This is a genomic window from Alphaproteobacteria bacterium HT1-32 (assembly GCA_009649675.1).
Taxonomy (GTDB): domain Bacteria; phylum Pseudomonadota; class Alphaproteobacteria; order Rhodospirillales; family HT1-32; genus HT1-32.
In genome coordinates, this window is sequence record WJPL01000004.1 from 1 (window position 1) to 57,671 (window position 57,671).

General features: G+C 52.3%; 45 protein-coding genes, 1 tRNA gene, 1 rRNA gene and 1 pseudogene (1 of these 48 running past the window's edge). 17 read left to right on the forward strand and 31 right to left on the reverse strand.

Annotated elements, in window-relative coordinates:
• The first annotated feature begins 39 nt into the window (after window positions 1-39).
• A 5S ribosomal RNA gene (rrf, locus tag GH722_19285) occupies window positions 40-154 on the forward strand.
• A gap of 116 nt (window positions 155-270) precedes the next feature.
• Window positions 271-347 (forward strand) — tRNA-Met (locus GH722_19290).
• Between the two features lie 169 nt (window positions 348-516).
• Here the strand turns inward: GH722_19290 and GH722_19295 are convergent.
• The 7 genes from GH722_19295 to GH722_19325 form a co-directional block, all read right to left on the reverse strand.
• Window positions 517-1,137, reverse strand: coding sequence for a redoxin domain-containing protein (locus GH722_19295; GenBank protein MRG73909.1), 621 nt, complete (start codon window positions 1,135-1,137; stop codon window positions 517-519).
• Window positions 1,138-1,184: 47 nt separating this feature from the next.
• A complete protein-coding gene (locus tag GH722_19300; protein ID MRG73910.1) occupies window positions 1,185-1,664 on the reverse strand; it encodes a copper chaperone PCu(A)C in 480 nt (159 codons plus the stop codon).
• 81 nt (window positions 1,665-1,745) lie between these two features.
• A complete protein-coding gene (locus GH722_19305) occupies window positions 1,746-2,168 on the reverse strand; it encodes a hypothetical protein (protein MRG73911.1) in 423 nt (140 codons plus the stop codon).
• 64 nt (window positions 2,169-2,232) lie between these two features.
• Window positions 2,233-2,877 (reverse strand): thioredoxin domain-containing protein, encoded by a 645-nt coding sequence (locus tag GH722_19310; protein ID MRG73912.1) that lies wholly within the window; start codon window positions 2,875-2,877, stop codon window positions 2,233-2,235.
• Window positions 2,864-3,292, reverse strand: a complete 429-nt coding sequence (locus GH722_19315) for a disulfide bond formation protein B (GenBank protein MRG73913.1) — start codon at window positions 3,290-3,292, stop codon at window positions 2,864-2,866. Before GH722_19315 ends, GH722_19310 begins: the two co-directional genes overlap by 14 nt.
• A gap of 13 nt (window positions 3,293-3,305) precedes the next feature.
• Window positions 3,306-3,794 carry a signal peptidase II gene (lspA, locus tag GH722_19320; protein MRG73914.1) on the reverse strand — a complete coding sequence of 163 codons (489 nt, stop codon included), beginning with the start codon at window positions 3,792-3,794 and terminating at the stop codon, window positions 3,306-3,308.
• Between the two features lie 118 nt (window positions 3,795-3,912).
• Window positions 3,913-4,551, reverse strand: a complete 639-nt coding sequence (locus GH722_19325) for a cation transporter (GenBank protein ID MRG73915.1) — start codon at window positions 4,549-4,551, stop codon at window positions 3,913-3,915.
• Window positions 4,552-4,647: 96 nt separating this feature from the next.
• On the opposite strand from GH722_19325, the gene GH722_19330 reads away from it, so the two are divergent.
• Window positions 4,648-5,079, forward strand: coding sequence for a MerR family DNA-binding protein (locus GH722_19330; protein MRG73916.1), 432 nt, complete (start codon window positions 4,648-4,650; stop codon window positions 5,077-5,079).
• A gap of 62 nt (window positions 5,080-5,141) precedes the next feature.
• Here GH722_19330 and GH722_19335 read toward each other — a convergent pair whose 3' ends face one another.
• The 14 genes from GH722_19335 to GH722_19400 all read right to left on the reverse strand — a co-directional run bounded on the left by GH722_19335 (window position 5,142) and on the right by GH722_19400 (window position 19,870).
• Entirely contained in the window at window positions 5,142-5,630 is a 489-nt protein-coding gene (locus GH722_19335; GenBank protein MRG73917.1) for a hypothetical protein, read from the reverse strand.
• Window positions 5,631-5,704: 74 nt separating this feature from the next.
• The gene (locus tag GH722_19340; protein ID MRG73918.1) at window positions 5,705-7,333 is read right to left on the reverse strand and encodes an AAA family ATPase; all 1,629 of its coding nucleotides are present in this window, start codon (window positions 7,331-7,333) and stop codon (window positions 5,705-5,707) included.
• Entirely contained in the window at window positions 7,225-7,527 is a 303-nt protein-coding gene (locus GH722_19345; protein ID MRG73919.1) for a hypothetical protein, read from the reverse strand. The genes GH722_19340 and GH722_19345 overlap by 109 nt, the downstream gene beginning before the upstream one ends.
• The gene (locus tag GH722_19350; GenBank protein MRG73920.1) at window positions 7,524-7,715 is read right to left on the reverse strand and encodes a helix-turn-helix domain-containing protein; all 192 of its coding nucleotides are present in this window, start codon (window positions 7,713-7,715) and stop codon (window positions 7,524-7,526) included. Before GH722_19350 ends, GH722_19345 begins: the two co-directional genes overlap by 4 nt.
• A gap of 157 nt (window positions 7,716-7,872) precedes the next feature.
• Entirely contained in the window at window positions 7,873-8,715 is an 843-nt protein-coding gene (locus GH722_19355) for a hypothetical protein (protein MRG73921.1), read from the reverse strand.
• Complete coding sequence (locus GH722_19360; GenBank protein MRG73922.1) at window positions 8,708-10,030, reverse strand: tyrosine-type recombinase/integrase; 1,323 nt, start codon at window positions 10,028-10,030, stop codon at window positions 8,708-8,710. Before GH722_19360 ends, GH722_19355 begins: the two co-directional genes overlap by 8 nt.
• 334 nt (window positions 10,031-10,364) lie before the next feature.
• Window positions 10,365-13,646, reverse strand: a complete 3,282-nt coding sequence (locus GH722_19365; GenBank protein ID MRG73923.1) for a DEAD/DEAH box helicase — start codon at window positions 13,644-13,646, stop codon at window positions 10,365-10,367.
• Window positions 13,646-14,473 (reverse strand): hypothetical protein, encoded by an 828-nt coding sequence (locus tag GH722_19370; GenBank protein ID MRG73924.1) that lies wholly within the window; start codon window positions 14,471-14,473, stop codon window positions 13,646-13,648. Before GH722_19370 ends, GH722_19365 begins: the two co-directional genes overlap by 1 nt.
• A 329-nt stretch (window positions 14,474-14,802) precedes the next feature.
• A complete protein-coding gene (locus GH722_19375) occupies window positions 14,803-15,948 on the reverse strand; it encodes a hypothetical protein (GenBank protein MRG73925.1) in 1,146 nt (381 codons plus the stop codon).
• 551 nt (window positions 15,949-16,499) lie between these two features.
• Entirely contained in the window at window positions 16,500-16,712 is a 213-nt protein-coding gene (locus GH722_19380; GenBank protein MRG73926.1) for a helix-turn-helix domain-containing protein, read from the reverse strand.
• A gap of 201 nt (window positions 16,713-16,913) precedes the next feature.
• A complete protein-coding gene (locus tag GH722_19385; GenBank protein ID MRG73927.1) occupies window positions 16,914-17,327 on the reverse strand; it encodes a hypothetical protein in 414 nt (137 codons plus the stop codon).
• Window positions 17,324-17,707 carry a hypothetical protein gene (locus GH722_19390; protein ID MRG73928.1) on the reverse strand — a complete coding sequence of 128 codons (384 nt, stop codon included), beginning with the start codon at window positions 17,705-17,707 and terminating at the stop codon, window positions 17,324-17,326. Before GH722_19390 ends, GH722_19385 begins: the two co-directional genes overlap by 4 nt.
• On the reverse strand, window positions 17,704-18,672 hold the full coding sequence (locus GH722_19395) for a DUF4357 domain-containing protein (protein ID MRG73929.1): 969 nt from the start codon (window positions 18,670-18,672) through the stop codon (window positions 17,704-17,706). Before GH722_19395 ends, GH722_19390 begins: the two co-directional genes overlap by 4 nt.
• 43 nt (window positions 18,673-18,715) lie before the next feature.
• Window positions 18,716-19,870, reverse strand: coding sequence for a tyrosine-type recombinase/integrase (locus GH722_19400; GenBank protein MRG73930.1), 1,155 nt, complete (start codon window positions 19,868-19,870; stop codon window positions 18,716-18,718).
• Between the two features lie 446 nt (window positions 19,871-20,316).
• Here GH722_19400 and GH722_19405 point away from each other — a divergent pair.
• The 3 genes and pseudogenes from GH722_19405 to GH722_19415 all read left to right on the forward strand — a co-directional run bounded on the left by GH722_19405 (window position 20,317) and on the right by GH722_19415 (window position 29,683).
• Window positions 20,317-21,079: pseudogene (locus GH722_19405) on the forward strand (IS5 family transposase).
• A 223-nt stretch (window positions 21,080-21,302) separates the two neighbouring features.
• A complete protein-coding gene (locus tag GH722_19410) occupies window positions 21,303-27,269 on the forward strand; it encodes a DUF3320 domain-containing protein (protein ID MRG73931.1) in 5,967 nt (1,988 codons plus the stop codon).
• Between the two features lie 377 nt (window positions 27,270-27,646).
• Window positions 27,647-29,683 carry a hypothetical protein gene (locus GH722_19415; protein MRG73932.1) on the forward strand — a complete coding sequence of 679 codons (2,037 nt, stop codon included), beginning with the start codon at window positions 27,647-27,649 and terminating at the stop codon, window positions 29,681-29,683.
• 25 nt (window positions 29,684-29,708) lie between these two features.
• Here the strand turns inward: GH722_19415 and GH722_19420 are convergent, their stop codons facing one another.
• From GH722_19420 to GH722_19455, 8 genes are all read right to left on the reverse strand, one after another.
• The gene (locus GH722_19420) at window positions 29,709-30,533 is read right to left on the reverse strand and encodes a phytanoyl-CoA dioxygenase family protein (GenBank protein ID MRG73933.1); all 825 of its coding nucleotides are present in this window, start codon (window positions 30,531-30,533) and stop codon (window positions 29,709-29,711) included.
• Window positions 30,530-31,270: a methyltransferase domain-containing protein gene (locus tag GH722_19425; GenBank protein ID MRG73934.1), complete on the reverse strand. Its 741-nt coding sequence runs from the start codon at window positions 31,268-31,270 to the stop codon at window positions 30,530-30,532. The genes GH722_19420 and GH722_19425 overlap by 4 nt, the downstream gene beginning before the upstream one ends.
• Entirely contained in the window at window positions 31,267-35,448 is a 4,182-nt protein-coding gene (locus tag GH722_19430; protein MRG73935.1) for an ATP-binding cassette domain-containing protein, read from the reverse strand. The genes GH722_19425 and GH722_19430 overlap by 4 nt, the downstream gene beginning before the upstream one ends.
• Window positions 35,423-36,298 (reverse strand): hypothetical protein, encoded by an 876-nt coding sequence (locus GH722_19435; GenBank protein ID MRG73936.1) that lies wholly within the window; start codon window positions 36,296-36,298, stop codon window positions 35,423-35,425. The genes GH722_19430 and GH722_19435 overlap by 26 nt, the downstream gene beginning before the upstream one ends.
• Complete coding sequence (locus GH722_19440; GenBank protein MRG73937.1) at window positions 36,295-36,990, reverse strand: methyltransferase domain-containing protein; 696 nt, start codon at window positions 36,988-36,990, stop codon at window positions 36,295-36,297. The genes GH722_19435 and GH722_19440 overlap by 4 nt, the downstream gene beginning before the upstream one ends.
• A gap of 12 nt (window positions 36,991-37,002) precedes the next feature.
• Complete coding sequence (locus tag GH722_19445) at window positions 37,003-37,497, reverse strand: hypothetical protein (protein ID MRG73938.1); 495 nt, start codon at window positions 37,495-37,497, stop codon at window positions 37,003-37,005.
• Window positions 37,498-38,674: 1,177 nt separating this feature from the next.
• Window positions 38,675-41,221, reverse strand: coding sequence for a hypothetical protein (locus GH722_19450; GenBank protein MRG73939.1), 2,547 nt, complete (start codon window positions 41,219-41,221; stop codon window positions 38,675-38,677).
• A gap of 7 nt (window positions 41,222-41,228) precedes the next feature.
• Window positions 41,229-41,813 carry an ATP-binding cassette domain-containing protein gene (locus tag GH722_19455; GenBank protein ID MRG73940.1) on the reverse strand — a complete coding sequence of 195 codons (585 nt, stop codon included), beginning with the start codon at window positions 41,811-41,813 and terminating at the stop codon, window positions 41,229-41,231.
• A gap of 715 nt (window positions 41,814-42,528) precedes the next feature.
• On the opposite strand from GH722_19455, the gene GH722_19460 reads away from it, so the two are divergent.
• Genes GH722_19460 through GH722_19490 form a run of 7 tightly spaced genes read left to right on the forward strand, consistent with a single transcriptional unit; the run spans window position 42,529 to window position 51,187 of the window.
• Complete coding sequence (locus tag GH722_19460) at window positions 42,529-44,712, forward strand: 4Fe-4S binding protein (protein ID MRG73941.1); 2,184 nt, start codon at window positions 42,529-42,531, stop codon at window positions 44,710-44,712.
• Between the two features lie 36 nt (window positions 44,713-44,748).
• A complete protein-coding gene (gene nosZ / locus GH722_19465; GenBank protein MRG73942.1) occupies window positions 44,749-46,668 on the forward strand; it encodes a TAT-dependent nitrous-oxide reductase in 1,920 nt (639 codons plus the stop codon).
• A gap of 11 nt (window positions 46,669-46,679) precedes the next feature.
• Complete coding sequence (gene nosD, locus GH722_19470) at window positions 46,680-47,948, forward strand: nitrous oxide reductase family maturation protein NosD (GenBank protein MRG73943.1); 1,269 nt, start codon at window positions 46,680-46,682, stop codon at window positions 47,946-47,948.
• Window positions 47,945-48,856 carry an ATP-binding cassette domain-containing protein gene (locus GH722_19475; protein ID MRG73944.1) on the forward strand — a complete coding sequence of 304 codons (912 nt, stop codon included), beginning with the start codon at window positions 47,945-47,947 and terminating at the stop codon, window positions 48,854-48,856. Before nosD ends, GH722_19475 begins: the two co-directional genes overlap by 4 nt.
• Complete coding sequence (locus GH722_19480) at window positions 48,853-49,683, forward strand: ABC transporter permease subunit (protein ID MRG73945.1); 831 nt, start codon at window positions 48,853-48,855, stop codon at window positions 49,681-49,683. The genes GH722_19475 and GH722_19480 overlap by 4 nt, the downstream gene beginning before the upstream one ends.
• 11 nt (window positions 49,684-49,694) lie before the next feature.
• Window positions 49,695-50,231: a copper resistance protein CopZ gene (locus tag GH722_19485; GenBank protein MRG73946.1), complete on the forward strand. Its 537-nt coding sequence runs from the start codon at window positions 49,695-49,697 to the stop codon at window positions 50,229-50,231.
• The gene (locus GH722_19490; protein ID MRG73947.1) at window positions 50,228-51,187 is read left to right on the forward strand and encodes an FAD:protein FMN transferase; all 960 of its coding nucleotides are present in this window, start codon (window positions 50,228-50,230) and stop codon (window positions 51,185-51,187) included. Before GH722_19485 ends, GH722_19490 begins: the two co-directional genes overlap by 4 nt.
• A 64-nt stretch (window positions 51,188-51,251) precedes the next feature.
• Here the strand turns inward: GH722_19490 and GH722_19495 are convergent, their stop codons facing one another.
• Window positions 51,252-51,641 (reverse strand): c-type cytochrome, encoded by a 390-nt coding sequence (locus GH722_19495; protein MRG73948.1) that lies wholly within the window; start codon window positions 51,639-51,641, stop codon window positions 51,252-51,254.
• A gap of 354 nt (window positions 51,642-51,995) precedes the next feature.
• On the opposite strand from GH722_19495, the gene GH722_19500 reads away from it, so the two are divergent.
• Both GH722_19500 and GH722_19505 read left to right on the forward strand, forming a co-directional pair.
• The gene (locus tag GH722_19500; GenBank protein MRG73949.1) at window positions 51,996-52,274 is read left to right on the forward strand and encodes a hypothetical protein; all 279 of its coding nucleotides are present in this window, start codon (window positions 51,996-51,998) and stop codon (window positions 52,272-52,274) included.
• A 436-nt stretch (window positions 52,275-52,710) separates the two neighbouring features.
• Complete coding sequence (locus GH722_19505; GenBank protein ID MRG73950.1) at window positions 52,711-52,998, forward strand: hypothetical protein; 288 nt, start codon at window positions 52,711-52,713, stop codon at window positions 52,996-52,998.
• Window positions 52,999-53,071: 73 nt separating this feature from the next.
• Here the strand turns inward: GH722_19505 and GH722_19510 are convergent, their stop codons facing one another.
• Window positions 53,072-54,121 carry a helix-turn-helix domain-containing protein gene (locus GH722_19510; protein MRG73951.1) on the reverse strand — a complete coding sequence of 350 codons (1,050 nt, stop codon included), beginning with the start codon at window positions 54,119-54,121 and terminating at the stop codon, window positions 53,072-53,074.
• 416 nt (window positions 54,122-54,537) lie between these two features.
• Between GH722_19510 and GH722_19515 the strand changes: the two genes are divergently transcribed.
• Complete coding sequence (locus tag GH722_19515; GenBank protein ID MRG73952.1) at window positions 54,538-55,833, forward strand: NHLP bacteriocin system secretion protein; 1,296 nt, start codon at window positions 54,538-54,540, stop codon at window positions 55,831-55,833.
• 3 nt (window positions 55,834-55,836) lie between these two features.
• Window positions 55,837-57,671, forward strand: partial view of an NHLP family bacteriocin export ABC transporter peptidase/permease/ATPase subunit gene (locus GH722_19520; protein MRG73953.1) — the 5' portion only. It continues 361 nt past the right edge of the window; 1,835 of the gene's 2,196 nt are visible here — the first part of the coding sequence; the start codon lies at window positions 55,837-55,839; the stop codon falls past the right edge of the window.

Here is a 57,671-nt window from a genome sequence, read left to right on the forward strand (position 1 = left end):
TGAAAATCACCTCAATACATAGACTTCCGGCATCGATGGCCTGGTGGCTATGGCGAGGGGCCTGCACCCGATCCCATCCCGAACTCGGAAGTGAAAACCCTCAGCGCCAATGGTACTGCATCTCAAGGTGTGGGAGAGTAGGTCGCCGCCAGGCCTTCCATGTCGGAAGCCTATGCAAAGAGAGATAAGGGATACAAATCCCGTCACCACAACACTTGTCCAGGATACCTCTCTTTCCCCTATACATCACAGAGGTATCCACCCACCCAACGCGGGGTGGAGCAGCCCGGTAGCTCGTCAGGCTCATAACCTGAAGGTCGTAGGTTCAAATCCTACCCCCGCAACCAACTAATCACGCCGCTACCTCAACAGGTTAGCGGCTTTTTTGCGCCCGGAGTTCGGAAGCAGAATACGGGTGGGGCTACCTTGGGGCTACCTAATTGAGGGGTGTTAAACAAAAAGGTCTGATAAACGCGTTGGAATAATATTTATCAAAACAATATATCGTCTGGGATGCTATAATGTTTGTCGTATCTTCGGGATGGCATTTTCCCTCGGTTCATGGAAATCGATAATGCTGACGAAGCGGCCTTCCGCATCGTATACAAACACTCCGGCTGTGTGATCCATCATATAGGTTTGACCAGACACTATTTTCTCGTATTTAACCTTAAAGCCAGCGGATGCATGGGCGATATCTTGGGACGAGCCGGTATAGCCGATGATGGCCGGATGGAAATTTTTGACGTATGCCGCCATGGCTTGGGGGGTATCTCTCTCGGGATCAACTGTGATGAATGCAACATTGATCCTCTTGGTGTCTTGGCCAAGCGCGTTAAGCCAGCCTGTAATATCAGCCAAGGTTGTCGGACAAATATCAGGGCAAAACGTAAAACCGAAAAACACAAGCATTGGCTTACCGATCCAGTCCGTCGGTTGAACTTGGTTGCCTTTGTGATTGGTTAATGTGAAATCCATTTGACCGATTGGAAGGGGCAGATTGCTCTCACGGGTTTTCCTTTCAGGGGTACCAGGGCCGTCAACCTGCCACCAACCTAACAGAAGAACCGCAGCAACTGCCGCCAATAAGCCACATCCGATGAGAAGCAGTTTTCCCGTTGATATACCCTGCACCATATCGTTTTAGCCTTTGTCGCGTGTAGGGCGTCTGCACCACATTCCAGTTAATTGGTTGGTCCGGATGCACCAACACCCAAAACTGGTAACTGTACATCGACCGTCCCAATCTCTTTGAAGATAAGAGTCATGTTGAATTTGTCCCCTTTTATGAGCGGTTGTTTCAGCTTCATCATCATTATGTGAAGCCCACCCGGCATCAGTACGACCTCGCTCCCTGCCGGGATCACTAGGTCACCTGCAGGCCCCATGCGTGCTGTTCCGTCTGACATCGTGCTTTCGTGGATTTCTGCCATCTCCGAAACAGGTGTGCTTACCTTGATCAGGATCACTGGTTCGTCACCTGCATTGCGGATAGACAGGTAAGCTGCCGCCGGGCGAGACATTCCAATTGATGCGCGAGCCCATGGAGCCTCTATGAGTATGCCACCTTTGCGGACATTGTCTGCCCGAGCTTGTGCGGTCATCATCACGATGAGCAACAGGCAAAATGCGCCCACAATAGATGTGTTTTTTAACACGCTCATATCCTTGTCTTTAAGTCTTCATCGATCATTTTGCGTAGCATGGCAAATTGATAGGTGCGTACAAATTTACCATCGGGGATATCAAATAGGCGGCAGAAGCCTGCCCCATCGTATAGGCGTCAGGTACTGTGTCTTGAGGAATCTTCTCAAAGAAAGCCTTGAACGATGATGGTGCTCCGCGATCTGCATATTACTTCCCATCAACCTGACAATAGATGGATGCATTGCAGAAACGTATTTATCGACATCTGCAACTCTATCTGGTTCCGGATCAAAGGTAATGAACAGGAGGGTCACTTTGGATGCGTCCGCGCCAAGGCCATCCATTACATTACCAAATCTGGCCAGTGTTGCTGGACAGTTATCGGGGCAATGTCTGAGTCCAAAAAAATCTAGAGGCCAATCGCCTCGGTGTGTTTTTTCACTGACTGTCTCACCTTCATGGTTGGTGAGCGAAAATTCGGGCTGAATAGTCGGCCCGGTTGTCGATTTTGTCTGGGTCAATTATGGCCGCCGAATACTACGACTGCGATCAGAACAGTACCCCATAGAATGTAGCGAACACGTCTCATAAAGCCTCAACTTCGGATCTAACGAGTTCGCGCAACTGGTTTTCACCGAACGACAGCAATGGCTTTCCATTAACAAAGAATGTTGGCGTACCTTTCACTCCGAATGATTTGATATCTGCTGCGTCTTGATTCAGCACGCCAACGATGTACGGCCTGCGACTTTCACGCTGAGCACGCGTTATGTCGAGTCCGGTACCATTGAGCAAATTCCATACACTTTCTGGTGTTCGCCCGTGTGGGGCCCAGCTTGATTGAGTTTCAAGCAATCGCTCCAGCACAGGCTCAAGCTTGCCTTGAAGACGTGCGGCCTCAAGAAGGCGAATTGCTTGCTCAGACGGTGGATGGAATGCTGCATATCTCAGTACCACGCGCACTTCCTCAGGATATGTCGCCATTATGTCTTTGACGACCGGATGGAAGGCGCGACACGATTCGCATGCTGGGTCAAAAAATTCAACAATAGTGACCGGAGCATCTTTAGGACCAAATATAGGCGAATGATGACGAACTAAGTCGGCAGCATTTGCAACTGGTGCCACCTTTGCCGTTTCCTCGACTGCGGGTTGATAGAGGTACACGCCGATACCAAAAATGCCGACCGCTACAACCCCAACTAGCGCTATAAACCTACGACGACTCATTTTCATGTCCTGTTGGTATAAAAAACAATAAGAGTGAGATCAAACCGAATGCCGCTAACGAGAGATATGGCAGCGGTAAATATCCGAAAAGAACCTGACCTTCTCCAGAACAGGAGGGACCATTCTGGGTGCAAGGTTGTATTGCCTCTGAGATAAACCCGGCAAAAAGCAGGCTATGCCATAGGGCCATTGAGCCTCCCCCAATGGCTAATGGTAATGCATAGCGGCGCACGTTAAGGTCCGATAAGTAACACGCAACACCGAGAATAATGGCTAGAGGAAACATTGCGATTCTCTGGTACCAGCATAGAACGCAAGGGGTACGTCCCATGATCTCACCGACAAATAGCACCCCCAGAGTGGACACCAGCGCAATCAACCATGCCCCGATTAGTGCTCTATCTGCGAAGATCATGGTTTTGGTGTTTTCAGGGTTCATTTTTTGTTTCGTCCCTTTCGGCCTCATTCGCCCCGGGTGTAATAAGTGATAAAATTATTAGAGATGCAGCCCCGACAAAAATGAATACATCGGCAAAATTAAAAGCAGGCCAATGCCACCCCATTGCATGGAAGTCCAGGAAATCGGTGACCGCGCCTTGCCTAATTCGATCAATGATATTCCCGATTGCACCGCCCGCGATTAGCGCAAGCGCCAATGCTTCCAGCGAGCGGTCCACGCGCAACGCCCAAACGGTGAGAACGACCGCAATGGCAATGGTTATCGCAATCAACGGCCATTGCTGATTGCTGAACACGTCACCAAAAATACCAAAACTGACACCCGTATTGAAACCCAGGCGAAGATTGAAGAACGGCGTCATTTCGAGCTTATACGGTGGTGTCGATAAAAAAGTGAGCGCTGCAAACTTCGTCGCCTGATCTAGGATTATCGCGCCCAATAGCACACTCGCCACGATAAGAAGCCATTTTGATCCAGCACAACGTAGGGAAAAAAGTTGAGCGATTCTCCCGCTCCTATGTTCAAGGGTGTATTTTGAAGCGCATCACAAACGAACTATGCTGACACTAAAAACACTATTCCGCAGCGACGGAATGCGCGTCTGCATGGCGACGTTCATCCATTGCTTGTTTGATAATCTGCAATGATGACCACAGGAACAGGCCAGCCATCAGTGCAGCGACGATCAGGTCGGGCCAAGCAGTTCCCGTCAGGTAAACCCCCATTGCCGCCAAAATCACTGCAACATTGCCGATGGCGTCGTTGCGGCTACAAAGCCAAACCGATCTGACGTTCGCGTCACCGTCTTTGAAACGCATCAGTACCCAGACGCTTACCAGATTTGCCGCGAGCGCCAATAGACCAATGCCACCCATGATCTCGGCCGATGGCACACCCAAGACCAAGACCTGATAGGCTGTGGAGCCAAAGACCCAAACCCCCATAGCTGCGAGGCTCAACCCTTTGACTAGAGCTGCTGTTGCGCGGACCTTGAGTGACATGCCGATGACGTAAAGGCTGATCGCATAGGTGATGGTATCTCCCAGAAAATCCAACGCATCAGCCTGAAGCGCCTTGGAACCGGCAAATGCACCCGCGGCCATTTCGACAAAGAACATTGCACCATTAATCGCAATCACTGCCCAAAGGGCGCGTTTGAATCCGTTTGAAACACCATCAAACTTGGCATCATTTCCGCAACAGCTTCCAGTCATAACGCATCCTTTCACTCGCCGTTTCATCTCGAATATGCTAAATGTAATGTCTACAGTAACTATAGGTTCAAGAGGTAATTTCCTTTGACCCGCGATTTGACGATTGGCCGCGTCGCCGAGGCTGCTGGTTGCAAAGTGCAGACTGTTCGATATTACGAACAGATTGGCCTTATTCCGGTCCCTCCCCGCTCAAGTGGAAACCAGCGAGTTTACGATGAGTCGGCTATCCATCGTTTGACGTTCATCCGCCATGCCCGTGAACTTGGGTTCCCGCTGAAGGCAATCCGCGATCTGATCAGCCTCTCGGATGACCCCAGTCATCCGTGCGCTGCGGCCGATGCTATTGCCAAGGCGCAACTCAACGAAGTCGATCATCGTATCCAGCGTTTGCGTGCGCTCCGTCATGAACTGGAACGCATGATCGAACAATGTAGGGGCGGACAGATCGCCGATTGCCGTGTTTTGGAAGTGCTGAGCGATCACAGTCTTTGCGAGACCGACGATCACGCGACACCGAAGAACTCATAGCGATGGCTGGACTTGGTCAGAACTAAATTCAACCGCATCAATGAATTTGTTTCCAGTCAGGGTCACTCTAGTACTGCATCTCGATTAAGTTTAGCCTTTCTTCTTGCTGCGCCGCTCAGTTTCCCAAGTTCCGACATCGCCTTGCGGATCATTTCTTTTTTATCGGTTTCCCCATCGTTGGCAGGTGCGTTAAAGCTCAATATTGTCTCATCGCCATCTGAGGTCGTCATGTCGTCAATTGCTGCATTTCCTGGAACGTTTGTTTGGTCGCGTTCTAAACGAGTCTTTTCGGCATTCGAAGCGGTTTCTTCCGGGCTTTGAAGCCGTTCAACGGTTCGCTGAACCGTTGAACGGCTGATGTTGGACGGCTCATTGAATGGCTTGGACCGGTTCTTTTGCGGGGAGGAGCCGTTCTTTGTATCATCTTCATCATTGAGCAGGGTTGATATCGCCCAAACGGCACCGCCGATGCCAATTGCTGTTAAAACAACAGGATTAAAAGCAAGCGGTAGCAAGCCACCAAGAACCGTCTTTGCAGTGTTCGCATTCATAATCGTAGTCCTTTCCATAAAGCGTTCCACCGTTCCGCCCCTTAGGGCGGGGAACGGCGGAACGCTGATTGTGTTTAGACCGAGGCTTGTGCTGCGGCCTTCTTCTTCCAGCGGTGAACGGTCGATTTCGAGACACCGAGTTCGTCCCCGACATCTCCCATTGAAAAACCATCACCGAGTAGTTCCATTGCACGCTTGAAGGCCATGTCTCCGGCCTCCCACGTCCATTCAAGACCGTCCTCTGTCTTTTTGAGGGTAGCCTCTATGTCATGGGCTTCCGCTGCTCCCATATGGCGGGCCTTCGTGTAGCGGATCATGATCCGGGTATCGTCGGTGCCCTGGATAAAGTCGTCTGGCCGCTTGAGCTGGATAACGATATCCATCACGTCTTCTTTCTTGTGACTGCCCCGCTGCTTCCCTTCCTTGTTGGCGTGATGGATGAAGACCACGGCAACGCCACGCTTACGGAGTTGCACCGCCCATTCCTGAACAGGTGACCAGCTATCGCCTTCGTTCTCATTGCCTGTACGAACAAAGGTCGAGATGTTGTCGATGAAAACGACCTTGGGATTTGTTTCCCTGACCATTTCATCGATTGCCAGACGTCCCTCCGGAAGACCGACATCCGGGTTGCTATTCGTAAGGTCCTGGCAGTCAGGCGTATAGATCGAGATCTCTTCCTTGGTCGGTATCCCTTTCGTAAGTAGGTTTAACCGTTCCTGCATAGCTGTGCCCTGCATCTCTCCGTCCAGGTAAAGGACGGGAACCGGCTTTGCCGCTTCGTAACTCAGGAACCGCTCACCGTTCGCTAATGCGACTGCGCAAGACAGACAGAAGAAGGTTTTCCCGATACCCCGGTCAGCAAAGACCATATTGATTGAACCCTCTGTCAGCCAAGGGGAGAGGAGGGTCTCCCGCCTGGGCAACTCCATACGGCTAAAGTCGTTTACGCTTATCAGCTTGTGGTGGTGCTTCGTAACGAGGAACTGCCAGGCGGCAGGGACTGGTTCTGCCTGATCCCTTACGTAACGAACGAACCGTTCACGAACGGTTGCCTGAGCAGGGTGTTGCGTAAGGCTATTCAAACCGTTCCAACCGTTGAGTTCCGGCTGATCGGCCAGGAAGTCGCAGGCGTCCGCTCTCTCATGGAAGGGAAAGCGAACAACCTTCACCTCAGGCGTTTGCTTGAACCGTTTGATATGCTGGTAAACTCGTTCCGCGTATTTTTCCCCCGGCTCATCCTTGTCAGGAAGAATGTATATACATTCTGCGTCTAGCAGGATCGACCAGTCCGCCTTGTCGGCCTGACCACTCCCGCCAAGACTGGTCACGGCTTGCAGGCCGAGCCCGTGCAGAGCGAAGGCGCATTTTTCCCCTTCCACGATGTAGAGCGGTTCGGAACCGCTCGTAACGGTTTCCAAACCGTATATACGATGTTCTTTCGGCAAGTCTGTAGGGATGCCGGATTGACCGGACGGTTCAAAGAACGGTACGATCTGCTTGCGGGTTTTTGAGCTGCTAGGTTCACACTCGTCTTCAAGACGGACAACGTGTCCTACCACGTGTCCGTCTTTTGTTTTGTACTCCCATTTCATTACCTCACGCATTTTGTCATCCTCCGAAGATCGAAGAAGGCATCCGAAAAACTCAGGCTGTGCCGTTGCATGTGGAAGTCGATGATATCGCCTCCCTTCGTGCCGCATGAGAAACAGCGGTAAGCACCTGTCGTCCGGTTTATGACGAGAGAGCCGGGGCGCTTGTCGTTATGGAACGGGCAGAGCCCGTTCCACTGGTGCCAGCCTTTGCCTGTTGCCTTGCCAAATGAACCGTTGAGCCGTTCGGCGTAGTACCGTTCAGGAGAGAGGTTTCTTTTTAGGATGTTGGCGATGCTGCTCATACCTGTACCTCCCCTTGCAGGCGTGAGGTAATGAATGCCTGCACATCCTCTTCGCGGTAGCGGACAAGACGTCCGGATTTCACATAGGGGAGGTTGTAGCGCTTGGTCGCACGCCAGACAGCGAGGGTGCCGACAGATACACCGAGTATCCTCGACACGTCATCCTTGGTAAGTAATCGGGTCGTCATCATAAAGTTTCCTCAGTCCAGTTAAGTGCCAGAGCGAATTGCTCGTTGGCCTGAGGTAACTTTGATTATTTAGTCGGAACGTGTGAGTGGAATTAAGTTAATTCAGCATGGAAAAAAGTAAGTTCCACTGTGGAAGAAACTAACCTCCACAGTAAGTTTAAAGTTCAGGTTTTGAGAAATAGCTGACAGCATGCAGATACAATGTGAGCTTACGCCGCTGGTCCCAGAATTGTTCTGTTGTGTGACGTGGGTGCTTATAGAAGTAGTCAAGTGGGTTGCTGTAATCAGCTTTAACCCAGTCGATTACACAGCCAAAAAGCTCGGGGTAGGATTTGTCATTGGCTGCTATCAGATCATGGTGGGTTTTCATGAGATCGATAATCTCTTGAAACAAACTTTTGAACGCTGTTACCGCCTTCTCAAATGCTTTTTCTTCGCTTTTCAAGTTTGAGATGTCGAACTGAAGGAAAAAGCTGATGTTGGTAGCGTTGTCTAATATTGTCAGGTCTCGTTCTGTAGGTCTTCCAAGTTTTCGGAAGTCTCTGTAAGTGTTCCGCAGTTCGCGGAGGTGACCTTCTGTGACTACTGCATCCCCCCGTAAACGGATTAGCAGTTTCATTGCTTGAGTCTCTGATGAGCCCCTTGCGACCATCAGAGCTATGAAGATGCAGTTTACCTCCCTCGTGTCGTAGTCATATCTCGATGGTCGGCCTTTCCCATGAGAGCAATGTTTGACATATCTCTCTTGAACCCACCTGAAATCGTAACCTGTCAGGCGGCGCATGCAGCTAATCACTCTGTCCATGGCCATTTCTGCATGAGTCGCATACGAATCGAATACATTGTCAGGCTGTTCGAATCTGGCTTCATGCGCTTCGAAGCCTTCGAGAAGCGACTTAAACAGGAATTCTTTTTCAGCATGTGACGCGGTCTCTATGACATGCCATGCATGCTCGATTTCTCTTTTTCTCACTGGATCAGTCGTTTCTATGTCACTCATGCTCTTTGATTCCCGTAAGGCTTAACATTGCAGCAGTAGCAGCATCGATGGATGCGCGTATCGGGTCATTATGCAGTCGGGCATAGACCTGTGTCGATTGTTGGGACTTGTGGCCGAGAGAGCGGCCAATGATTTGCAGACTTGCACCAGAGATTGCCTGATAGCTTCCGAAGGTGCGGCGGATATCGTGCAGCCGAATATCCATAAGGCTTTTGGGTAGTTCTGTATTCTGCTTTTGCGCTTCCATTTCTACGGCGTTGTAGAGACTTCCAATCTCATGGCCTTCGGGAAGTGTTATCTTCTTCTCTTCGATCAAAGCGGCGATCTTCTGGTCCTGAGACCAGGCTGAGAGCGTTGCCCGCTGCTTGATCCGTATCCATGCTTTCTTCGGGTCGATCAGGTGCCCGCCCTTGCTGGTCTCGCTGGGGAATACCCAGGGGCTTCCCGCTCCGGCCTTGAGGCGACGCTCCAACACCTCTTCAGCCTTCAGGGATAAAGGCACTTCTACCGGCTCGCCGTTCTTGCTGTCTGGAATACGCCAGGTCTTGTTGTGCCAGTCCACTTGCTCCCACCGCATTTCCAGAACGTTCGTTTTGCGGGCTCCGGTAAAGAGGGAGATATATATATAGTCCCGCGCTACCTCATTATGCTCTGCCTCAAGGGCTTGAAGGAGGAGGGGCATCTCATCGGGCAGAATGTAGCGGTCTCGTGATTTCTCCCGGAACTTCTTGATACCTTGCGTCGGATTAGCCCCATCCCATCCCCACTCAATCGCCTTGTTGTACATGGAGCGGATACGCTCAAGCATCCTGTTGGCCTGATAGAGCCCGTTGTTCTCTCGCATATGGAGATGAAGGGTCTTGATCTCGTATTTGCTGATATCGGAGATTTTCCGATTGAACCAATGGGAGAGGAACTTGTTGATCTCCCTTTCATCATATTCCCACGACTTCTTCTCAACCTTGCTGTAGCGCTCCATGTAGAGGTCAAAGAGCAGCTTGAGCGTGATTTCCTTTCGCAGACGGTTCTTCTCGACGTTAGGGTTCTCTCCGCTAGCTAAAGCTCCTTTGGCTTTTGTGGCCTCCTTGCGGGCATTCTCTATCGTCATATCGGGAAAGGTTCCCAGGGTGACACGGACAGGCCGTCCCTGGTGCTTCTGGTAGAGCTGGAAGGTCTTTTGCCCGTTCGCTGTAACGCGAATGATAAGCCCGGTTACGCGGGTATCTTTGAACGAGAAACGTTTTCCCTGTGGCGGCAGGGGTAGGGCACTTAAAACAGCCTTGGTGAAGTTGAAACTTTCATTTGGGGCTACCATGGGGCTACCTATTTGCGCTAAACTCAGGAATATACGAACATCCTGATTAAACGACGATGCGCATAATAGATAGCAAAAAGAACAGGTTATTAAATGTCATGCACCTACGTTAAACATAGGTCAGTTTGGCTCATAACCTGAAGGTCGCAGGTTCAAATCCTGCCCCCGCAACCAAACATTACAAGGCCTTAGCGATAATCTCGCTAAGGCCTTTTTCACGTCTGGAAGCAAGATGGAAGCGCTGCGGGACGTCTCTCGCAGATGTTGCTTATACCTTTTGCTCCAAACTGAAACATCGTGTTGCAGCATTAGCTGCTCGCTAGCTCACTGGAAATTAGAGATATGTTTTTACTCGATCGAAAACTTCCTGATAATTCGCGGTATTCTCGAATTCAGGCGGTTTTTCAATTGCTTCGGCGAATGCCTTGTGCGCATGTACACGACTTATAAACCCCCGTTTTATGTCAGCGAATGCGAGCTTGTTCGGTGTGTCGAAACCTCTCCGAATACCCGTGGCAAAGCATTCGGTGACAGCGATTGATGTCGCGCTTCCAGTCGCTATGTCTTCGATTTCAGAAGCCGTACGCGACACCAAACCGGCGGCGAATGAGAAACTCAAAGGTATGACCTGAGAGATCAGTTCGCGCGCTTGCGGGCAAATGAGATTCTTTTCGGGGTCGCCGCCAAGTTGACGTTCAATATCGCGGATTGGAGCTCCGGTGAGCCACGCAATAATACCGGGTTCCAAGCCTTTAACGGCACCGGCGGAAAGCGGACCATCTTTCTTCAGGCCTGCGGCACCGCGTATCGCTCTGCGATCGCGTGTCAGGATCGCATCGCGCGCCGTATCGTCCTTCTCCAGCCACGCAATTACCCAACTCGCCCAGCCTGGGATTGTATTGGGCAGCGTTCCAATATCGTCCATCAATTTCAGCTTAAGCGTTTTCAGTACCGATATTGGTGCCCCACTTTGTCTTGCAAGTTCACCAAGCGCCGTATCGTCAGCCTCATCGGTTCTCTTGGCAAGAACCTCGTTCAGGCCCTGCACCTTGGCGTTGAACTCTTCCAAGGCGTTGCGGCGCTCTGCTAAGAATCCTGCGAACGAGTTCTTAACGTCGAACCGCGTTTTAGCCTCTGTCTCCGCGTTTTCTGGTGCGATGGAGGTTCCCAAACGATTGAGGGCATATTCTACATCTCCGTCAGTGAGATCGGCAGAACTGATCCGGTCCAGTATCACTTGAAGCGGATCGCTGAGGGTAAGGCATCGGTCATCTTCCGGGAGAACTGACTGGAGTTTTTCGATAACGTCAGATTCAATTTCGTTGATCTTTGAGAACTGTAAGATTGGTTCGGGTACGAGAAGCACTATACCATTTGCTAGATGTCCCGCCCGACCTGCGCGCGCCGCAGCGTTCAGGATTTCGTGCGCTTCAAGCGCTTCCCGTTCGCCATCCTCGGGGTCAGACCGTTTGTCTCCGGCAAGTATCGCAATGTGGGCCGGGAGATTAAGACCTTGGGCCAATGTAGGTGTCGCGACGATGACTTGCGCGCCATCTGCGCGTCGGTAAAGCCTTTCGGCAAGATCGCGTTCCTGCCGGATCATCTGAGCACTGTGTGGAACCGCCACCGTGGGTGCGGGAATCAACGAATGTTTGAGATCACCAAGTTCGCACTCTAGGGCTTCCCAACGCCCCTGTTCATCCTGCGTTGCTTTAGGAGCATCCCCCAATTGTTCCGATATTTCGCGAGCGGTCGACGCAGCCGTGATCTTGCTGTTTACAAATACAATACCCTTGAGGCCATTACGTGCCGCTGTTGCGGCAATATGCGCTGCCACTTTATTCGCGTTTGGGGTGAGATTAATTCCATACGGCGAGAGCTTACCGGTCAGTGTAACCGGCGAGTCCGAGATTTTCACCGTAGTACAAAATGCAGAGTCGTCTTTCAGCCAGTTGTGTTGAAGCCCAAAAAGCGCGAATGGTTTGCACTTAAGAACGTCTCTTGCCGGTTTGAGCAGTCCCTTGGGTTGCTTCTTTTTCTTGGCAGCTTCATCGCGTTGAATCTTCAGGGCAAGTTTCTTAGCGTCTTCCAGCGTTTTGCGTTCATAGAGAACTACACCACGCGCCTGTCTACTCGGCTTCCACAGCGGGTCGGCGAAAACGCATTCACGCCCGGTCAGTTTTTCGATCCAGACCGCAAACTCGCTCCCGTTTCGCAGCATCGCCGAGAGAAAAAGGAAGTCGGCATTGGGAACTATGCTGTTGAATGATAGGACACAGAACATGCTGTCCAATGCCCTCCGCAGGTTGGAAGACGGGCTGAGCAAATGGCATTCATCAAAAACTAGTAGGCTGACGTTCTCGAAGACTTCTGGAGCGTATGAGAGTAGGGCTAGGCAGCGCTCCGGCGTCATGACCTCTATGCTTTCCAGCGCTGAACCTGCCGTAAAGGCGCGGTCAAAGTCGCTGGAAACCACGGACCCCTCAAGTTCTTCGGGGAAGACCTGCTGCAAGTCTTCGGTCAGTTGATCGACCAGTGCATGGGTCGGCGCGATAAAAATCACCGACTTCCCACGTGCCAGCGCGCCTGCAATTTTGACACAAGAGACCGTGGTCTTTCCGGCACCCGTCGGCAGTACCAGAACCGCGGACTTGCCCGTGTCCTGAAAGCCTTTTCCGAGTGCCTCGCGATGGTTTGGCCACAGGAAGGGTGCCGTGCTTGCTCGGTGACGTAGCCATTTCTGCCAGAAATCAACGTTGGCTCCGCCTGGCGGGAGCATCTTAGTAACTGCTGCGCCAACCGTGCTTTCATATGCTGCAAGCAGTAGAGAAGCGATGTGACGAGGTCCTGGATAGCTCGTCAAAAGCCTTTCTGCTTCGAGAACATGTCCGGCATGATCTCGTGAAGACAACTCTACGACGCGTTGAAAAGCGGCCCGTGCGTTGTCGAAACGCCCATGCGCTTTCTCCGGTGCTGCTACGGACAGTACTTCTGAGGCAAACAGTTCTATTCCAACGATCAAGGCCTCGAAGAGCGCTATTGTGCTACGCTCTTCGAGCGACGGTGCCGATACGAAAGCCGCTGGCCTTCTTTCCGATCGTTCGAGGATGCTATCGAAGTGTCCTGAGGCAAGATCGCGAATGTCCTCAGCGAGCAATGTGCAAACGTAATGCTGCGGGCGGTCTTCCGGACGAATATTGCGAGCAGCTTCGTGCGCGTCTGCGTACTGCTCTGCGGCAAGGAAGAGCACGGCAGCCGCCACGGCAGGGTCTATACCGTCCCTGTCCATGATCGGGGTAACAGCCTTTATGTCAGCTGCAACTGCTTCCTGTGCCAGAATTTGCTGCGCTGTCCCCGCAACGAATGCGGCAGCCCGCCGGGTGTCCGGTTCGCTTTGGATCGAAACGATCAGCTCATAGGAATCCGCAATTCTGGTGAGCGGCCAATCTGTGTCAGTTCCGTCGTCTGCCGATTCGTCACCGCCTTCCACCATGCGTAAGCGGCGGGCCGCGAACTCGGCGTACTGCGCTGTTAGCAATTGCGGTAGCTCATCGGGATCGAGCCCGGGTAGGGCCGGTGCCGAGCGTAGGAATTCTGCTGTCACGGGATCGAACATCAGGCACCATCCTTCGCCAACCCGTCGATATAGGCGATGGCTAATTCCGCCATCTCGTCAAACCAATCTCGGAGTTCTGCTGTTGTCACAAACGTAGCGCCGATCCGCTGCTTGTCTGTAATCTTATCGAGCTTTTCATACCCCTTGAAGAGCGCGGCGCGCCCATTTTCAGAGTCGCTACAAGCCTCGATTGCGAGCCCTGCGCGGTACGCCCTAAATTGAAGGTCGAGGACTCTTGCTGCAGCCTGTGTCGCCGCGGTGCCGGTAAGCTTGGTGCTAATCAAGGTAGCGGCAGCCGCGACCAACTCAGATGCCCGCTTGTTCCTGTGATATACTGCAAAGGCCGGCAGAATTTCGTCGCGAAACATCCTTCTCGGGTCTTCCGAACACTTATCTTCGAAGATGGTTGCGCGTGTAATCGTTGTGCCTTTTTCATCCAGCTCTATCATGAAACCGTCGAGGCCCTGCGTCGTGGCACTGATATGTGGGTCTTTGAGCAATACCTCCCCATCAGCTAGCTGCCTCGCAGCAACCCATGATATCGCCTCGAAAATCAGGCCGTCCCGGTGCCAACGAGACGCCTTCTGTGCATTCTTCGTATCACCCTTGATCGAGAGACGAAGCTTTGCGTATTCGCGTAGTGCCTCATCATTAATTGCCGGCGCTGCCGGCGAGAGATCGGCGATGATCTGGGCGGCATGCACCGCCTGTCCCATGGCTATGACAGATATAATGCGGGCAAGATAGTCGGCATCCGAGACTTCCCAGCGCAATCCGACGCAATGCTCATTGACTTTGCACGCCTCAATGTTCAAGGCTCGTTGCAATTTTCGGCCTCATAAATCCAACCAATAATAGCAACGTTATCTGTTCGCCGAAAACATGCCAAGTTCTCACGCTGGGCCGTCGTGTAAATTGACACTTACAAGCTTCATTGTAGCCTGCGGACGGCGGGAACGCTTTAAGCTACAAGCCCCTCCTTGTCACCGCGGGACACGTTTAAAGTTGATCAAATCAATTCGTGCTACTAGTTCAAGTGACTATTCTTCACCCTATGGGGAAGTTCAAATTGCGAACGTGTCTGTGCGGTTGGTCTTGATCCGCCATTGGATCGAATAGATCGCGGCAGTAATGCGAACCGTATCGCAAGTTTGGTTCACTCCAAGAATACGATCCTATCACGCGCTCGTTTGATGATGGCATGGAGGTCTTTACTCTTTGGCCGAAAGTAGCGCCCAATTTCCTTCGCTAGAATCATAGGCAAAAGCGTCGCTATCTGCTCATCACTCAAACCTCTACATATTGCCAGACCAACTGCATTCCCAGCACACAACGCAAGGTAAGTTTCCTGAGCCTGCGTTCTTTCAACCTCTTTCACCTGCCCTGGCGTAAGGCCAGACCGCAAGTCGAGAAGATTGCTTGCGGCTGTTTCTTGTGCCGCCTGCCAAAGCGGGCTGAGTGTTTGCCGTGTTACGTTGCTGTCGCCCTGAAAGTCATCAAGGTAACGGATACCGTCCAGCGCATTGACGATCACATCGCCAATCGATGCCTCGAAATCCTCAATAGACGTGATCCGGTATTTGTCCTTGAGTTCCTTTTTGCCGGCTCGAACTTCGATCCGCCAAACTTCCAATGTTTGGTCATGAGGATCCTTGCTCCAAGCTTCGAACCAGAACCACTTTTGGCGTTCGATGGCCTCTCTACGCTTGTTGTAGATGATGATCTGTCGCCCTGGCTGTTTGCCGATTGTGGCGCTTTCAGCCACGCGGCCACGATAAACTGAAGATGGTTGGTATGGGTCTAGTTCGCCTTCCTTTTTGCCCCAGTACGGAGCAACCTTGGTGTGAGAATGTGCAACGATCTGTTCCGGATGCAGTTCAAACCCTGACGTCTCAAAATCCATGGCGAAGTCGACGCGGTTGATTGAGTGCCCGGTTGCCTGGCCACCCATTTCGATAAATGCTTGGTGAAGTCGGTCGAACGTTTCCCGATATCCATAGGCGAGTAGCATTGTCGCGCGGGGTGACACGAAGATGTTCCACTGGTTTGCGTCGGTATTGCGTTTGATCATCCATTTCGCGCCCAAGGGGCCGGTGTCGAGCAGGTAGCGATATCCGCCCTTCTTTCCGAAACTCTCGATATGGGCTTTGATCTGGTTGGCCCCGATCCTGATCAAGGCCTTGTCTTGTCGTTCCTCCGCTTCATCGCGTCCCGCTTCTAACTGGTCCAGTACCTCTAGCGGAAATGCACCTCTGACAGCGAAATCAAACGTGTCGAAACCAGCATATAGCAGTTTCACCATCTCTACTCTCCTTTACGCTGCGGTAAGTGTAGAGGGGGGTGTTACAAAGACCCCCCTCTTGGTTTCCGCATGCCGATTGAACAAGAAAGTGCGCGCGCCTGCGGCACGCGCTGTTTCGGCGCTTCGCGCCGACGCCGCTTTTGTTTTAGGGGCGGGATGGGGAGAGTGCGGAGACGCTCCTACGTCACGTAACCGGCAGAGTTTGCGATCAGGTTTCGGTTGTCTGATGGGAAGCGCCACTACGTACGTAAGGTATACGTAGGTACTGCCAATCTGCTTTTTCCCTACGTAGGGTAGGTAGGGTGGCCGAGGGTGCAGCTTCCTATATATGTATATATAGAAAATGCCGCGAATGACTGGGGCAGGGCCCGTTTCTATATATACATATATAGGAAGCTGCATGGTCTGGCCGACCTGGCGCGATGCGCGCCAGGTCTCCAGGTGGAAGGAAAGCCGGAAGCCCTGCCTGTTGGTACAGGCTACACACTCCCGGCTCCGCCCCCAAAAACCCAAGCGGCGCGGCGAACCCCGCCTGGGCAAAACTAAAAGAGTCATGACTGGTACTCTGATGTCGTGCGAATTGTTTTCGCACTGATCCAGTCAAGAAGATCGCCGACACGATATCTGATAGACCGTTTCGATACTTTCACGAAGGCCGGTCCGCCTCCGCGTAATCGCCAGTTCTGAAGGGCTCGATCAGTATAACCCAGAAAGCGGGCTGCTTCCTGTTCGTTGATTAACCGATCTTGGTTTATGGTTGAGATATTGTCTTGATGTACTGTCACTGAAAACTCCTGTTACCGTTGAAGTGCGGAAACAGATGACAGATGCTGAAAGGGGGAAATAGACGTTATAATAAAATTAAATCATAACGTTATTTGCACTGCGTCGTTATGGTTTTTGTGGTTACAAAACAGTGAGTTATCTTGGTATTGAATAAACCATAACGGCATAATGTTAGAGTGTTATGGTTTTTTCGGCCTTCCACCCTTTCTCCATGCTGCCGGAGTGGTTTGCTCCCATATTCGCCTGGCTGGCCTTGGCCCCAGTCCGAACTCGTTTAGGGCGTAGTCCAGATACCAATGGACGGTTTTCTTTTTTGGGCCTGCTGCAACTTCTTTCCTTAGGAATGTCGCAAACTTCTCCTCTGCAGAATATTCTTCAATCCCGATGCCCCTGATTGGCTCTATTGTCTTTAGCCATTCATGGAACTTTTTTCGTTCAATCGTTACATACCCCCAGCGCTTTCCTGAGACGCGATCACCTGCTTTAAGCAGGGAAAGACTAAACACGAAACGGCATCCCGGCTGACGTTCCCAATAGTCCCATTCGATCACTTGTGAGCCATTGTAGTGCGCCGGAAAGGCATTATTCTTCATGCCAGCAAGTAGATGTTCTTCCGCTGTTTGTCCTCGTATGTAGCGGTCATACCGGTGCTGATGGCTCGCTCCTGGTTGCCAGTATTCGTGAATGTGGATTGATGCTGCCCCCTACGCGCGAGAAGATCAGCTTCTTCTGTTTTCAGTTTATGAATTGCCTCGGCTCTTACTTCTTTGGAGATTGCTTTCGCTATCTCATTTAGCCGGGGTTCAATCAGTTGAATTGATTCAATGTGCGGTTTTCGTTTTTCATCCACCTCAGAGGGAGAAGGAACAGAATCCTGTTTGTATTCGGTGCCATCCCATCCGTCCCCATAGAGGTGACGACCTAGTACGTCATAAGCATGAAGCAAAAAGTAATAGTCATCGAAATTAATCATTCCTCAGGTATCAGCTTCTCGACAGCAGCAACCTGATCTTCCTGATAATCGGCATATGTTTTTTCGGTACCTTTCACCTTCCAAGTTTTCCGGCCATTTGCTGAAATGCCGAGGATAAGGTCAGCCGCTGCACTGGGACTTGAGAATGCATAGTCTTGCATGAATCGCATTTCGTTTTGTACTTCTTGGATAATCCCATCTTCTTTGAGTTGGGTGAGCAATTTCCAATAACGCGGCCTGCTTTCGACGTCTATATGATCTCTGTTACGGACTGATGATCCGGAGAGTACAATAAAATCGCCGTCTATTTCGCTAGCTTCGGCATGTATTGAATGTTTTTTGCTTATTATTTCGTATAAAACTTCAGTTTGTTGGGGGGCTGTTGATATTCGCGTGTCATCGCCAGTCGATACGCCAGGTGTTTCTTGCAGGCTAGTACGCGGCTTTCTGCGAAGAAAATCGAGACCTAGTACAGGTAGGACTATTCTGATTTGCTCGATGAAAAACTCCATGTCAGCAACATCGGCCTCCGGTAAATATCCATATTCCGGTGCATTCCCATTCTGCAGTTTCGCTCGCGAGACATCGTTAGCGATGCCTATTAGGCGGCTTTCAAGAAAACGCGCATGGGCTTTCGTAAGGTTCTGATCTTTGCTGGTAACGATCAATGCTCGGTCCCAAAAATCCTTGCCTCCCTTTTCCTCAGATTTGTTGTGCTGCGTAAGCCGCTTGGCAACATTATCACTTTCACCGATATAGATTTCTGGCTTAGTCCCGTTATCAGGAGAGAGATTTGTTAGGAAATAGACACCTGTGCGAGTTGCCTCATTTCTTTGAATCAGTTCGGCAAGTTTTGTTCGTGGTGCTGCTAAAACATGCCCCGTCCAGTTCATTATTTCAGCGGTGATCATCCCCGTGGGATTTCCATCCACTAGGAACATCCGGATAGTTCGGCCCTTTGTCATAGCTTTCCCGCATTTTAGCGCAACTGATGCGGTATTAAGACATTTACGGACCTAACAATCTACCTAGTTCGCTCGATACTCTGTCAGCGGAAGCCTGCATAGGATCGTCTGCCAGATGAGCGTAACGCTGTGTCGTCTGCTGTTGAGTATGTCCGAGCAACTTACCGATCATAGGCAGGCTTTCACCCAAGCCAACCGCACTGGACGCAAATGTATGCCGTAAGTCATGGATACGGACATCTTCTAGACCCGCTTCTTTACGGATACGACGCCACGGCTTTTGCATATCCGTCAGGTGACTGCCGGGTTTGATCCCGGTTATCACGTAAGGGTTTCCGTCTATCTGTTCGATGCCTGCCAGAACCTCCAAGGCACCCTTGCCGAGATAGACACGCTTCGCGCCGGTCTTTGAATCCGGCAGATAGATGATGTTGCCCCTTACGTATTCCCATTTGAGCGTCTGGATTTCTCCGAGCCTGCATCCCGTAAGGATCAAAAGCCGTAAGGCATTTATAGCAGCCTGGCTTTCGGTGCCGGTCAATTCCAGTTCCCGTAACGTATCGCCAAGCCGTCCGAGTTCGTCAGACGACAGATACCGTTCCCGTTTCTTCTCTTCGTACTTCCTTACGTGCAGGCAGGGATTAGTGCCGTCTTCCCGCAAGCCCCAAACCTCTGCCTGATTGAACATGACGGAGAGGACGCCAAGTGTACGGTTGGCCTGATAGGGTTTATCCCGGTGCGCATGATGCAACTCAGAAATATGAGACCGGGTTACGTCCGTAACCTTCATGCGTCCGAGTGCCGGGATAATGAACAGATCAACATTGCGGCGATACTCTTTCTCGGTCGATTGCTTGCAACGCGCCGGGACATATTCAGACATGAACCGTTCGCAAAGTTCGCTCACGGTCGGCGACGATTTATAGCGCCGCGTTTCTTCTGCCGGATTGCCGCCCCTTGCAGCATCAGAGAGCATGTTCCGGGCATCGGTCCGGGCTTCGTCCGGCGTTATCGTTCCGTGCCTCCCCAGCCGCTTGCGCCGCGTTCTTCCGGCAGTATCGCGATACTGGATGATATAGGTCTTGCGTCCGGTCGTCATAACGCGAACGCCAAAGCCGGGGAGGGTGTCATCCCAAACGAAGTAATCCGTTTCCTTCGGCTTCAATCCATCGACAGTGCGTTTAGTGATCTTTGGCATGCTTCCAACTCCACTCTGGAAGCAATATGGAAGCAGGAGACAGCGAATTGCAAGGTTGTTAAGAGTCTTGCAGCGTAGAAAGCATTCCAATAAACCGCATATAATCAGCGGAATAGCGTTGTTCTGCGGAGCATGGAGGGTGTGAGCGTAGGTAGGATAAGCTAACTCATAACCTGAAGGTCGTAGGTTCAAATCCTACCCCCGCAACCAAATTCTTACACCGCTACCTCAACAGGTCAGCGGCTTTTTTACGTCCGGAAGTTGGGAGCGTGAATAAGGGTGGGGCTGCTTGGAATTTCTTCTTTCATTACTCGGATGCAGGCAGACCGGTTTAGATTCAATGTACTGCAGATTACCTTGTCCCGTGATTTGCATCGTTTGAAAGTTAGGTTTTGTTTCCCATTGAAAGAGATGGACGATGGTGTGTTTCACTTCGGGAGATTGGGATGGCTCGGCTTTTCTGGCTTAATAATGCGCAATGGGCGGTGATTAAACTGACCTGCCGAAGAACCAGCGGGGTGCGCGTCGTGTTGATGATCTCCGGGTGATCTCCGGGTGATCTCCGGGATCATCCATGTTCTTAAGACAGGCTGCCGATGATGTGACTGTCCTGGCGAGTATGGCCCATCGACTACGGTCTACAATCGCTTCAATCGCTGGTCACGCCGACGATTCTGGACGGACCTGACGGAGACCCTGGCGACAACCGGCGCTGTGCCAGCGTCAAGCGGCATTGATAGCACCTGCGTGAAAGCTCATCGCTCCGCGCACGATGGAAAAGGGGAGCAAGGCGCAGGCGATCGGGCTTTCACGGGGTGGTCAGACGACTAAAGTCCGCGCGCTCACCGACACCATAGGCCGTCCCTTCGCCTTTGAACTGAGCCCGGGAATGTCGCGGACAGTACCGCAGCAGCATCCTTATTCAACAAACTCTAGGCTGCGCGCTATCTGCAGGCTGACAAGGGCTATGACGCCAATGCTATCCGGGCAAATCTGGGCCGCAACGGCATCGTCCCGGTCATTCCGGGGCGTATCAACCGGAAGCACAAAACCGTCTAGGACAAACGACGCTACCGGGACCGCCATTTCATCGAAAATGCCTTCTGCCGCATCAAGGACTTCCCGCGCGTCCACACACGTTACGACAAGTTGGCCAGAAACTTCCTGTCCGCAATAGCTATCGCCGTCCTCGTTGCATTCTGGCTATGATTGAATCTCAACCCTGAGCACATATTTGAATGGTTGGTGCTTCGTGCTCAATTCCACCTTCTGCTCAATCGTGGAGTTGTAATCATGGCTTAACGTGGCTGATCAATAGGCCGCGCCAGTTCACATCTACCCGGAAGTATCATATTCTATGATCAAGGGTTTTTTTGTTCTGTCTTGCAACAATACCGTTAATCCATAACGATCCTCCGGGGAGGGAATTGTTATGGACGAAAAACCTGAAAGCCTTGTTGAAATTGAGACAGAAATTGCCGCAAAGTTAAACTTTGCCGCCCATCAAAGTTCGTTCTCGGTTCTCAGGTCACTGCGAGTTCTGAATCTGAGTCCGACAGAAAGGCTGGAAGAAGTCGTACTTCGCCTGCAGGCCGATCCGCCTTTCTTCAAGGAGCGCGTCTGGCAGATTGATCGCATTGAACCTGATGGCTCGCTGATGGTCCGCGATCGTGAACTCTCCCTTGACGGTGGATTACTTCTCAATCTCTCAGAATCTGTATCAGGTACGGCAAAATTTACAGTTGAGAAGGACGAAACGGTTCTTTTTGAAATCGTCAAACCGGTTGAATTGCTCGCTTACAACGAATGGGGCGGGGCAGCCTATATGCCCGAGCTTCTCGCATCATTTGTCACGCCGAATGATCCGGCGGTTGACCGGTTGCTTCATGGTGCCAGCAAGGTTCTCCGACAGGCAGGAAGGCCTGACGCAATTGACGGTTATCGCTCAGGCAAACGTGAGCGCGTCTGGGAAATCGCTGCATCAGTGTATTCTGCTATTTCAGGGCTCGGCTTGAGTTACGTTAATCCGCCCGCAAGTTTCGAGAAGAATGGCCAGAAGATCAGATTGCCCGGTCAGGTACTTGAAGGTGGCGTTGCAACTTGTCTCGATACATCAGTGCTCTTTGCTGCGGCATTTGAGCAGGCCGGCCTTAATCCAGTGATTGTGACAACTAAGGGTCATGCTTTTGTCGGGGTCTGGCTACAGCCTGAGGGGCTATCGTCAATTGTTGCCGACGAAGCCGAAACTTTACGAAAAAGAGCTGACCTCGACGAGTTGGTCTTGATTGAGACAACTTGTATTACCAATCATCCGGCTCCCCCATTTTCGAAAGCGATCAGTCTGGCACGTGAAAAGATACATCCTGATCTGGATGATGAATTCGGGATCGCTATCGATATTCAAAGAGCGCGTGCCCACCGTATTACGCCACTTGGGTTGAAGACTACTCAGTCTGATGATGGTGAAAAAAATCTGGCCACTATTGTTGAACACGGGCTCGAAAAAGCTCCGGCATTGCCATCGTTCGACACAGGGAAACCTGAGGAAGATCTGCCGGAAACTCCTAAAGGGCGATTGGAGAACTGGCAGCGAAGGTTGCTTGATCTCACTCTGAACAATCGTCTTCTGAATCATCGATCATCAAAGAGCAGTTTGCGCCTGATTTGCCCCTCTCCAGGATTACTGGAGGACAAAATTGCTGCAGGCGGGCGGATAGAAATACGTGTGGTACCAAAACCGACTTCCGATGAGCAGGATCAGGAACTTCATAAGCAGCGAACAGGTGAAATAATAACCGAGGAATATGCCAGAGACGCGCTGGAGCGGAATCAGGTTCTGGTTGACCTCAATGAGGAGGAGTTGTCGAAGCGGGCCGTTGATATCTTTCGTAAATCACGTGCCGCGCTGCAGGAGGGTGGAGCAAATACTCTTTACCTGGCGCTCGGATTTCTGATCTGGAAGCGGGATATCAAGGATGAGCGCCGGCTTCGTGCTCCACTTATCCTGTTGCCGGTAACGCTTGAGCGGAAATCAGTCCGCAGTGGCATCAAATTGATGTCGCATGACGATGAACCGAGGTTTAACACCACGCTTCTTGAAATGTTAAGGAAGGACTTCTCAATAAACATCAAGGGGCTGGATGGTACGTTACCGGAAGATCATAGCGGTATCGATGTGAAGCGGGTATGGGATACCGTCCGGTTGGCTGTGAAAGATGCGCCCGGGTTCGAGGTTGTTGAAGAAGTTGTTCTCGGACAGTTCTCATTTGCCAAATATCTGATGTGGAAAGACCTTGTCGATCGTACCGATGTGTTACGTGAAAATACTGTCGTGCGGCATCTGCTTGATACACCGCGTGACGCCTATCCCAGCGAGATCGGATTTGTTGAAGCCAGAGAAATCGACCGTCAGTACAAACCGTCAGACCTTCTGACACCGTTACCGGCGGATTCTTCCCAGATTGCAGCAATCGCGACTGCGGCGCGGGGGAAAAATTTTGTGATTATCGGACCACCGGGTACAGGCAAAAGCCAGACTATTGCAAATCTGATTGCCCATATGCTGGGGACCGGAAAGACCGTTCTTTTCATTTCAGAAAAGACGGCTGCTCTCGAAGTTGTATATCGTCGGCTGGATGACGCCGGGCTTGGCCGGTTTTGTCTGGAACTTCATTCCAACAGGGCGCGCAAGGTCGACGTTCTCGGGAGGCTTCGTCAAGCCTGGGAAGGCATATCAGAAAGGGATGCGACCGAATGGGAATCTGAAGCTGAACGACTGAGAGAATTACGGGACCGGCTCAACCTTGTTGTTGATCGTCTTCATCTGGTGCGACGGAACGGATTGACTGCTCATCAAGCGATTGGTGTGAAGGTTCGCGACGAGGAAATTGCGAACCGTGTTCGTCTGTCCTGGCCATCGGCGGACCATCATGATGAGGCATTTCTGACAGGAATGCGGGAGACAGTTGGGCGTCTTGAGATACAGGCAAAGGCGATCGGAGACGTTTCTGCCAGTCCCTTTCATTTGGTTGAAGCCGGCAACTGGTCGCCTGACTGGGAGGGGCGGGTGGCTGATTGTGCGGCAGCTTTGTCGGCGGCCGTCACCGCTCTCGATCGGGCCTGTGATTCACTATGTGATGCGGCAGGTGTTAGATTAGCAGACCGGTCTCTGGCCCGAATTGATGCTGTTGCTGACCTCGCCCGGATCCTGATTGATTCGTACCGGAAGGAAACCCACTTTGCGCTTGAGCCAGATGGTCCGGACAGAATTGAGGCGTTAGCAGAGGCATCAGAGAGGCTGGCGGCCTATCGGCAGGCAGCAGATGAACTGATTTGTCCCTACGAACCCTTTGCCTGGCGTAAGCTTGATGGGCAGGAGGTTGCCCGGCAGTGGATGGAAGCAGAAAACACATGGTGGCCGAAGCGGTTCTTTGCCCGGCGCAAGATTATCAAACAGCTGCGTTCCGGTGGTGCGAAAGGTCGCCCCGAGCCTGGTCCCGATGCTCAAGCGCTTGTCCGGTTGCGGCAGGAAGGTGAAGCTCTGGATCGTCTTGATGGGGTGCTGGCAGGCCTCCGGAACTGGTCAGCTCATGGCACCGAACCCGGGCAGGTTGATGACCTCAGACAACTCGGGGAACGGGCGCGGAGCGCGATCGGTCGCCTGGCTGATGACCCTGCGGCAATGGTTGAGATAAGAAACAGGATACGGATTTTACTGTGCGACGGTAATGATCTGCTCTCTTCTGATGCTCCGGTTGGACGGGCTGCAAGGGTATTCATTGATACATTCGAGCAGTTTGAACTCGGCTGTCGTGAGTTCGAAAGTAACGCAGGTGGAGAAGTTCGCGCGTCCTTTGCTGTTGGTGGGGAAGATATCAGCAGAATTCAGGAAACAGCTGATATGATTGAAGGGCGGCGAAATGATCTTCGTGACTGGTGTGCCTGGCGACGGCGGCGCAATGAAGCCATGGACGCCGATCTCGCTGCTCTGGTTCAGGGCGTTGAGAAGGCTCGGATACCAGCTGACGAAATAGTAAAGACGTTTGAGGCAGCTTACTGCACCTGGTGGTCGTCGGCAGTTATTGGCGAAGACTCTGTTTTGCGCGATTTCTCGACTGCCGAACATATGGCAGATATCGAGCGGTTCTGTGAAACTGATACAAGATTTCAAAAGCTGACAGCAGATTACATCGCAGCAAAGCTCTCCGGTGAGTTACCGCAGCAGGATAATGTCAGGAAAACATCGCAATGGGGATTGTTAAGGAGGGAGTTGCAGAAAAAGCGGAAATTGAAGCCGGTCCGCCAGTTGATCTCGGAGGCGCCGGAAGTGCTTACGACCCTGGCTCCCTGTTTCATGATGTCGCCACTCTCTGTCGCCCAGTATCTGCCACCGGAACAGAAAACTTTTGATGTCGTGATTTTTGACGAGGCTTCACAGATCACAGTTTGGGATGCCATCGGTTCAATCGCTCGCGGGTCTCAGGTAATTGTTGCCGGCGATCCGAAACAGATGCCGCCGTCAAATTTCTTCAGCAGGTCGGACGATGACCCGGATGGTGATGTTGATGTGGAGGGTGATCTGGAAAGTATCCTCGATGAGATGATCGGTGCCAGCATTCCGATGCGTACGCTGAATTTGCATTACAGATCCCGCCGGGAAAGTCTGATCGCCTTTTCAAACTCCCGCTATTATGACAACAGTCTGATTACCTTTCCGGCCCCCGCAGTGACCGATCACGGTGTCAGCCTGGTTCGCCCGGACGGTTTCTATGCCCGTGGAAAAGCCCGGCATAATGAAGGAGAGGCGAAAACCATTGTTGCCGAGGTAGTAGAACGACTGACCAGCAATGATTTGACAAGAAGTACCCCGTCAATCGGTGTCGTGACCTTCAATTCCGAACAGCAGAATCTCATAGAAAACCTGCTCGACGAAGTGCGCGCCAGGCACCCTTCCATTGAAAAATATTTCAACCCGGAATCTGTTCTGGAACCTGTCTTTGTAAAGAACCTTGAAACCGTGCAGGGGGATGAACGCGACGTTATTCTGTTCAGTGTGACCTATGGCCCGGATCAAAGCGGTCATGTGACGATGAATTTTGGTCCGCTCAACAGACAAGGTGGCGAGCGACGGCTGAATGTCGCCCTGACGCGGGCCCGTCAGGAAATGATCGTCTATGCAATCATCAGGCCGGAGATGATTGACCTCTCCCGCAGTCAGGCCCGTGCTGTCGCTGACCTCAAGCATTTCCTGGAATATGCCGAGCGCGGGAAAGCGGCCCTTGGAGAAGCGGTGTTCGGGTCAGTTGGCGATTTTGAATCTCCGCTGGAGACAGCTGTTGCCCGGGGCCTGCGGGACAAGGGCTGGCAGGTGCATCCGCAGATTGGCGTCTCGGCTTACCGGATTGATCTGGGCGTGGTTGATCCGGATGCACCAGGCCGATATCTGGCGGGGGTGGAGTGTGATGGTGCGATGTATCACAGCTCCGCCTATGCACGGGAAAGAGACAAGATCCGTCAGGGACAACTGGAGAATCTGGGCTGGACCCTGTTCCGGTTATGGTCGACGGACTGGTGGACAAACCGGCTGAAGTCACTGGATGAACTGGATTTGAAACTTACCGAGCATCTGAGCGCTGAACGGGAACGACGGGCAGTTGAAGAAGCGGCGACGGCCGCGGCTTTGGAAGCGCAGGCTGAGAAAGCACGGGTCAGTAGTGAAGATGATGGCGATCTGTGCGACCCAGAACCGGAATCTGAGGCTAGTGATGAATCTGCAGAACCCGCTGGTGAAGATGGGGTCGCCTACAGGGTGGCCAGTTATCCGGCTGGTTCCGGGGTGGCAGAAGATCAGATCCGTCTCTCGAAGCAGGCATCATTACCCTTGGAGAATAATGATACTCTTAGCGGAAATCAGTATGAATATGCTGATCTTTCTGGTCAGGTGTTCGGGCCGTCGGCGGAGCAGTTCTATGATGAATCCTATGATGCGCGTCTGATTGCTATGATTGATCATGTCATTGATTGCGAAGGGCCGATACATGCAGACATGCTGGTCCGGCGGATAGCGCGTCATCACGCTTTTCAGCGCGCTGGCAATCAAATTCAGCACAGAGTGATCGAACTTGCGAAACGTCGCCGTGGTCGCACCTCTTACGGCAAGGCCATCTTTTTCTGGCGTAAGGGAACGGTAAAGACCCGTCTTTCCCCGGCCCGCCACCTGAACCGAGACACTGATCTCCAGAAAACTGAGCATATCTGTCCGGAAGAAATCCAGGCAATCAATGAAACTTTATCGCTCTCCGGCGATGCCGAGAAGATTGCCCGGGCAATCGGTATAAAACGGGTGACATCGGGAATAAGAACAGCGATCTCCAGTGCGTTGCAGACTCAGGATAATTGATTGCGATCATAGGATGTTCGTTCATCACCCTGCGATCCACTCAATCTACGACGCATTGCCCGCGACGACAGATGTGAGGGTTTTGACGGGTGTCTGGCCGCGAAATTCTCATTCATTGCAGATGACCAGGTTTTGGTAACCTCCCAGGACCGGCTATCAATAGATTGTATGTCGAATCAGAAGTTTGGCAGCATAAAAGATGCAACTACTGTACGGTCGTTTGTGTGGTCATTCCGTTCCTCTCTTGAGATGACATTGTGTCTTAAAACTTTCTCGATAAGTTAGAAGATCAATATATACTATTAAGAGGATGCTTGGAGTGACCCCCTCTCTGAGTGCGGAAATGTCTGAGATTAACAGGCTATAGAGGCTGTCAGATGGCTGAATTAGATTCGAATGAACATTGGGATGCAATTCTAGAAAAAATCCGAAATAATTCACAGGAAAATAAACGTAAAAACTCAAATGTTGTAGAGTTTGATTTCGTAAATTTGCCAAATTTATTAAATAAATATGAAGTAGTGCAGAAAAAGCGATTTTGTATTCCAGCCTCAGCCATTGTTCGTGCGATTTTGAAAGAAAAGGGTGCAAATAAGAAGAGACTGGATATTCGCTTTAACGGTGGGACCTTCAGCAGCACCCTTCATTTGGAGCATTTGAATTTTCCAGGATACCTCCGGTTTGAAAACTGTAAGTTTAAAGGACGCCTGGACCTAAGATACACAAACTTGGGAAGGTTGAAGTTCAAGGACTGTGTATTTGACAAAATTGTTGAAGCTGATGTGGCAAGAGTTGAGGGTGATGTTGAAGTTATAGATTGTAAACTTCAACAGGGATTGGTCTTGCGGGCTGCTCATGTGAAAGGGCGGATCGTTGTAGATGGAAGTGAGATTGGAACCATTCAGAAAGATGATGGGAAAGATTTCGCCAAGGGATTTGCGATTGATGCCAACATGGTGCGTGCCGAAAGTGGAATTTCACTTCGAACTATAGATGCTAAACAAAACAATAAAAAACATACAAAAAAACTCACTATGATTTTTGGTGGTGTTGATTTGACGTCCTCGGTTATTGGCGGACATCTTGAATTTCAAAGTGCGAAAATTCATCCTGATGAGCCGGACGTGCCTGCTGTTGACCTGACAAACGGAAAGGTTGATGGATTTCTTTTTGTTCGTGAAACATCTGAATTCTATGGAAAGTTAAACCTTTTTAGTGCTGAAATTGGACTGTTCAGCGTGAGCGGCGGGAGTAAAATTGTAAACAAGGTGAGGCCCAGAGAGCCGGCTATTGATGGAGAGGGAGTTCGTATAGCAACCTCTTTCACTCTTGGTGAGAAAGTTACGGTTTATGGTGTAAATCTCAGTTCTGCTGAAATTAAGGGGGTTTTTCAGTTTGGTGGGCGCGCCGATGAAAGTGGGCGCACTACGATCGATGAAGAAGTTGCGCCAGAACCTGATCAAGATACTGATTTCATTGTTTCAGAAGAATGGGAGGCGGAGGGTTTCTGTCATCAATTAGATCTGACGCATGCGAGAATAGGTCGTCTGTCAATTGATTTTCAGAGTTGGGAAAAATCCTGTGACGAAGGGATGTTACCACAGCTGAACGGGTGTTTATATGATGATATCGTGAGTATTTCTGGCCGAGATAGTGCTGATAAGGAAAATTTATTCAAATGGGTGGATACGCTCAGGAATTCTGATGCTGAACATGATTATGAAGATGAAAAACACAGCATATTTAAAATAAAAAAACAAAAGAACTACAATCCACAAGTTTATTATCAAATAATTTCTGTTCTTGTTTCAAAAGGTAGATTCGATGATTTGTATAAAATAGAAAAGAAAAATCTTTTTTATTCTTTAAAGCTAAAGTACCATAATAAAAATAAATATAATTATTTTCATATATTAGCAAATTTATTCGTTATGCATCTGCTTGGCTATGGTAGAAGTATGAGGCTATTGCTGCGTGCAGCTTTTATTTCTGTCCTCATTCCCGCCTGCGCATATGGTTGGGGTTATCACAAAGGAAGTTTTTTTCCATCCAATCCACTGATATATAATGAGAAAATAGCATCTTGGGATGATTTTGTACCAAGTAATGCTAATCTCAATTTATTAGAAAAGGTGTTTTATTTTCAAAACTACAATTGTAAAAGACCTTGTGATCTGAAAAATTCCCCAACTTATCCAAGAAAAGAATATCCTTCATTTAGTCCGTTTTTATATTCCTTGGATGTGTTCTTGCCTTTGGTGGATTTATCTCAAGAAAAATCTTGGTCCCCTGTCACGTCGGCTGGTACCTTTACTTTTGTTTGGTTGGTTGTCGTGATCCAAATTATTTTTGGTTGGTTGTTTTCAGGCTTGTTGATTGCTTACGTCTCAGGGGTGGTCCGTCCAAAGTCATAAGTAGACCTGCACGTTCAATTAACCGCTAAAACCCTCTCATTGGCAGGTTTTCCCCGCGCCGGAGCCAGTTGTCGGTGGGATAGTGGCAATCCCCGTCGATGATATGGAGGATGTAGGACTGGCGGCTTCGGCTGGAGTGATTGGTTCCGCTGAAATGAGGAAGCAATCCGTTCATCACGATCAGGCTGTTTCGTTGTACCGGAAGCGGGATGAAACTCTCTGGCGGGTATGGTTCTTTGTCGATTGTCTCGACACCATGGTTTCCCCCGGCGTTGTCACGGCGAAACCGGGCGCGCAGTGGCCCCTTATGTCCGCCGGGTAGTACGTGGAGGCAGGCATTTTCTTCATCCGCATCTTCCAGTGCGAACCACAGCGCAATGACGCTGGGCGGCTCGGAGACCATGTAGGTTGCGTCCTGGTGGATCGGAAAGGCCTGCCCTAACCCTGGTTGTTTGAAGATATATTGTGACTGCAACAGCAGGGGTGTCCGGCATCCGAGGCCCCGCACCAGACAGGCGAGGTTCTGCGTTCGCGAGAAGCTGTCGAAAACCGGGTCAAGGTCATGCAGGGCGCGGCCGACCTTGCCGATGGCCTGATGTTTGTTTCTCAGCAATTCGCCGTTTTCTGAAACGGCATCAGGCTCCAGAAAGAACCGTATATCATCTCCGGCATCGAGCAGGTAAGCCTCGTATTCGGGGCTCTGGAGATGGACGGGCGTGCCAATTGGCTCGAATGCGTCCACAAGGCCTTTTGCCCTGTTGCGAAGCCGTTGCGCCGCTTCCTCTTCAATGAAACCGGGTAAGATGAGAAATCCGTCCTGCTCCCAAAGCCTGAGATCGACGTCGCTCATGCAGGGACCGATGCTTCAATCCAGGGGCTGATGGAGTTTCCAAGGGGCTCCCGTTGGTAGGATCCGTAGATGCTGATATCGTGGAAGCCGGCCTCGGAACATAAACCAGCCAGAAGTTCTGCATTAGCCACATTCAGCGGATGTTCTTCCCAGACCAGTTCACCGATGGATTTCGCAGCATAAACATATCGCGCGTTCGCAGAAGCGACTCCGGTTGCGTGAAACTGGAACAGGAAAACGATATCCTCTGATATATCTGATGGACCGGTTTCCCGGTCTTCCAGTACCAAGCCGTCCATGTTGGGGGCATGTGCGGTTTGCAGAAGCAGTTTACCCCCGGGCTTCAGAGCATTGCGGCAGCGCACCAGAATATCCCGGGCAGATTCTACATCTGTAGCGTAATTGATTACCCAGGAAAGTGCACAGATACCATCATAGAGGCTGTCTGCATCAAGGTCTTCCATAGCCTGGAGCTTTGCCCGGTCCGATCCGGCCTTGGTCATGGCTTCGTTCACCATTCCCTGGGCGGCATCAATTCCCGCGGCATCAAAACCTTCATCGAGTGCTTTCCGGAGGAAGACGCCGGTGCCGCACCCGATATCAAGTATTCGCTGATGCCCGGAGCTACGAAAGCTGTCCAGAACGAAGCTATGATCGTCCTCATAGTGATGGTGAGGTGTATGCAGATCGTAGCGGGATGCCAAGTCCTCGAACAATCGAAAACGGGTATCGGTCACACGGAATTTCCTGCAACGAAAGTATTATAAACAATTGTGACCGTATCCGGATATTCCGCTGCAGGGGCATTCAGTTTTCCATCAAGTGGCAGACAGGCCAGAATGCGGGAGCGGGTCGCCCCCTGTCTATGCCGGGGGACTGGAAAGTCTTCAAGTGCCTTGCGCAGTTCCGGAACCGTTCCGTTTGTCGCCCATGCGGCAAATGACCGTCCCTGTAACTTCAGCAGTTGCGCGGTGATCCCATGTCCGGATCTATCGCAGGTCGGACAATTTATCGGGTACTGATTTCTCTCAACGGAGCTGACCCACTCTTTGTTCTGACTACGTGAAAGCTCTCTCCAGAGGTGAGGGAACAGGCCATCCCATCGTAACCATGACCCAACTTCCTTCGGATCGTCTTTCGGTTTTTTCAGAAACGTTCCGTGTCCTGGCCGGTGCCAGAAACCGTAGAGAAGATAGTCGAGCAAGCGATCCGGATCGTTGAGGCCTTCCTCGTCCATTCGGCGGAAGAATGGCCTGGCCTCGCTACGCCAGATGCCTTTCAGAAGTGCGAGGGCTTCTGGTGTCAGGATGTCTTTGGGATTCTCAAGAGAAACGATATTTCTGGACTGTACCACGAGCTTGAGTGCCGTTGCTGAGATGCTTCCCTGCCCCTTGCAGGCCGGGCAACTTCCCTCGGGACGATGTCTGTCCAGCTGCTCCAGCGTCAGGACGGATGATGTGATCAGCCCATTTGTAATATCATGCGGGATTGTCGAAAGGGTCGCCTGAACTTCATCTTTTTCATTCGTGAGTTCGACAAAACCGCCGCCAATTGCAAGGCTGTACGCGAGTGCTGCTTTCCGGAGGGGGGCTGTCTGATCCGGAGCTTCTAGGTCGGCACGCAACAAATCTGGACTCTTGCTGATGGTTGATATGCTGAAGTCCGCGGTACCGCGTAACGTAAGACCCATCTGCTTCACACGATTTAGCAGAGTCTTGGCAGAACTGTGGGGCAGGGTTGAGCCCCATATTCGCATTTCAACAAGCGCTGGATTGATTGTCAGCCTGCAACCCGGGAGTTTCTGCCATGTTTTCAGAAACTCCGCGGATTTGTCTGCAACATGCTTGTCGCAGCCATCCAGTAACAGCTTTCCTACCTCAAGATTGAGATCGCCAATTTCCCACAGTCGACGATTGGTCCGTATTGGCTCGTTCGAGGCAGGTTGTTTTTCGATATCTCCATCCACGTCACCGCTGACTATGTGATCCAGTGTCGTCTTTTCTTCTCTGACTGGCAGCAGGCCCAGCATTGACGTCTGCTTAGCTGGCGCAAACGATCCGTTTTTCAAAGCCTGTCCGGTTGGGGTGTCCATACCAGCCAGGGTTGCCGGCGATCCCTTGGCAATAACGTTTCCGCCGGATGGTCCTGCGCCCGGGCCGAATTCAACCATCCAATCTACTGCCCTCAGAACATCTAGATTATGTTCAACGATGACGACCGTGTTTCGGCCCTTGTCAACCATACGGCGTAAGACATGCATCAAACGATCCGAATCCTGTCGATGCAGTCCGGCAGCAGGTTCATCGAGAAAGAAAAAGTGCCCTTCCAGCGTGTCAGCTCCCGCCAGGATTTGAGCAACGCGTACACGTTGAATTTCACCTCCGCTCAGACTGTCAACGCGCCGACCAAGGGCAACATGACCGAGGCCTAATTCTTCCATGGTGGCCAGCAGCGGACCAATGGATTTCAGCAGCTCACCTGAGTCTGATTTCTCCCAGGCTCTTCTCAGGTCAGAAACAGCCAGATTCAGTGTTTCGGAAATTGTGAGTCCGCCTACCCTTGTAACCAGTGCCGCAACGCCGTAGCGCAATCCTCCGCAACCGGGGCAGGGCGCATGCTCATTCTGCTCGCTGGTCCCTATTCCCAGACAGACAGGGCAGCGGCCTGAGCCACCATTCAGGCTATAGTCTTTTGGCCTCAATGATGCCTTTTGCGATGCTTTTGTGCCGGCAAAAGACTTTACGAGAATGTCCATGCAGCCGGTCATAGTACCAACAAGGCTACGTCGGTTTCGGGGCGGAACCCGTTGATGGAGTACATGCAGCTTTTGTATTCCATTATGTCCGGCAAAGGAGGCCCAGCTTCCTTTCAGGCTATCTTCCAGAGACTGGGTATCACCGGATGACGGATGAAGTGCGGCTAAAGCCGGTATGAGAATGCCTCTTGCGAAACTCGACTTTCCAGAGCCTGAGACCCCGACAATGGCGGTCAGTGAGCCCTTTGGTAAATTGACATCCTGATCAAGAATATTGTGTATGGATGCGCCCTTTATGTTCAGCCATCCCCTTGTACCAACATCTGAACCGGCATTTAATGGAACATCAGAATCTGTTGGGTTGTTGACAGAGGATATGATGGAACCGCCGTCTGGACCTGCTCCGGGGCCTAGCGTCAGCACCTGGTCGGCAGCAGCAACAATCTGTCTTCGGTGCTCGTTCAACAGGACGCAATGTCTTTGCGACAATTCTTTCAATATTGAAACCATCGGACCGAGGTCCTTTTCGTGCAGTCCGCGCGCAGGCTCGTCTAAAAGCAGGAGCAAGCGCCCGGCTGAAGCGGCCATTACGGCACCTATTTGCAGACGACGCGATTCTCCATCACTAACTGTGAGCATGCCCCGTTCAGCTGAGAGGTGTCCAAGCCCAAGACTGCTGAGCATTTTTGCCCTATTGGCTAACCGATCAAGTGCCTGTCGACCTTCGCTGGTGAGTGCCTGGCCGGCCGCATCCTTGCAGGCAACTGCCAATTGGTTCATCGGCAAGGCAAGCCACTGTGGTAGCCGCCGTCCGGCAGCCTGCAGTGCAGCGGCGGGAGCGGACCATCGAGAGCCGCTACATACCGGGCAGGGTCCCTCAGTGACGAAATGAGCCAGTTTCGCGGCACCGCCTGGCGTTTCGGCCCGACGAAGTATCGCTTGTCTGAAACCCTCGAACTTTCGGGGAGCGCCTTGCTTTTTGCCAGTGCGTAAATCCAGACCCTGGATAAGGTCTTCCCCGGTACCATTAAGGATCATATCACGTGCAGATTGCTCTAAGTCCCGCCATTTAGTTTCGGGATTAAAACCGCAGTATCCGCGCAAACCTTCAATCAGTTCATGCTGTATATTCAGATATTTATAGTTTTTTGGGGTCCAGAGGGCGATTGCGCCATCGTGCATTCCTTTGTCTGGAGACGGGATCAGCCTGTCGTGATCAATATCGAGAAGCCAGCCGATACCCTTGCATTTCGGGCATGCGCCACTGTCGTTATGTTCGGGTGCATTGAATGACAGCAAATGCAGGTCAGGAGACCGGAACAAGGTCCTGTAATCCGGATGAACGTAATGCTTTCCGCCATCAAGCTGGTTACCCATCGCTCCTGCAGCCAGGCCATCCTTGGCGTCGTGTAGTTCAACAATGACGTCATCGTCACTTATATCCCAGGCCTTCGTAAGTAGTTTTTCTGCTGAAAGTCGATCCTTGGGCCCGTTGATATCAACAGAACCTACTTCAGCTTCCAGGGAATAGAGTTGGTTTTCGGGGAGCGGCTGCCAATTTATCAGGTCGACTCTGCGCCCCTCTTTGTGGATTTCAGGATTGTCAGTTTCACTCCTGAGGATGCCGGTGTGAATGCCTGCAGCTACCAGTGATGCTGCAGCCCGTTTACCATCTGATTTTACCCAGCGTACTGGCACCGTCCAAATAGTTGCCTTGCCGCGATATTGTGTGGCCAGCCACTCGGCATAGGACTCAGGACTTGGGGCAGGAACAGATAATCCTGTTTCAGTTACCGGCTTTCCTTCAGATAAAAACAGCTGGCGTATGTCGCCCAGAATCCCTGTCGCTGTGCCAATTGTAGTTCGCGAGGAACTTCGAAACGGACGTTGCCCTACATACAGCATGGCCGGTGTTGCTCCGACAAATGCACGAACGAGGGGTTCTTCTTTTTTTCTGTTTCGTATCCCATGAAACAGTTCGTTTCGTCGGACAGTTTCAGCTGCGATGACATCGTGAAGCAGAGAACTTTTTCCGGATCCGCTGACACCTACGATTGCTGTCATTCCCAATAAGGGAAAATGACAATCTATGTCGCGGAGATTGTTGGCATCTGCACCAATAACTTTCAGAAAGTCAAACTGTGACATGTTCTCGCTCATTCCGAGAATGAAGGATGTGAACTTTACGTGCTTCGAAATCCATAGGGAAATGATTGAATTTGACTGAACATTCACTTCTGTAATGCATGGTGCGGTGGTTGGAGAACAATAGAATATCTCCTTGTTTCAGGCTTAGTGGCTCAGACACTTTAGTTGCCGCCCTCTGGATAGCTTTCAATATCATATCCGGTGCTGGTAGACCTCGCCTGTCGCACGCAGTACGGATCGTTTCTGGGTGAAATCTCAGAATACCGTTATCGTAAAGACGTCCCTGCCAGAGACCCGCAGACCGGTCGTTTGCCATCGCCACTTCTTCGTTGGTTAGAAAATAGAGCGCCGCATGTGCCCGATCTTTCCCCAGCTGTTCGAGGATATCATCAATTCTGGCTATACGGTTATGGCCAAACTGAGGGGCTCCGGGGTCGGGTGTGATGCACTGAATACCAGTCAGCGCGGGCGGTGAGGGGCTGGCGTTTAGATCGGTATGGAAGAAACCTTCATCACCTCTGCGAGCAAGGTCCCGTGACCAGGGACTCATCGCAAGATATTTTACAATTTGATCATCACCATAGGATAGAAAGCATTTCCCCAGAATGCTCATGGCAGCAATGAGGCTGCGGCCATCTCCTTCAGGATGAAGACCACTGATAACAACGCAATCATAACGCTGATATATGGCCCGAACTGATCGTGAGAATTCTTGCCATGCGCAGCAGTCTTCTAAGGTGAGATGTATTCCCTTTAGGATACTATATTCGAAGGCTTCAAGGTTTTGCTTACTGATCGTTTCTGTCAGAACCTTGTTCACGACATCCGAACTGAAAATTACATTTTCAGGCTTCCAACTCATTTGGGAGCATCAAAGCGGAACAGCAGTTTGTGGCGGTACTGATGTTCGCAAAGCGTGTGAATGCTCGGAACCGGAAATGTTGTCGTGCTTGGGCTGTGGATGATCCAACCGTCGCGCCGAAGTGGCCTGACAGCGGTGCGCATTCCAGCTGCTTCTGCCCGTTGCATTATGTATAGCGGTGCATGATCAAACACCCTTTGTCCCATATTGATTAGTCTTGATCGCCAGTCTGGCCATAATGGGTTTTCTGTGTGGCAGCCAAGTGTGAAATAAGCTCTCCGGCGAGGGCGCAATACTCGTGCGATATGCCCGAACAGTTCGTCTAGATCCTCAATTAGATAAAGCACTTCCTGACAGGTGATGATGTCCGCTGAATGTTTCGGTATTACATTCCAAAATTCAGGGTGGAGGACTGTCGCTGGGATACCGGCAGCTTCCAGTCTGGAAACGGCCATCTGTCGTGGCACGACAAGTGGCTCGATACCAAATACATGGTCACACTGCCAATGCATCGCTGCACGATATAAAAATCCACCTCGATGACAGCCTATATCAACAATGGTTCCTATATTTGTCCCAGTGCCATAATCATCGTCAATATGACTTACAATGGACTGCCAGAAGACAGAATTCAGGTTTTCTAGTTCGGCGTCATCATTTTCCCGGGCAAAAAAAGTCTCACGAGTTGCCATTCGGTGATGCAGTCAGGGACAATTTTGGGATCTACACGACCGTGCCAAGGTGTCACCACCTGTAGGATCAACGCCAAAACTACTTACAAACAAATCGACAGATTCGTTAAACGCTTGTTCCAGATCTAACTCATCCTGCGCGCCACGCATGCCGAAATAGGGGAAGTGGTGCAACAAACGCCCGAACAACGACAAACAATCACGTTCGTAGGCTTGTGTGTCGAGAATATGATAGTGCCAAAACAAGTCGATCGGACCGGTCGGGCAAATTTTACGATTCGGATAATACAGGTTCAACGCAAGAAATTTACGGTATAAATCCTCAATTTCGTCCACTGCTTCAGCCGTCATACCTTCATCGTGACTTATTTTAATTTTGAGCATAGAAAAGTCGATTAAGGCAACTTTAGCTATTGCTGCTTGTAGTTCTTTACTTGGCTGAGCGAGCTTAGCCGCTTGTGACATTGTGATCGCAGCGGCGACAGTTTTCTCTCCAACGGAAGTCATATTTTTTTTACTCGGTAGATTGATTGCAAAAACACAATTTATCATCGCATTGAGTGGCTCTGCCGTCAACAATGGGGTTCTGGCAGGCAACTACATGTTTCTCATTGCGCTGTCTCTATCTTAGAACGTTATGATGTTAGCGCTGTGCGAATGGGCATCAGAACCTTCTCAGCTGGTATGGTTGATGAAAATGCATGAGAAAATTTTGTATTTTTACAATTTATAGAAGTGGGTTTGTTTGTGATGAGAGTTTGGCATTGACGCTCGTTTAGAGAAAACGAGGCAAGCACTGCATCTGGATTCTGATTTCAAGCTAAAGGGGCTGATAAAATCTTATCATGATAGAAAGTGATCTTTTGAGCAGTTGTAGCCACAAGCTCGGTTTCATACGAAAATAGATGAATTTGTATGTCTGCTGCGACAGTCCATCTTATCGTTTCAGGATTGTTACGGTTGAATGAAAGCACCAGCGACGGTCTGTTGTTTGGTGGGGGCGGATCAATTCAGGTTTTGACCCTAATGTTTATTTCGATAATGACTATTCTTATGTGGGAAATGCTTCTGCCGAGTTTCTGTTTTTGAATGCGCTTGCAATTTATGTGTTGGGCATTTTTATGCAGCTATTAAGAGTAGGTGAGGATGGGGGAATCGCTGAGCAGCGATATCCTCGATGGCGCTGGAAATGATACGCTGGTTGGAGGGGTGGGAACCGGATGTCATAGCAGATCCGTTCAATGGTTTGGCCGTAGGACGAAATCTTTAGCCGACTATAGGAGAGGAGCTCTTTGACGCAAAAGGTCCGAAAGTTCTGTATTTAGAAGTAAGTTTGAAATAGCGGTTGATATCGTAGGGTCTTGACCAAATCCTGCCCCCGCAACCAACTAATCATGCCGCTACCTCAACAGGTCAGCGGCTTTTTTGCGTCCGGAAGTTGGAACAAAGAGGTTAGCCGGACAATACAGCCGTGATGCTGTCAAGGAAGGCTGCCGCCTCGTCGTACAGTTTTTGTGAGGTAGCCTTGATGGTGGAGTACGGTTCGGATGATCGGTCTTGCAGGCTGACAACGCGATATTCTACTCCCGATGGCGACCGCTATCTGTTTGACGGAAGTCGCAAATCACAGCGCTGATTGTAAGTGGTGACGGTTGAAGGCTGGTCTTCAGTCGGGGTGTTTGCTTCACGAACTGAGTTGTCGGACGATTTGCCCGCGGCCTTTTGGCATGGCACCCAATGCACCGGCAATGGCAGCCGCCATTGCAGCCGTTACCCCCAGAATGAGCGGCAGCGCTGCCGAGACCAGGCCCGGTGCCCATGCAACATGAAGCGCCTGATCGACGGCCCAGAAACCGCCGGCCCAACCGGCTGCGCCACCTATGACAGCCGCGATTGCTCCGATGCTTGCCGCTTCACATAATCTTGCTAATGCGATCTCTGACCTCGATGCACCGATTAACGTAAAGGCCAGAGCTTCACGGCGGCGCGCATCAACCTCTGCGGCAATAACCGACGCCAGCGTGAGCCCGCCGGCACCTAACAGGATGAAGGCAATCAACAGAGTTGCCAGGACGGCGCCATCGATCACTTCTGTTACCTGCCCCACCAGTGTCCGGATATCGATACTGGTGATATTGGGTGACGTTGTGGCCAGCCTGTTGATGAGCGCATCTGTTGCAGCATCCGTTTCACCCTGAAGGCTCATAATCCAGGATTGCGGAGCGTCTCGGAACGGATTGGGCGATGCCATCAACAAATATTCCGGCCGAAATGTCCGGTGGTATTCCTTGCGGATGTTTACGACCTTTGACGTAAAGGAGCGCCCCAGAACGCTGTAGGTAAGTTCATTACCAGGTTTTAAGTCGAATGCTTCCTGCAAATCTTCTTCGGGCGAAAGAACAGGTGGCCCATCATAATCTGGTGCCCACCATTCCCCGGCTACCAACTCAGCACCTGTAGGCTCTGCTGTCCACGAAAAGCTGTGATCGCCCTCGATGACCCAGGATTTGTCCTCGCGCAACAATGCCTCTTCTGCCGGCACACCGTTAACGGCGGTCAGCGTCATTCGCATGTAAGGGTTCGCCTGAAGTCCTCCGAGATCCGGGTCCGCATCGATCAGCGCTTTAAGGCCGGTGACCTGATCAGGCTGCACATCAATCAGGACGAGGTCCGGAATACGGTCTGGCAGTTCTGCCCGCAGGCCTTGTTCCAGTGAGTTCTGTGCCGCGACAATTGCTGTAATTCCTGCGATACCAATCCCGATCGCAACCGCCCGCAATGCAACGGCATTTGTGTTCAGCAAACCCTGACGGGCTACCACGCCGATAAAGTTGCGCGGCTGGCGCGAGGTTGCCAACCTTGCCAGACACCATCCACCACCGACGAGAACCAGCGCCACTGCAGCCAGACCCCCCGCAGCAATACCCGCGAGCGCTGGAATGGGTAAACTGATCGTTGCTGCGGTCATCGTCAGCCCGAGCAGGGCTAAGCCAGTACCGAGCTGCCGGTTATCTGGCTGCAAATCGGCCTCGCCACTGCGCATGGCAGCCCCCGGCGACAGCCGTGAAATACCTGCCAGCGACAGAACACTGGTGCCGGTTATCCCGATCATCAGGATCCATGCCACTTGAGCTGTCGGCCCGACTAAATGAGTTGCCGACCACACCACATGCAGCTTCGCAGAAATAAGCTGCATGACCGGTGCTGTCACAAGAGCAGAAAAGCTCAGACCGAGGATAACGCCGACGGAACTCGCAATGGCGATAATGGCGGCATGGAGACTGATGACGATGCCAGGTGTCGCGCCGGAGAGGCGGTACAAAGCAATCGTTCGTATGCGCCGGGATACCCATGCCTTGCCGGAAGCCCAGGCACCAGCCAGGCCAATCGCCAAAGCGACAATCCCCGTCATGCCCAGAAAGGTGGTTGTCCGGTTAACGGTGCGGCGAACACGGTCGCCGGCATCACCCGGCGTTTCCATTTCCCAGCCGGTTTCCGGACGCAGTGCGGCTATTTTGTTCATCGCGTCACTGCCGGATATCCCGGGCGGGAAATTTATTCTGTAGCGATAATCGATAATGGCGCCACGCTGGGCCATCTCCGACTGCATCAGAACGTCGAGGCGCATTATAATTCGTGGACCGACCATAAAGCGGCCAGCCGATAAACGGTCGGGCTCGATTAACAATGTATCGGACAGAATAAAGTCCTGTGCACCAAGTCTGATGGTGTCGCCAATATTAATGTTGAGGCGGCTCAGGAGGCCCGGTTCCGCAACCACTGCGTGGCGACCATCGCGCATCTGTAATGCGGAGTGCAGATTTTCCCCACTCCGCAGACGCACGGTACCGTTTAAGGGATATGCTTCGTCGACAGCTTTCAGTTCCACGGCAACGCGGGCGTCACCAGCCACTGCTGAACTTCGCAATTCGGCAACACGGGAGACAGAACCGGTATTTTCCAGTTCTGCTACGATCTCATCATCGAGTGGTACATTTACGACTGTGACGGCGACATCGCCCCCCAGCAGGGTTGTGCCGCTGTCGGATAACGACTGCGACAGGCTGTCACCCATCATCCAGACGGCACCCATCATAAAGGTGGCGATGGAAACGCAGGCGATAAAGAGTTTCAGGCCGTAGATTCCGGCAGCCAGTTCTGCGGAGAGCAGTTTTTGCAGAATACGTGCCTGAACAGTGAATGGTAATGCGCTGTGAGATGTGTTTCGCATTGCAGGGTCAGGCTGCGATCAGGCCGGCATCGATGGAAATCGTGCGGTCACATTTACCGGCCATTGATGTGTCATGCGTTACCATCAGCATCGCAGCACCGGTTTCGCGCACCAGTGCGAACATGGTCTCGGCAACATCAATTCCGGTTTCCTGATCAAGATTACCTGTTGGCTCGTCAGCGAGAATTAACCCGGGCTGCGCTACAAAGGCGCGGGCGATAGCAACCCGCTGTTGCTCGCCCCCCGACAAAGCTGACGGCCGGTGTGTCATGCGATGACCAAGTCCCACTCGCTCTAACATCTTCTGGGCTGCTTCTGTGCCAGAGTTCTGACCTGATAACATGAGTGGCATAGCTGCGTTCTGCAATGCGGTCATTGCCGGGACCAGATGGTAGGACTGAAAAACAATACCGATGTCGTTGCGCCGCAAAGCAGTACGCTTTGCCTCAGTTGCCTGCATGAGGTCACTGCCCAAGACATTCACCCTGCCGGCGGTGGCACGCTCCAATCCCCCGATTATGGCGATAAGCGATGACTTTCCTGATCCCGACGGACCGGTAACGGCAACAATCTCCCCGGGGTTCACGGTCATATCAATGCCGCGCAACACCGGGACGTCACCTTCCGGGGCGGGGTATGACAGCTTCACACCGTGTAATGAAATAACTGGATCTGAAGACACAACGCCTCGCTCGTGATTTTGATCAGGATAATGGTTATTGAACCGGCATATGGCTGTTTGAACCACCGTTAAGTTTCTTAAAACCCATACGACGGAGAGATAAGAACAGATCTGCCGGGATGAGGCTTTTGTGAAGACTGACAGTGAGAAATGCGACCTCTGAAAGGTGGTTGATCAGGAGGGAGAGAGTCTCGAAAGCAATGTGACAAGCCTTCAACCAGGCCGGCGTCATGTAAACCGGAGCAGTCAGCAGCCTGATTCAAAGGAGGGTCCGGCTCCTCTGATTCAAGAGACCAGACGGCGTAGCGCTCTTGCAAATGCCGGATATCGACGGGTTCAGACGGTTAACTCTAAAACGTTCGGCCTGTCTGTCCGGGGGCATCAAGATGCGGATGGGCGAGGTGCCGGCAAAATAAGAAGATGACCGCTGATGGTGCCATATCCCGCCGCAAAGGCCGTTTGCTGCCAGTCATGGTTGGCCTGCCGCTGAATATTTCTGCGGTAAGGGAATAGATCTTCGATTGTTTGATCCAGAACAATGCCAGTTGCTCAGCCTTCTCTATTATCCCGTCAGAACATGAGAAACCGGACAAATATCCAGATGAATCGTGCTGGCAAGACACTTATGAAAATATTGGTGGCGATGATTTTTGTGCTGACAACCGCACAGGTCAGCCACAGTGAGCCGATCATTGCGAAATTTATCGACAGGGTTGATCTCTCAACACTGATTCCAGGTGCGGACCGTCTGGGTGAACCGCGGTCGGACATTCCGGTCATCCCGGCCCTCCGGGGAAGCGATGTCATTGGTTATGTGTTTCTGACATCGGATTTCGTCACGACCACCGGTTATTCGGGAAAGCCCATTCATATTGTGATGGCGGTCGATAATGACGCAAAGGTAACCGGGGTCAGCCTCGTCAAACATTCGGAACCTATCGTCCTGATCGGTATTCCTGATGCGAAGATCAAAGCGGTTACGGAAAAATATGCCGGTCTTGATCTGGTCAGTGAGGCTGCCGCCGGCGGCTCTGCTCATGACCTTGATATCGTATCGGGAGCTACCGTGACGATTATGGTGATTGACGATTCAATCGTGCGGGCCGGATTGAAAGTTGCAAAGTCATTAGGTCTTGGCGGTTTGAAAGCTGATGCAGCGAGTAGCGGACCGGTTCGTGAAATGCTACGGCCTGCCGGTGATGATGTGCCGGTTTCTGACTGGCAGACGCTGACGGGCGATGGCTCTGTCCGGTCTTTGCGACTCGATGTCGGGCAAATCAATCAGGCCTTTGCGGAAACCGGTGATGCCCGTGCCATCAAACGCCCGGAGAAAGGCGATCCGGAGGCGACATTTATTGATCTGCAGATGGCGTTGGTGAGCGCCCCTGAAATTGGCCGGACTCTTCTCGGTGAAGATGAATATGCAAACCTGGTTGCCTGGCTGAAAGAGGGTGAAGAAGCGATCCTTGTTCTGGGGCGGGGCAAATACTCTTTCAAGGGTTCGGGGTATGTACGGGGTGGAATTTTCGATCGTATCCAGCTCATTCAGGGTGACGAAGCGGCCCGTTTTTTCGACAAGCAGCATAAGCGGCTGGGGCGGCTGGCACCGGATGACGCACCATCTTTTACGGAACTGGACATATTTAAAATTCCGGCGGATATGGGATTCAGCCCGACCGATCCCTTTCGGCTGCAGTTGCTTGTGCAGCGGGCTGTGGGCGCTATCGACAAGACCTTCATAACATTTGATCTTGGTTACCGGCTGCCTGACCGGTTTGTCCGGAATATCGCGCCTGAACCTGTCTCGCAGGCGGCAGGAGATCTCGCGGCCTCTGATCCTGATGAACTCAGCCATTTATGGAAACGAATCTGGCAGAACAAGCAGTTTGAAGTCGCCATACTGGGGCTGGCGATTGCTGTTCTGACGCTGGTGTTCTTTTTCCAGATGCAGGTCACCCGGCATGAACGGTTTACCTACTGGTTCCGCATCGGTTTCCTGACCTTCACGCTGGTTTTTCTGGGCTGGTATGCGAATGCCCAGCTGTCGGTTGTCAATGTTCTGGCATTCTTCTCTGCAGTGATGGCAGGTTTTTCCTGGTCTGCATTCCTGATGGACCCGCTGGTTTTTATTCTCTGGTTCTCGGTTGCGGCCTCTCTGTTGTTCTGGGGACGGGGCGTGTTCTGCGGGTGGCTCTGCCCGTTCGGGGCGCTGCAGGAACTGACCAACAAGATCGCCCGTTTCGTAAAGATTCCGCAATATACGTTGCCCTGGGGACTGCATGAACGGCTGTGGCCGATCAAATATATGGTTTTCCTGGGACTTTTCGGGCTGTCGCTTTACTCGCTTGAACTGGCTGAACGGTTTGCCGAGGTTGAACCCTTCAAGACGGCAATCATCCTGAAGTTCCAGCGCGGCTGGCCCTATGTCCTGTTTGTGGTGATTCTGCTCGGTGCGGGCCTGTTCATCGAGCGTTTCTACTGTCGTTATCTTTGTCCGCTGGGGGCGGCGCTCGCCATCCCGGCACGTTTGCGGATGTTCGACTGGCTGAAGCGTTACCGCGAATGCGGCAACCCCTGTCAGCGTTGCGCCAACGAATGCATGGTGCAGGCGATTCATCCGGAAGGTCACATCAACCCGAATGAATGTCATCAGTGCCTGCATTGTCAGGTGCTCTATCAGAGCGACACCAAATGTCCGGTCTGTATCAAGAAAGTCGCGAAACGTCTGCGTTTTGAGGCGTTAAGCCAACCCGAATCAGCTCAGCCAGACGGCCTGAAAAAGGAAATAACAGGACCATCGGCAGAGTGATTGCCGCGTTTCAACAATCTGAAAGGAATTAGCGATATGTCAGCAGAAGAAACACGGGCCAAAGGCCTTTCGCGGCGTGGTCTGATGACCGCGACTGCCGCGGGCACATTTGCTGCCGGGAGTGGTCTTGCCGGGGGACTTTTCTCCGGAGGAGTCAGAAAAGCCGAGGCGGCGGGTTCACCGAAGGTCAACCTTGAGCCAGGTGAACTGGATCCCTATTACGGTTTCTGGTCATCTGGTCAGAGCGGAGAGCTCCGTATTCTGGGGTTTCCGTCAATGCGGGAACTGATGCGTGTTCCGGTATTCAACCGCTGTTCGGCAACCGGGTGGGGCCAGACTAACGAAAGTCTGAAAATTCTTACGGAAGGTCTGACCGAAGAGACGAAAAAGTTCCTCGCGGCCAAGGGCATGAAGACATATGACAATGGTGATCTCCACCATCCGCATATGTCGTTTACTGACGGCACCTATGATGGCCGGTATATTTTTGCCAATGACAAGGCGAATACACGGGTCGCCAGAATTCGGTGTGACGTCATGAAATGCGACAAGATCATCGAGATCCCGAACGCACATGACATTCATGGCATGCGCCCGCAGAAGTTTCCGCGCACCGGGTATGTCTTCGCCAATGGTGAACATGAGGCACCGCTGGTCAATGACGGCAGAATTCTCGATGACCCGTCGCAGTATGTGAATATTTTCACAGCTATCGATGGCGACGAAATGAAGGTTGCCTGGCAGGTCATGGTATCGGGGAACCTCGATAACACGGATTGTGACTATCAGGGCAAGTACGCTTTCTCGACTAGTTACAATTCAGAGATGGGCATGAACCTTGCCGAAATGACCGAGAATGAACTCGATCATGTGGTGGTGTTCAATCTCAAGGCCATCGAAGCCGGTGTGAAATCCGGGGACGTGCAGATGCTGAATGGTGTGCCGGTCATCGACGGGCGCAAGGGTAAGAACAAAAACTACACCCGCTATATACCCATCCCGAACAGTCCGCATGGTTGCAACACGGCCCCTGACAAGAAGCATGTTGTGATTAATGGCAAACTGTCGCCGACAGTTTCGATCATTGATGTGACCAAGGTGGATGCCCTGTTCGACAGCAATGCGGACCCGCGCTCCTGCATCGTTGGTGAACCGGAACTGGGTCTCGGCCCGCTTCACACTGCTTTCGATGGCAAGGGTAATGCTTTCACGACACTGTTCCTCGACAGTCAGGTGGTCAAATGGAACATGGACAAGGCGATCCGGGCCTTTGCCGGTGAGGATGTTGATCCGATCATTTCCAAGGTCGATGTCCATTACCAGCCCGGCCATAACTCGACCTCGATGGGTGAAACAGCCGAAGCTGATGGTGAATGGCTGATTTCGATGAACAAGTTCTCCAAGGACCGGTTCATCAATGTCGGGCCGCTGAAGCCGGAAAACGAACAGCTGATCGACATCTCCAGTGATGAGATGAAGGTGGTGCATGACGGTCCGACTTTCGCGGAACCGCATGACAGCATCATCGTTCGTTCAGATATCGTGAAACCGGTTAATGTATGGGACCGCAAGGATCCGATGTTTGCCGATGCGGTGAAGCAGGCGAAAGCTGACGGTGTCGACCTTGAAGCTGATGACACAGTCATCCGCGACGGCAACAAGGTTCGTGTTTATATGACATCGGTTGCTCCGCAGTTTGGTCTGGAGAAGTTCACGGTCAAACAGGGTGATGAGGTTACGGTCTACATCACCAATCTGGATGATGTGGATGATGTGACCCACGGGTTCTGTCTGTCGAACTATGGCATCGCGATGGAAGTGGCACCGCAGGCAACCGCCTCGGTGACGTTTACGGCGGATCGTCCCGGAGTCCACTGGTTCTACTGCCAGTGGTTCTGTCATGCGCTGCACATGGAAATGCGCGGGCGCATGTTTGTCGAACCGTCGGCTGCGTAAGGAACCGCCCGATGAGATCGACGGCTCGCGTTTTGTCGGGTTTGTTTCTCGGGATATTGCTGACCACATCGGCGCTGGCCGCCGATGTGGTTGTCATCCCGGGCGACAACAGGCTTGCGCGGGCCGTCGATCAGGCTGCTGCCGGTGACCGGTTACTGCTTGGAGACGGTATCTATACAGGTGGTCTTGTCCTGACCCGTCCTGTTGAAATTATCGGCAACGGAAGCTCCCGGCTGCAGGGCGGCGGAAAAGGGTCCGTGATCACAATTGATACGCCGGGCGTGGTTATTGCCGGTCTTCATATCTCGGGATCCGGGTCGAGCCACCAGACAATCGACAGCGGGGTTCAGCTGACCCAGAAAGCAACAGGGGCCGTCGTCCGCGACAATTACTTCGAGGGCAACCTGTATGGTGTTGATATTCATGGCGCACATGATGCGCGGGTTGAGAATAATACGATAACCGGACGTCAGGACCGTCTGATGAACCGTCGCGGTAACGGCATTTATGTCTGGAACGCACCCGGTGCCACGGTGACCGGTAACAGCGTAAAATTCGGCCGTGACGGGATCTTCGTGAATTCCAGCCGGGATAATTCATTCCGGAATAACCGGTTCGAAGATCTTCGGTTTGCAGTTCACTACATGTACGCGAACGACAGCGACGTGACGGGTAATCTGTCGATCGGAAACCATCTCGGTTATGCGATCATGTTCAGCAGCCGGGTCAGTATTGTTGATAACACATCAATCAATGACCGCGATCACGGAATCATGCTGAACTATGCCAACAGTTCCGAACTGAAAGGCAATCTTGTCCGCAATGGCGGAGAGAAATGTCTGTTCATGTACAATGCAAACAAGAACCTGATGCAATACAATCATTTTGAAGGCTGCCAGATCGGAATCCATTTCACTGCGGGTTCCGAACGGAACGAGATCATCGGTAATTCATTCGTCGGCAACCGTACGCAGGTGAAATTTGTCGGTTCCAGGGATCACAGATGGTCGGGTAATTACTGGAGCGACCACAGCGCCTATGACGTCAATGGCGATGGCATAGCCGATCAGCCCTTCCGCCCCAATGACGCCATGGACCAGGTTCTCTGGACTCAGCCCTCGGCGAAGCTGTTGCTGGGGAGCCCGGCTGTCCAGTTGATCCGCTGGGCGCAGAAAGAGTTCCCGGCATTGCTTCCCGGCGGGGTGGTGGATGAGAAACCGCTGATGCGGCCTGCTGTCCGGTCAGTATCCGAAATCACTCAGGAGACGCGGATACAATGACCATGATTCTGCGCACAACGGGAATTTCAAAACAGTTCGGATCTGTTCAGGCGCTGCGGGATGTCAGCCTTGATGTTGCGCCGGGCGAGCGCGTCGCCCTGCTGGGTCATAACGGGGCGGGAAAAACGACCCTGTTTCGAATTGTTCTGGGTTTCATCAGGGCAGATGCCGGGACAGCCGATGTAAACGGACATCCTCCCGGCAGTCCATCTGCGCGCCGGTATGTCTCCTACCTGCCAGAGAATGTTGCCTTTCCGAAAATGCTGACGGGGCGAGAAGTCGTCTCGTATTACGCAAAACTGAAATCCGCTGATAATGCCGAGGTCGCGGCCGCTCTGGAGAAGGTCGATCTGGTTGATGCAGCGGATCGTCGCTGCGGGACTTATTCAAAGGGGATGAGACAGCGTCTCGGGCTGGCGCAGGCGCTGGTCGGCAAGCCGAAGCTGCTGTTGCTTGATGAGCCGACATCCGGTCTGGATCCGCTGTCACGACAAAGATTCTATGATCTGGTTTCAGACATCGCCAACGCCGGGGCTGCGGTGCTGCTGTCCTCTCACGGACTTAGTGAACTGGAGGCCAAGACCGACCGTGTTGCGATTCTGCGCCGGGGTGAACTTGTTGCCAATGCGCCGCTCGCTGAATTGCAGCGTTCGGCAAATCTGCCGGTACGTATCCGCATTCGCTCAAACCTGCGGGATGTTGAGGCGGTTCACCGGGCGCTCGGTGGCGACCGTGTCAATGGTCTGTCGGTGGAACTCAGTTGTCTCCAGCCTGACAAGATGGCCCGTCTTTCCGAGATATCGGCGCTGGGAGATGCGGTGAATGATGTCGATGTCTCGCCACCGAACCTTGATGAAATCTATCGTTATTTCCTGACGGCGGATGATGTGACGGAACAGAAGCCATGAACGCCATTCTTGCCATTGCCCAGACTGAAATCAGGATTGGTATCCGCAATCGCTGGGTTGTGCTGTCGACACTGATCCTGCTGGTCTTCGCTCTGCTGCTGGTTCTGCTTGGCAGTGCGCCAACGGGGGCGACAAAGGCTGATAGCCTGAGTGTCATGGTGGCCAGTCTGTCGACGCTTTCAGTCTATCTTGTGCCGCTGATTGCCCTGCTGTTGTCCTTTGATGCGATTGCCGGTGAAATCGACCGGGGCACCCTGCAACTGACCTTCGCAAGCCCGGTGTCGCGTGGTCAGGTTCTGATTGGGAAGTTTCTCGGTCATGTGTTCGTGCTCGGCATTGCCGTGCTGTCCGGATATGGCATTGCCGGTGCCGTTGCCTACTGGACGGGCCAGAATACCGGGGTTGCAGGGGTCAGCGACCTTGCCCGCTTAATTATGACCAGCATTGCTCTTGGCGCGACCTTCATCACCATCGGATATGTCGCCAGTGCCAGTGTCCGGCAGACCGGTACTGCGGCGGCGCTGGCCGTGGCGATCTGGTTGTTTTCGGTGGTGCTTTATGATCTGGCGCTGCTTGGCGGGCTGCTGGCCAGTTCGGATGGTCTGTTTGCCAAGACACTGTTCCCCTATCTTCTTGTCGCCAATCCGGCAGACGCCTTTCGCGTTTTCAACATGGCCGGTATCGGTCTGGCTGAAGCGGCAACGGGGCTGGCAGCGAATGGCAGCGCCATGCCTTTCTCGCCCCATCTGGCAATAATCAGCCCGTTCATCTGGATGGGCCTGGGGCTTGTCGCTTCAACCGTTATTCTGAAAAGGATACAGCCGTGATCACAAGGCTGATGTCATCGACATTCATCATTGCCGGTCTGCTGCTGACCGGCGGCTGCAGCGAACAGGATGCGCAGATTATAGCGCCGGGGCCTGTTGCGCTGACCGAGGAAGCTCTCGGTCATTATTGCAATATGAACATACTCGAGCATACAGGGCCAAAGGCGCAGATACATCTGAAGGATATTCAGTTCCCGGTCTGGTTCTCACAGGTACGCGACGCGATAGCCTATACCCGCATGCCGGAAGAAACGCTGGAACCGGTTTCGATCTACGTCAATGACATGGGCCGGGCGACCAGCTGGGATTACCCGGAGAATGATACCTGGATTGATATCAACAAGGCGTTCTTCGTTATTGGCAGTACACGGGCCGGTGGCATGGGAGCACCCGAAGCAATCCCGTTCGGATCGAAAGATCAGGCGGAAGCTTTCACAGCCCGGCATGGTGGTGAGGTCCGGTCGCTTGATATGATCCCGGATGCCTATGTCCTTGGCCCGGTAGATCTGAAATTGCAGACCAATATTACTACGGGAGCGACAGAATGAGCCTTACAAGACGCAGGTTTATGACGATCACTGCCGGACTTGCACTGGGATCGGCAGTGCCAGGGGCTTTTGCCGCACAGACGGAGACCTGGCGGGGTGTTGCGCTTGGGGCGGACGCCAGACTGATCATATCCGGAATGCAGCGGGAGGATGCACGGCGTCTGATCGGTCTGGCGCTGGCAGAAATCAACCGGCTGGAGAATATCTTCAGTCTTTATCGGACAGACAGCGAGCTTTCCCGTCTCAACAGAGACGGGGTTCTGAGGAATCCGGCGCCGGAGATGCTCTCGCTCTTCTCCGCAGTGAGCGGTATCCACAGGGTAACAGCCGGGCGTTTTGACCCGACGGTGCAACCCCTCTGGGCTGCTTATGCAGAACAGGGCGGGCGACCATCCGGCGCTGAGATAAACCGGATACTGAAGCGTGTCGGCTGGCAACGGGTCGGGTATGACAGCAGATCGGTGCGGTTTGCCGAAGCCGGCATGCAAATCACCCTGAACGGTATTGCACAGGGTTTCGTTACGGACCGGATCTGTGCCGTATTGCGGGCTGAAGGACTTGATAATGCAGTGGTGAATATCGGCGAGATATCAGCGCTGGGACATCAGGCTGACGGCCAGTCCTGGCCGGTTGGTCTTGCGGTTCATGGTGATGACCTCCCGGAAGAAACCATCCGTATTTCAGATATGGGGCTGGCGACCTCTGCGACTGTCGGGACAATGTTTTCCGACGGTTCCGGTCATATCCTGAATCCTCTGACCGGGCTGCCTGACGGGCAGATATGGAGCCGGGTCAGTGTCCTGCACCAGTCAGCAGCGATGGCCGATGGCCTGTCGACGGCTGCGGTGATGATGACGGAGGCTGACATGCAGGTATTGGTTCGGAAAATTAGCGGTGTACGTATTATCGCCCGGCATCAGGACGCTCCGTCTGTTGTGATCAGGGGAGAGTCATAAACCTTCCAGATGCCCTGCCCGGCGTTTCCGGGACAGGGCATGTCTGTAAGCCGGAAACCGGTGATTAATTCTGGAGAGATGCCAGATAGGCGAGGATATTTGCGATGTCTTTTTCTTTCTTCAGGCCGGGAAATGACATTTTGGTGCCTTTGATCTTGGCAGACGGTTTCCTCAGATAATCGGCCAGTTCGGCCTCAGTCCAGATCAGACCGGCATCGGCTTTTTCAGTCATCGCCTTGGAATATTTGAAGTCTTCAATAGATGCGGCCGGGCGACCTATAATCCCTACCAGATGCGGACCGATCGTGTTTTTTGCCTCATCGGCTTTGTGACAGGCGGAACATTTCTTGAAAACCTTGGCCCCGGCATCAGCATCGCCTTTGATGTCCTGTGCGCTGGCGACCCCGGCGGTGCCAAGAATCATGATAAAAGCGGCTAGAAGGCGTCCGTACATTTTGTATTTCCTTATCTGCGTTGATGAAGCGAGGATACTGCAATCATCGCGATTATCTTTGTGATGGCTCAAGGAATCCAGAATTCAGAGGGTGATGTCAATTGTGAGAGAGGATTTCATCAGCTGGCCTTAAAATTCATCCGTAAATGGCACCATGTCTGACGGCGGTGCCTGATGGTTAAACATTCATTCAAAGCCCTGTCTGGACAACCGTGCGAATAGGTTTGTGAAATGCCCAGACAACAGGTTTGGGACGTGGATGTAACAGGTTTTTGAATTTTCAGGATATTAGAACTGATCAAACTTGGGTTTCGTACCTGAGGTCAACAGCCTGCTTAAGAAAGGTGGTCAGCTATGAGTGATGCAGTGATGGAGTTTTACAAAGTCGCCCGCCGGGACAAAGAAATAGTCGGTTTGCTGTCAGGAATTTCTGATGAGGCGATGTTCATCAGGACGGCAATGGAACTGGGCCGGGAAAAGGGGTTTGTCTTCACAGCTGAAGAGGCCGGGGCTGCGATCTCGGAGTTTGAAGTTCTTATTGAACATGCGTCGAACGATGACGAACTGACTGACTTTGAACTGGAAATGGTCGCTGCCGGAGCACCAACGAATACTCATAGCGGGGGGACATGAGTTGAGCGATTTTACGTTCCCGTGATTAGTCGTTCCGGAAAGGGCTGGTATGCGCAGGCCAGACATCATCGATTCGAGTAAAGATAAAGCATAACAGGGCATGTTTATACTTTGCCCCGGTCCATAGATTGAGGCGCAGACTCCCGGGATATACATTGGATTATGAAGATAAATACCGGGTATCCCGGTTATGCATATACCTGAATAAGCCTGTGAAGACTGTCGCCCCAGGTCAGAGGTTTCTCGGTAACTTTCAAAATGTTCTGACAGGAACTTTATACAGGCGGGCGCTAATAAAATTCTGCCTTGGTAAACACTGAGACAGTATTTTTGGGACGGACTTACAAAGATATTCTGAGAATTCCGTGTAAAGTACTTCCGTCGATTTCAGGTTCCGTATTCGGAGACAGACGGTTTAAATGGAGGAAGAGTACCTATGAGTGACGCAGTGATGGAGTTTTACAAGGTTGCCCGCCGGGACGATGAGATGGTCAGTTTGCTGGCAGGGATTGAAGATGAGGCCTTGTTCATCAAAACCGCAATGGAACTGGGTCGGGAAAAGGGGTTTGTTTTCACAGCTGAAGAGGCCGGGGCTGCGATTTCGCAGTTCGATGGTTTTATTGAAGATGTGTCGAACGATGACGAACTGACAGATTTCGAGTTGGAAATGGTTGCAGCAGGTCTGCCGATCAACTGCAGCAGTGGTGCAGTGCGTATGCAGTGATATTATTCCTGCTCGCCATGACCCCGGCGGCTGAGCGGTCAGCCTGACCGAAAAAGTGCCGACAGCAGAACGACTATTTTGCCAGTTCACGTATCCAGCTGGCAAATTCGGCGGAGTCTTCAGCCGCCGCTGATATTCCGTCGCGGAGATAGTGGTTGCCTGAGGCTTCCATGCGCAGGTGGCTGGGGGATTTGCCAAAGCGTGCCTTGAAAGCGCGGCTGAAATGGGCCTCGCTGGAAAAGCCGCATTCGAAGGCAACGGCGCCGATTGACAGATGATCAGACTGGGGCTGGGTCAGCAGGCGGATACTGCGCTGCATCCGGCGTTCCCAGACATACCGTGCAACTCCGTCATAGGGATCAAATATCCGGTAGAGCTGGGACCGTGAAATGTTGAAGGTCTTCGCCAACTCCCCGGGGGAAACCGGGTCGGACAGATGTTTTTCGATATGAGCACGGATCGATTTGCCGAGTGCGGCGGAGACTTCCGGCGTACTGTCCGGGTCGATGCGCCCTTCCTGTGCCAGCCATCCTTCCATCAGTCCGAGTGTGCCCTGCAGGGCGCCGGCGGCCTGGATCATGTCCATATCAGGGACGCTTTTCCACAAGGCCTGCATATGATCAGTCATGAATCTGACCATCGGATTGGCTGATGTCAGACATTTCGCGTGCTGCGGGGCGAGCAGTTCCGACAAATCCGGCTGCAGGTCGCGGGGCAGAACCAGCGTGAGATTGGCAAAGTCGGTGTTGAGCATCGCATGCGGTTTGTCCATGTCGATGATCAGCATGTCGCCGGCAACAATGCGTTCGTCACCTTCGGCGAGACCGCCCCCTTCCAGAAAAACCTGAACCAGAATGTGATCCATGTCGTCTTTTGCGATCCGGCTTTCGCTCCGGGAGAAAAGCTGAGATTCCGACCTTGTGACGCCAAACACGGTCTCGCCGAGATTACAGGCATCAATACGGGCATGGATGTCCTGTGCGGGCTTTCCCCCTTCGGGTGACGCGAGATCAAAAAAGACCCCGATATTTTCCCGCCAGACATCAAACCGGTCCGCAGCATCGAAATCATGACTGTCGAAGTGGACGACCGGTACTGCCGGAGGAGAGATTTCTGAATTCATCAGGTGCCTTCTGTTGAGCTGTTTTCGTTTGGCAGTCGATACCGGCTTCAAGAACAGAACGAAACCACAGCAGATGGTAAGGTTCCATCCTAACGTTCTGTTGGAATAGAGGGTCAACTGATTTTGAAGCCCCAGTCATGGACAGCATCAAGAGAAGTTCAATATCGTCGGATCATGAAAGTGATCAGCCGGTTAACTCTGTGGATTGCCGTTGTGTGAAGGGGGCTGATTCAACGAGGGGGGACGATCGGCATCTCCTGGTTGTTCTGCCCGTATTGTTGTTTCGGAAGGACAATATGGGACGTAAATGCTGTTGATCTCCCGGTTGGGTATGAATGTCAGGGAGGTGCTATGCCAGATTGCAACATCCGGGGATTGCGTTTTGAACGACCCGTTAGAATGTCTGTGGCGGGGTATTGAATTTGCCTGATGGTCAACCGCGGAAACTTTTCCGCAAAGCGGCGCTCGACCGGCTGTCATCGCCGGAGCAACTCGACCGGCTGGTTCCGATATCAGATACTTTTGGCTGGCTGGCACTGCTGACGCTGCTTCTGCTGCTGTCGGTTGCTGTTGTGTGGGGCGTTTTCGGGCGGATACCGGACCAGGTTGAGGGGAAGGGTATTCTGGTCAATACGGGAGGACGCATCATTGATGCGATGAGCCCGTCTGCCGGCACCGTGATCAATCTGCGGGTTGACCGGAATGATTTCGTAAAAAAGGGTCAGGAAATTGCGGCCATCGAGCAGACCGGCCTGCAGGATGAATATATTGGCGCGCTGGAGATGCTGGCGGAACGGCGCGACGAGCGGGATACGAGAGAACGGCTGTTCGCGGCAGAGTTTGCGCTGAAGGAAAACAACTTTACCCAGCAGATAAGAGCACAGAAGCAGATCATTCAGGCGGCGCGGAACAGAAGGTCCTTTCTGGCAACCAAGATTACCGGTCTCGAAGGATTGATCGCCAAAGGCTACACAACCAATGACCGTCTTGAAGAAGCGAATGTGGATTATAATGCTGCTGTACAGGACATCAGTACGGCGCAAAACCGCATTCTGGAAATCGAGGCAGAGAAACTTGATCTCCGGTCAATGCACCAGAAAGACCTGACGGGCATTGATCAGCGGATATCAGAGGCCGAACGCAAGCTGCGCGAGATTGAAACCCGGATGAGTGCAGATGCCCGGGTCATTGCCCCGGCGAGTGGTCGAATCACGGAGCTGAAGGTTTTTGAAGGTTCGGTTCTGCAGGCCGGTGCTGCAATTGCCAGTATCGCCACTACCGGCGATGCGCTGCAGGCGGTTCTCTATATTCCGACGGAGGATGGCAAGCGGGTGGAACCGGGTATGACCGTCCGTATTTCGCCATCTTCTGTAAAGAAAGAGGAGCACGGGTCAATTCTGGGAATTGTGACCGAAGTGTCAGCTTTTCCGGCGACACGTCAGGGGATGCTTACGGTTCTGCAGAATGATGATCTGGTGACAGCCTATTCGGAAACTGGCGCACCTTATGCGACCCGCGTCAACCTGATGGCTGATCCGCAGACTGTCAGCGGTTTTAAATGGACCTCCGGCGGTGGCCCGCGTCTGGATATAACCGGTGGCTCCACAGTCGAAGCTGAAATTACCGTCAGCGAAGACCCGCCGATCAACCTGATCATACCTTTCATCCGTAAACATACGGGGATCGGCTTCTGGTCTGAAGTTGTCAATTGACCGATGAGTGAGGCTGCCAAGCCATTCTCGCAATCCGGAGGGGGAAAAAAGAACCGGAGAGTGCGAACGCCCACCATCCTGCAGATGACCGGGGTGGAATGCGGCGTGGCCTCGCTGGCGATGGTACTGGCGCATTACGGGGCGTGGGTCTCAATCGAAGAATTGCGGATCAATGCCAGCGTTACCCGCGACGGCAGCAAGGCCAGCAATCTGCTGAAGGCGGCGCGGAAGTACAATCTGTCGGCCAAGGGCTTCAAGAAAGAGCCGGATGCGCTGAATACGCTGCCCCTGCCGTCGATCATCCACTGGAATTTCAATCATTATGTGGTCTTTGAAGGTATTCGCGGGGGATATGCCTATATCAATGACCCGGCCAGCGGACCGAGGAAAATTCCGGTTGAGGAATTCGGCGAATATTACACTGGGGTCGTGCTGGCGTTTGAACCGGGTGAAGACTTTGCGAAGCAGGGGACAGCGCCCGGACTGCTGGGCTCGTTTTCCAAGCGGCTTTCCGGGTCCTGGGCGGCATTGTGCTTTGTCCTGCTGATCAGTCTGGCTCTGGTCATCCCCGGCATTACCATTGCAGGTTTTTCGAAAATCTTTGTCGACAGTATCCTGATTGATGAGAAAAGCGACTGGCTGGTCCCCCTGATTCTCGGCATTTGTGTCGCCGCCCTGTTCCGCGGCGGGCTGACATGGCTGCAACAATCTTATCTTTTGCGCATGGAAACCAAGCTCGCGCTTTCGATGGCGTCACGGTTTCTCTGGCATCTGATTCGGCTGCCCGCCGATTTCTTCAATCAGCGTCATGCCGGGGATCTGGCTGATCGGATGGCCGCTAATGACCGGATCGCCACGCTGCTGTCCGGTCAGCTGGCGACCAACAGCCTGAATCTGGCAATGGTCATTTTCTATGGCCTGGCGATTGCCCTGTTTGATGGCCTGCTGGCACTCATTGCATTCGGTATGGCCGCGATGAATCTGGTCGCCCTGAAGGTTGTTAACCGGAAGCGTGAAGACCTGAGCCGCTCGCTGCTGGCAGATTACGGTAAGCTTGCTGCCGCGACAGTGGGCAGTCTGCGGGCAGCAGAAACCCTGAAGGCCAGCGGTACAGAGAATGATGCCTTTCGGAACTGGGCCGGGTATCAGGCAAAGATGTTGTTGTCGCAGCGGGATATGGGCGGACCAAACGCCCTGCTGACGGCGTTTCCGATGCTGATGACCTCCCTCACCACTGCCGCGATACTGGGTGTCGGGGGATATCGGGTCATGGAAGGGTCGCTGTCGGTCGGGTCGATCGTTGCCATTCAGTCCCTGATGGCAAGTTTTACCGGTCCGATTAAGGCTCTCGTTGATCTTGGCGGACAGTTGCAGAAGGTAAAAGGGGACATCGCCCGGCTGGATGATGTGGAGACACATTCCGTCTATACCGGACGGGGCCCGTCAGACGAGGGGGACTGGGAAGGCCCGGCCCAGCTGGCAGGCCAGATTACACTGGATAATGTCAGCTTCGGCTATAGCCCGATTGATCCGCCGTTACTGACCGGCGTGTCACTGGAATTGCGCCCCGGCGCACGGGTTGCACTGGTTGGCGGGTCGGGGTGTGGCAAATCCACACTGGGGCGGCTGGCTGCCGGAATTCTGTCGCCGAGAGAGGGCGAAATCCGTATCGACGGATATCCGATAGAGACGATCCCGCCGCATGTGTTTGCGGCCACGGTTTCCTATGTCGATCAGGACATCTTCCTGTTTGAAGGAACGGTTCGCGATAACCTCAGCCTCTGGAACAGTTCAACCCCGACCCGGTCGCTGACGCAGGCGCTGAAAGATGCCGCGAT

What these genes read in the sequence shown, in the direction of transcription:
- GH722_19295 (MRG73909.1), bottom strand. Translation starts at nt 1,137, where the DNA reads ATGGTGCAGGGTATATCAACGGGAAAACTGCTTCTCATCGGATGTGGC.
- GH722_19300 (MRG73910.1), bottom strand. Translation starts at nt 1,664, where the DNA reads ATGAGCGTGTTAAAAAACACATCTATTGTGGGCGCATTTTGCCTGTTG.
- GH722_19310 (MRG73912.1), bottom strand. Translation starts at nt 2,877, where the DNA reads ATGAGTCGTCGTAGGTTTATAGCGCTAGTTGGGGTTGTAGCGGTCGGC.
- GH722_19315 (MRG73913.1), bottom strand. Translation starts at nt 3,292, where the DNA reads ATGATCTTCGCAGATAGAGCACTAATCGGGGCATGGTTGATTGCGCTG.
- GH722_19325 (MRG73915.1), bottom strand. Translation starts at nt 4,551, where the DNA reads ATGACTGGAAGCTGTTGCGGAAATGATGCCAAGTTTGATGGTGTTTCA.
- GH722_19335 (MRG73917.1), bottom strand. Translation starts at nt 5,630, where the DNA reads ATGAATGCGAACACTGCAAAGACGGTTCTTGGTGGCTTGCTACCGCTT.
- GH722_19340 (MRG73918.1), bottom strand. Translation starts at nt 7,333, where the DNA reads ATGCGGCACGAAGGGAGGCGATATCATCGACTTCCACATGCAACGGCA.
- GH722_19345 (MRG73919.1), bottom strand. Translation starts at nt 7,527, where the DNA reads ATGAGCAGCATCGCCAACATCCTAAAAAGAAACCTCTCTCCTGAACGG.
- GH722_19350 (MRG73920.1), bottom strand. Translation starts at nt 7,715, where the DNA reads ATGACGACCCGATTACTTACCAAGGATGACGTGTCGAGGATACTCGGT.
- GH722_19355 (MRG73921.1), bottom strand. Translation starts at nt 8,715, where the DNA reads ATGAGTGACATAGAAACGACTGATCCAGTGAGAAAAAGAGAAATCGAG.
- GH722_19360 (MRG73922.1), bottom strand. Translation starts at nt 10,030, where the DNA reads ATGGTAGCCCCAAATGAAAGTTTCAACTTCACCAAGGCTGTTTTAAGT.
- GH722_19365 (MRG73923.1), bottom strand. Translation starts at nt 13,646, where the DNA reads ATGTTCGATCCCGTGACAGCAGAATTCCTACGCTCGGCACCGGCCCTA.
- GH722_19375 (MRG73925.1), bottom strand. Translation starts at nt 15,948, where the DNA reads ATGGTGAAACTGCTATATGCTGGTTTCGACACGTTTGATTTCGCTGTC.
- GH722_19385 (MRG73927.1), bottom strand. Translation starts at nt 17,327, where the DNA reads ATGAAGAATAATGCCTTTCCGGCGCACTACAATGGCTCACAAGTGATC.
- GH722_19390 (MRG73928.1), bottom strand. Translation starts at nt 17,707, where the DNA reads ATGATTAATTTCGATGACTATTACTTTTTGCTTCATGCTTATGACGTA.
- GH722_19395 (MRG73929.1), bottom strand. Translation starts at nt 18,672, where the DNA reads ATGACAAAGGGCCGAACTATCCGGATGTTCCTAGTGGATGGAAATCCC.
- GH722_19400 (MRG73930.1), bottom strand. Translation starts at nt 19,870, where the DNA reads ATGCCAAAGATCACTAAACGCACTGTCGATGGATTGAAGCCGAAGGAA.
- GH722_19410 (MRG73931.1), top strand. Translation starts at nt 21,303, where the DNA reads ATGGACGAAAAACCTGAAAGCCTTGTTGAAATTGAGACAGAAATTGCC.
- GH722_19415 (MRG73932.1), top strand. Translation starts at nt 27,647, where the DNA reads ATGGCTGAATTAGATTCGAATGAACATTGGGATGCAATTCTAGAAAAA.
- GH722_19420 (MRG73933.1), bottom strand. Translation starts at nt 30,533, where the DNA reads ATGAGCGACGTCGATCTCAGGCTTTGGGAGCAGGACGGATTTCTCATC.
- GH722_19430 (MRG73935.1), bottom strand. Translation starts at nt 35,448, where the DNA reads ATGAGCGAGAACATGTCACAGTTTGACTTTCTGAAAGTTATTGGTGCA.
- GH722_19435 (MRG73936.1), bottom strand. Translation starts at nt 36,298, where the DNA reads ATGAGTTGGAAGCCTGAAAATGTAATTTTCAGTTCGGATGTCGTGAAC.
- GH722_19440 (MRG73937.1), bottom strand. Translation starts at nt 36,990, where the DNA reads ATGGCAACTCGTGAGACTTTTTTTGCCCGGGAAAATGATGACGCCGAA.
- GH722_19445 (MRG73938.1), bottom strand. Translation starts at nt 37,497, where the DNA reads ATGACTTCCGTTGGAGAGAAAACTGTCGCCGCTGCGATCACAATGTCA.
- GH722_19450 (MRG73939.1), bottom strand. Translation starts at nt 41,221, where the DNA reads ATGCGAAACACATCTCACAGCGCATTACCATTCACTGTTCAGGCACGT.
- GH722_19455 (MRG73940.1), bottom strand. Translation starts at nt 41,813, where the DNA reads ATGACCGTGAACCCCGGGGAGATTGTTGCCGTTACCGGTCCGTCGGGA.
- GH722_19460 (MRG73941.1), top strand. Translation starts at nt 42,529, where the DNA reads ATGAAAATATTGGTGGCGATGATTTTTGTGCTGACAACCGCACAGGTC.
- nosZ (MRG73942.1), top strand. Translation starts at nt 44,749, where the DNA reads ATGTCAGCAGAAGAAACACGGGCCAAAGGCCTTTCGCGGCGTGGTCTG.
- nosD (MRG73943.1), top strand. Translation starts at nt 46,680, where the DNA reads ATGAGATCGACGGCTCGCGTTTTGTCGGGTTTGTTTCTCGGGATATTG.
- GH722_19475 (MRG73944.1), top strand. Translation starts at nt 47,945, where the DNA reads ATGACCATGATTCTGCGCACAACGGGAATTTCAAAACAGTTCGGATCT.
- GH722_19480 (MRG73945.1), top strand. Translation starts at nt 48,853, where the DNA reads ATGAACGCCATTCTTGCCATTGCCCAGACTGAAATCAGGATTGGTATC.
- GH722_19485 (MRG73946.1), top strand. Translation starts at nt 49,695, where the DNA reads ATGTCATCGACATTCATCATTGCCGGTCTGCTGCTGACCGGCGGCTGC.
- GH722_19490 (MRG73947.1), top strand. Translation starts at nt 50,228, where the DNA reads ATGAGCCTTACAAGACGCAGGTTTATGACGATCACTGCCGGACTTGCA.
- GH722_19495 (MRG73948.1), bottom strand. Translation starts at nt 51,641, where the DNA reads ATGTACGGACGCCTTCTAGCCGCTTTTATCATGATTCTTGGCACCGCC.
- GH722_19500 (MRG73949.1), top strand. Translation starts at nt 51,996, where the DNA reads ATGAGTGATGCAGTGATGGAGTTTTACAAAGTCGCCCGCCGGGACAAA.
- GH722_19505 (MRG73950.1), top strand. Translation starts at nt 52,711, where the DNA reads ATGAGTGACGCAGTGATGGAGTTTTACAAGGTTGCCCGCCGGGACGAT.
- GH722_19510 (MRG73951.1), bottom strand. Translation starts at nt 54,121, where the DNA reads ATGAATTCAGAAATCTCTCCTCCGGCAGTACCGGTCGTCCACTTCGAC.